Annotated in this window: 42 protein-coding genes (2 of these 42 running past the window's edge); 17 read left to right on the top strand and 25 right to left on the bottom strand. The window is 50.3% G+C overall.

Annotated elements, in window-relative coordinates:
- Nucleotides 1-595: the 5' end (the start) of an FAD-dependent oxidoreductase gene (locus tag DZK30_RS11980; protein WP_118974370.1), read on the bottom strand. Its footprint begins 761 nt before the window's first position; the window shows 595 of its 1,356 coding nt (coding positions 1-595); the start codon lies at nt 593-595; its stop codon lies beyond the left edge, outside the window.
- Between the two features lie 137 nt (nt 596-732).
- Between DZK30_RS11980 and DZK30_RS11975 the strand changes: the two genes are divergently transcribed.
- Together DZK30_RS11975 and DZK30_RS11965 are read left to right on the top strand one after the other, a co-directional pair.
- Nucleotides 733-1,206 carry a hypothetical protein gene (locus DZK30_RS11975; protein WP_118974369.1) on the top strand — a complete coding sequence of 158 codons (474 nt, stop codon included), beginning with the start codon at nt 733-735 and terminating at the stop codon, nt 1,204-1,206.
- A gap of 245 nt (nt 1,207-1,451) precedes the next feature.
- Nucleotides 1,452-1,832 carry a type II toxin-antitoxin system death-on-curing family toxin gene (locus tag DZK30_RS11965; protein ID WP_118974367.1) on the top strand — a complete coding sequence of 127 codons (381 nt, stop codon included), beginning with the start codon at nt 1,452-1,454 and terminating at the stop codon, nt 1,830-1,832.
- A 41-nt stretch (nt 1,833-1,873) separates the two neighbouring features.
- Here the strand turns inward: DZK30_RS11965 and nadA are convergent, their stop codons facing one another.
- Nucleotides 1,874-2,881 (bottom strand): quinolinate synthase NadA, encoded by a 1,008-nt coding sequence (gene nadA / locus DZK30_RS11960; RefSeq protein ID WP_118974366.1) that lies wholly within the window; start codon nt 2,879-2,881, stop codon nt 1,874-1,876.
- A 241-nt stretch (nt 2,882-3,122) separates the two neighbouring features.
- Between nadA and DZK30_RS11955 the strand changes: the two genes are divergently transcribed.
- Nucleotides 3,123-4,922, top strand: coding sequence for an AMP-dependent synthetase/ligase (locus DZK30_RS11955; RefSeq protein ID WP_118974365.1), 1,800 nt, complete (start codon nt 3,123-3,125; stop codon nt 4,920-4,922).
- Nucleotides 4,923-5,126: 204 nt separating this feature from the next.
- On the opposite strand, the gene DZK30_RS11950 is transcribed toward DZK30_RS11955, so the two are convergent.
- From DZK30_RS11950 to DZK30_RS11925, 6 genes are all read right to left on the bottom strand, one after another.
- Nucleotides 5,127-7,169 (bottom strand): tetratricopeptide repeat protein, encoded by a 2,043-nt coding sequence (locus DZK30_RS11950; RefSeq protein ID WP_118974364.1) that lies wholly within the window; start codon nt 7,167-7,169, stop codon nt 5,127-5,129.
- Between the two features lie 2 nt (nt 7,170-7,171).
- Entirely contained in the window at nt 7,172-7,816 is a 645-nt protein-coding gene (locus DZK30_RS11945) for a class I SAM-dependent methyltransferase (RefSeq protein ID WP_162903043.1), read from the bottom strand.
- Between the two features lie 78 nt (nt 7,817-7,894).
- Nucleotides 7,895-8,626, bottom strand: coding sequence for a class I SAM-dependent methyltransferase (locus DZK30_RS11940; protein ID WP_118974362.1), 732 nt, complete (start codon nt 8,624-8,626; stop codon nt 7,895-7,897).
- 76 nt (nt 8,627-8,702) lie between these two features.
- Nucleotides 8,703-10,634: an NAD-dependent epimerase/dehydratase family protein gene (locus DZK30_RS11935; RefSeq protein ID WP_240432909.1), complete on the bottom strand. Its 1,932-nt coding sequence runs from the start codon at nt 10,632-10,634 to the stop codon at nt 8,703-8,705.
- Nucleotides 10,631-11,533, bottom strand: a complete 903-nt coding sequence (locus DZK30_RS11930; protein WP_118974690.1) for a transketolase family protein — start codon at nt 11,531-11,533, stop codon at nt 10,631-10,633. Before DZK30_RS11930 ends, DZK30_RS11935 begins: the two co-directional genes overlap by 4 nt.
- Nucleotides 11,534-11,541: 8 nt before the next feature.
- Nucleotides 11,542-12,372 carry a transketolase gene (locus DZK30_RS11925; protein WP_118974360.1) on the bottom strand — a complete coding sequence of 277 codons (831 nt, stop codon included), beginning with the start codon at nt 12,370-12,372 and terminating at the stop codon, nt 11,542-11,544.
- A 159-nt stretch (nt 12,373-12,531) separates the two neighbouring features.
- On the opposite strand from DZK30_RS11925, the gene DZK30_RS11920 reads away from it, so the two are divergent.
- The 6 genes from DZK30_RS11920 to corA all read left to right on the top strand — a co-directional run bounded on the left by DZK30_RS11920 (nt 12,532) and on the right by corA (nt 24,594).
- Nucleotides 12,532-13,323, top strand: a complete 792-nt coding sequence (locus DZK30_RS11920; RefSeq protein ID WP_118974359.1) for a LytR/AlgR family response regulator transcription factor — start codon at nt 12,532-12,534, stop codon at nt 13,321-13,323.
- Nucleotides 13,316-16,249, top strand: a complete 2,934-nt coding sequence (locus DZK30_RS11915; RefSeq protein WP_118974358.1) for a sensor histidine kinase — start codon at nt 13,316-13,318, stop codon at nt 16,247-16,249. Before DZK30_RS11920 ends, DZK30_RS11915 begins: the two co-directional genes overlap by 8 nt.
- 91 nt (nt 16,250-16,340) lie before the next feature.
- The gene (locus DZK30_RS11910; protein ID WP_162903042.1) at nt 16,341-19,214 is read left to right on the top strand and encodes a sensor histidine kinase; all 2,874 of its coding nucleotides are present in this window, start codon (nt 16,341-16,343) and stop codon (nt 19,212-19,214) included.
- A 442-nt stretch (nt 19,215-19,656) separates the two neighbouring features.
- Nucleotides 19,657-22,611 (top strand): sensor histidine kinase, encoded by a 2,955-nt coding sequence (locus DZK30_RS11905; protein ID WP_118974356.1) that lies wholly within the window; start codon nt 19,657-19,659, stop codon nt 22,609-22,611.
- An 84-nt stretch (nt 22,612-22,695) separates the two neighbouring features.
- On the top strand, nt 22,696-23,421 hold the full coding sequence (locus DZK30_RS11900; protein WP_118974355.1) for a porin family protein: 726 nt from the start codon (nt 22,696-22,698) through the stop codon (nt 23,419-23,421).
- A 72-nt stretch (nt 23,422-23,493) separates the two neighbouring features.
- A complete protein-coding gene (gene corA, locus DZK30_RS11895; protein WP_118974354.1) occupies nt 23,494-24,594 on the top strand; it encodes a magnesium/cobalt transporter CorA in 1,101 nt (366 codons plus the stop codon).
- 66 nt (nt 24,595-24,660) lie between these two features.
- Here corA and DZK30_RS11890 read toward each other — a convergent pair whose 3' ends face one another.
- The 3 genes from DZK30_RS11890 to DZK30_RS11880 all read right to left on the bottom strand — a co-directional run bounded on the left by DZK30_RS11890 (nt 24,661) and on the right by DZK30_RS11880 (nt 30,444).
- Nucleotides 24,661-26,415: an ABC transporter ATP-binding protein gene (locus DZK30_RS11890; protein ID WP_118974353.1), complete on the bottom strand. Its 1,755-nt coding sequence runs from the start codon at nt 26,413-26,415 to the stop codon at nt 24,661-24,663.
- A gap of 48 nt (nt 26,416-26,463) precedes the next feature.
- Nucleotides 26,464-28,197 (bottom strand): ABC transporter ATP-binding protein, encoded by a 1,734-nt coding sequence (locus DZK30_RS11885; protein ID WP_118974352.1) that lies wholly within the window; start codon nt 28,195-28,197, stop codon nt 26,464-26,466.
- An 87-nt stretch (nt 28,198-28,284) separates the two neighbouring features.
- Nucleotides 28,285-30,444: a TonB-dependent receptor gene (locus DZK30_RS11880; RefSeq protein WP_118974351.1), complete on the bottom strand. Its 2,160-nt coding sequence runs from the start codon at nt 30,442-30,444 to the stop codon at nt 28,285-28,287.
- A gap of 209 nt (nt 30,445-30,653) precedes the next feature.
- Here DZK30_RS11880 and DZK30_RS26260 point away from each other — a divergent pair, with 209 nt between their 5' ends.
- The 3 genes from DZK30_RS26260 (at nt 30,654) to DZK30_RS11865 (ending at nt 33,563) form a co-directional block, all read left to right on the top strand.
- Nucleotides 30,654-31,610: a MerR family transcriptional regulator gene (locus tag DZK30_RS26260; RefSeq protein ID WP_205529424.1), complete on the top strand. Its 957-nt coding sequence runs from the start codon at nt 30,654-30,656 to the stop codon at nt 31,608-31,610.
- Nucleotides 31,611-31,653: 43 nt separating this feature from the next.
- Nucleotides 31,654-32,172: a thioredoxin domain-containing protein gene (locus tag DZK30_RS11870; RefSeq protein WP_118974350.1), complete on the top strand. Its 519-nt coding sequence runs from the start codon at nt 31,654-31,656 to the stop codon at nt 32,170-32,172.
- A 146-nt stretch (nt 32,173-32,318) separates the two neighbouring features.
- Nucleotides 32,319-33,563 carry a geranylgeranyl reductase family protein gene (locus DZK30_RS11865; RefSeq protein WP_118974349.1) on the top strand — a complete coding sequence of 415 codons (1,245 nt, stop codon included), beginning with the start codon at nt 32,319-32,321 and terminating at the stop codon, nt 33,561-33,563.
- Nucleotides 33,564-33,629: 66 nt separating this feature from the next.
- Here DZK30_RS11865 and DZK30_RS11860 read toward each other — a convergent pair whose 3' ends face one another.
- Both DZK30_RS11860 and DZK30_RS11855 read right to left on the bottom strand, forming a co-directional pair.
- The gene (locus tag DZK30_RS11860) at nt 33,630-34,415 is read right to left on the bottom strand and encodes an SH3 domain-containing protein (RefSeq protein ID WP_118974348.1); all 786 of its coding nucleotides are present in this window, start codon (nt 34,413-34,415) and stop codon (nt 33,630-33,632) included.
- On the bottom strand, nt 34,405-36,393 hold the full coding sequence (locus tag DZK30_RS11855) for a BatD family protein (protein ID WP_118974347.1): 1,989 nt from the start codon (nt 36,391-36,393) through the stop codon (nt 34,405-34,407). The genes DZK30_RS11860 and DZK30_RS11855 overlap by 11 nt, the downstream gene beginning before the upstream one ends.
- Before the next feature lie 388 nt (nt 36,394-36,781).
- Here DZK30_RS11855 and DZK30_RS11850 point away from each other — a divergent pair, with 388 nt between their 5' ends.
- The 3 genes from DZK30_RS11850 to DZK30_RS11840 all read left to right on the top strand — a co-directional run bounded on the left by DZK30_RS11850 (nt 36,782) and on the right by DZK30_RS11840 (nt 40,647).
- Nucleotides 36,782-39,892 (top strand): M16 family metallopeptidase, encoded by a 3,111-nt coding sequence (locus DZK30_RS11850; RefSeq protein ID WP_118974346.1) that lies wholly within the window; start codon nt 36,782-36,784, stop codon nt 39,890-39,892.
- A 303-nt stretch (nt 39,893-40,195) separates the two neighbouring features.
- On the top strand, nt 40,196-40,366 hold the full coding sequence (locus tag DZK30_RS11845; RefSeq protein ID WP_162903041.1) for a class I lanthipeptide: 171 nt from the start codon (nt 40,196-40,198) through the stop codon (nt 40,364-40,366).
- Entirely contained in the window at nt 40,357-40,647 is a 291-nt protein-coding gene (locus DZK30_RS11840) for a hypothetical protein (protein ID WP_162903040.1), read from the top strand. The genes DZK30_RS11845 and DZK30_RS11840 overlap by 10 nt, the downstream gene beginning before the upstream one ends.
- Nucleotides 40,648-40,940: 293 nt before the next feature.
- Here DZK30_RS11840 and DZK30_RS11835 read toward each other — a convergent pair whose 3' ends face one another.
- From DZK30_RS11835 to gyrB, 3 genes are all read right to left on the bottom strand, one after another.
- The gene (locus DZK30_RS11835) at nt 40,941-41,423 is read right to left on the bottom strand and encodes a hypothetical protein (RefSeq protein WP_162903039.1); all 483 of its coding nucleotides are present in this window, start codon (nt 41,421-41,423) and stop codon (nt 40,941-40,943) included.
- 52 nt (nt 41,424-41,475) lie between these two features.
- A complete protein-coding gene (locus tag DZK30_RS11830; protein WP_118974342.1) occupies nt 41,476-42,048 on the bottom strand; it encodes an STM3941 family protein in 573 nt (190 codons plus the stop codon).
- Between the two features lie 170 nt (nt 42,049-42,218).
- Nucleotides 42,219-44,198 (bottom strand): DNA topoisomerase (ATP-hydrolyzing) subunit B, encoded by a 1,980-nt coding sequence (gyrB, locus tag DZK30_RS11825; protein WP_118974341.1) that lies wholly within the window; start codon nt 44,196-44,198, stop codon nt 42,219-42,221.
- Between the two features lie 258 nt (nt 44,199-44,456).
- Here gyrB and DZK30_RS11820 point away from each other — a divergent pair, with 258 nt between their 5' ends.
- Complete coding sequence (locus DZK30_RS11820; protein WP_118974340.1) at nt 44,457-44,888, top strand: hypothetical protein; 432 nt, start codon at nt 44,457-44,459, stop codon at nt 44,886-44,888.
- A 74-nt stretch (nt 44,889-44,962) separates the two neighbouring features.
- Here DZK30_RS11820 and DZK30_RS11815 read toward each other — a convergent pair whose 3' ends face one another.
- The 9 genes from DZK30_RS11815 to mqo form a co-directional block, all read right to left on the bottom strand.
- Nucleotides 44,963-45,148, bottom strand: a complete 186-nt coding sequence (locus DZK30_RS11815) for a hypothetical protein (protein WP_118974339.1) — start codon at nt 45,146-45,148, stop codon at nt 44,963-44,965.
- Between the two features lie 86 nt (nt 45,149-45,234).
- A complete protein-coding gene (locus DZK30_RS11810; protein WP_118974338.1) occupies nt 45,235-48,735 on the bottom strand; it encodes a gliding motility-associated C-terminal domain-containing protein in 3,501 nt (1,166 codons plus the stop codon).
- A 154-nt stretch (nt 48,736-48,889) separates the two neighbouring features.
- Nucleotides 48,890-49,570, bottom strand: coding sequence for a response regulator (locus DZK30_RS11805; RefSeq protein WP_240432908.1), 681 nt, complete (start codon nt 49,568-49,570; stop codon nt 48,890-48,892).
- Nucleotides 49,571-49,651: 81 nt separating this feature from the next.
- A complete protein-coding gene (locus tag DZK30_RS11800) occupies nt 49,652-49,837 on the bottom strand; it encodes a CsbD family protein (RefSeq protein WP_118974337.1) in 186 nt (61 codons plus the stop codon).
- 79 nt (nt 49,838-49,916) lie between these two features.
- Nucleotides 49,917-50,339, bottom strand: coding sequence for a RidA family protein (locus DZK30_RS11795; protein WP_118974336.1), 423 nt, complete (start codon nt 50,337-50,339; stop codon nt 49,917-49,919).
- 153 nt (nt 50,340-50,492) lie between these two features.
- A complete protein-coding gene (infB, locus tag DZK30_RS11790) occupies nt 50,493-53,558 on the bottom strand; it encodes a translation initiation factor IF-2 (protein WP_118974335.1) in 3,066 nt (1,021 codons plus the stop codon).
- A gap of 188 nt (nt 53,559-53,746) precedes the next feature.
- Entirely contained in the window at nt 53,747-55,003 is a 1,257-nt protein-coding gene (gene nusA / locus DZK30_RS11785) for a transcription termination factor NusA (protein ID WP_118974334.1), read from the bottom strand.
- A 55-nt stretch (nt 55,004-55,058) separates the two neighbouring features.
- Nucleotides 55,059-55,517 (bottom strand): ribosome maturation factor RimP, encoded by a 459-nt coding sequence (locus DZK30_RS11780; protein ID WP_118974333.1) that lies wholly within the window; start codon nt 55,515-55,517, stop codon nt 55,059-55,061.
- A 158-nt stretch (nt 55,518-55,675) separates the two neighbouring features.
- Complete coding sequence (gene mqo, locus DZK30_RS11775; RefSeq protein ID WP_118974332.1) at nt 55,676-57,187, bottom strand: malate dehydrogenase (quinone); 1,512 nt, start codon at nt 57,185-57,187, stop codon at nt 55,676-55,678.
- A 168-nt stretch (nt 57,188-57,355) separates the two neighbouring features.
- Here mqo and DZK30_RS11770 point away from each other — a divergent pair, with 168 nt between their 5' ends.
- Nucleotides 57,356-57,671: the start of a T9SS type A sorting domain-containing protein gene (locus DZK30_RS11770; RefSeq protein WP_162903038.1), read on the top strand. The gene runs 758 nt beyond the window's last position; 316 of the gene's 1,074 nt are visible here — the first part of the coding sequence; its start codon is at nt 57,356-57,358; the stop codon falls past the right edge of the window.

The following is a 57,671-nucleotide window of genomic DNA, read 5'->3' as shown; positions in this document are numbered from 1 at the left end:
CGCCAGGACCCGCCGGGATATTCAGCTCTTTATAGCCGGCTTCGATATAATGCTGGGAAAAATTGGTCCGGTCCATAAAAGACATGGCTGTCCGTAGCGAAGAGAAAGCGCCATCGGCGCCAAACAACAGGTCGCAGGCCAATTCCCGCTCCTGTCCTTGCTCATCGGTCAGGTGGATCGTATTGCGCTGCACATCGACTTTGGTGCAACGCTGGTTGAAATGGATATTCGCCCCATTCTGCTCGGCCAGGTCCATCAGCTTCTTGTTCAGTTCCCCCCTGCTTACCGAATAGATGGCTTCGCCGTTTTTGCCATAGGCCTGGAAGGCAGAGGTTCCGTCTTCCTGGTGCAGGAAGCGACCGGGCATAGGAATCGCGATGGCTTCGATCTCTGTACGCAAGCCTGCCAGCTCCAGCGCTTTCCATCCCCTGTTGCTCATGGCGAGGTTGATAGAGCGCCCCGCGCCTACGGCTTCCTTGCGCATGTCGGGCCGGCGCTCATAGACAGTCACTTCATAGCCGCGTTTCCGCAGCAGCACGGCCAGTACCGAGCCTACCAGACCCGCGCCTAATATCGTAACAGAACGTTTGCTCATCGTGTATTCTTTTTGCGCGGCTAAGGTACAAAAATGCAGGAAGGCAAGGAAGTACAATCCTGAATCTATTGTTATTGCGCGTTGGACTGCAACTATATTGCGACCCGTTTGTTGACCTGGAATAAAACAAAACGAACATGAGCCGACATATCATCAGCTTGTACGACGACCATGATAAAGCCGTAGCAGCTGTAGCCTTACTGAAGCAGGAAGGTTTCAATGAAAAGCATATCAGCTTACTGGGCATGGCCGACGTAGGCGATGAAGTGCAGGTAAAGGACGCCCGGGTAGCTGCGCGTGGCGTGGGTATCGGCGCCTTGGTGGGCGTGCTGGCCGGCATTGGGCTGGCAGCTATTCCCGGTATAGGCATTCTTTATGGCTTGGGCGCTGTGGCCGGGGCCGTGGCCGGCTTTGACTTCGGTGTGATTGGCGGCACTATTATCTCGGCGCTGGCGATCGGGAATATGGGTAAAGAGGTCGCCGACCGTTATGCCGCCGAGTTGAAAGCAGGCAAGACCCTGCTGGCCTTCTCGGGAGATGACACGGAGATTGGCAAGGCCCGCGGCGTGCTGGAGGGCCATGGCATGCATACCGAGCTGCTGGAGCACTGAGAATAGCATTGGCTAACCGCAGACAAAGCTGTAAATTTGAAGCTTAAAAGTTATCACATGGGAATTTCAGAAATGAAGCTGGAGGCTATTACAGAAATCAGTAAGCTGGAAGATGCGGATACGCTTAGGGAAATCCTAAACTATTTGTCACACTTACCGCAACCCGGGGATAAGTCCCTTTATCTCTCAAGGCAGTACAATAAAGCGAAAGAGCAGTACGGAAGTCTACTCACAAAACTGGCCCAATGATCGATCTGCAGGATATTTTGCACATGCAAAATGCTTCCATTGAAGATTTTGGTGGTGAAAAAGGTATTAGAGACCCGGAGCTTCTGGCATCGGCGCTGGCAAGACCTTTCCAGACTTTCGACGGCTCCGAACTTTATCCATCAGTGATTGAAAAAGCCGGTGCATTAGCCGAAAGCCTTATTGTAAATCATCCTTTCGTTGATGGTAATAAACGAATTGGGTTTCTTGCCATGTTTGCATTGCTGCAAGAACACGCCATCGTGTTCTCTGCAAGCGAAGTTGAGTTGTACGATTTCATCATCAGAATCTCAACAGGGGCATTGAATATAACCGAAATCATTACCTGGATCAGGGTACATACAAAAGAGGAGCGCTGACGGGCGCTCCTCTTTTGTTCTTTATGAATGAATCTTAGTTATTACAGCCCCAGCTGTGCACTTAACTCCAGCATACGGTCGATGGGCCTCTTTGCGGCCAGGCGCAGCTGTTCTTCCATTTCTATCTCCGGCGTTTCATATTTCATACACAGGTAGAGCTTTTCCAGGGTATTCAGCTTCATGTGCGGACAGTCGTTACAGGCACAATTATTTTCGGGCGGCGCCGGGATCAGCGTCTTACCCGGCGCATTCTTCTGCATCTGGTGCAGGATACCAGTTTCCGTGGCCACGATGAACGCCTGCGCGGCGTCGGTTTCCACATATTTCAGCAGCTGCGTGGTCGACCCGATAAAATCGGCCACTTTCAGCAGCGGCTCTTCACACTCAGGATGGGCAATGATCTTGGCTTCCGGATGCTGCTCCTTGAGACGGATGATCTTTTCCAGAGAAAATATCTCGTGCACCATACAGGCGCCGTTCCACAGCAGCATATTCCGGCCGGTAACTTTATTGATATAGCCACCCAGGTTCTTGTCCGGGGCAAAGATGATCTTCTGGTCTTTGGGGAGGCTGTCAACGATCAGCTTGGCATTGGATGAGGTACAAATGATATCGCTCAATGCCTTGATACCGGCGCTGCAATTGATATAAGAGATCACCAGGTGATCGGGATGCTGCGCTTTAAAGCGGGCAAATTCGGGCGGCGGACAACTGTCGCTGAGGGAACAGCCGGCATTAAGGTCGGGCAGCAAAACCTTTTTATTGGGGTTCAGGATTTTGGCTGTCTCTGCCATAAAATGTACCCCGGCAAAAACGATTACCGAAGCATCGGTTTTGGCCGCCTCCTGCGCCAATCCCAGGCTATCGCCGATATAGTCGGCTACATCCTGGATGTCGGGCTCCTGGTAGTAGTGTGCCAGCAACACGGCATTCTTTTCCTTCTTCAGCTTCTCTATTTCTTCAAAAAGATCAAGGGTGGGATCGATATCTATATCTAAAAATCCGCGGCGGCCGACATTGCGCCTGGCCACCTCCAAATCTGCAATCATATTCGTGCATTTTAGCTTCCGGGCCTACGGCCCAATGACAAAATTGTGACACAAACTTCGGATTTTATTTTGGAAACACATGAGGCTTTCCCTTAAGAATTAACAATATCGTTATAGCGTTAAACCGATCGTTAAGGCCGCTGCTTTCCGCTTTTCCGCTTTCTTTTTTGACGCTAATCCGTTATCTTTGAATGAACGTTCATTTTTCACTATAGCTTCCCCGCTAAATCTTATTTTGCATATGCAGCAGCCGCAACGACTATTTGATTTTGTGGAATACCAGGCAGCCCAACGGCCTGCGGGCGTGATGCTGGCCTCAAAGATCAACGGCGCCTGGCAAACGATCTCCTGTAAAGAAGTGATGCAGCGCTCCCGCGACCTGGCCTCGGGCCTGCTAAGCCTGGGCATTGCTCATGACCGGCTGGAGCCCGAGCAACAGGAAAAGATCGCCATCGTATCGCAGAACCGTCCCGAGTGGCTGATCACCGACCTTGCCGTACAACAAACGGGCGCAATACTGACCCCGATCTATCCGACGGTAAGCCCGCAGGACTTCGCGTTTATTCTTAAGGAAGCAGAAGTAAAGATCATCTTCTTTTCCAACAGCGAGCTGTACGAACGGTTCCGCCCGGCTTTTGATGAGATCCCCAGCCTGAAGCACATTTATACTTTTGATGAAGTGCCCGGTGTAGACCATTGGAGCCAGCTGAAGCCCACCGCAGAAGGTGAGCAGCAGCGAGAGGCCGTATGCGACCGCATCAACAGTGAGACTATTGCTACGATCATTTATACCTCAGGTACTACCGGGGCGCCGAAGGGCGTGATGCTTTCCCACAGGAATATCGTGAGCAATGTGACCGACAGCGCACCGCTTTTCCATTTTGCCCGTAAAGACGACCGGGCCCTCAGCTTTTTGCCTCTCAACCATATCTTTGAAAAGATGGTCACTTATGTGTACATCCGGGGGGGACTGGGTGTCTACTATGCCGAAAGTATGGATACCATAGGTGACAATCTGAAAGAAGTAAAACCGATGGTGTTTACCTGCGTGCCCAGGCTGCTGGAAAAAGTGTACGAAAGGATCATGGCCAAAGGACATGAGCTGACAGGAATCAAAAAGGCCATGTTTTTCTGGGCTGTGAACCTGGGTAAGCGTTATGATAATATAAAAAGAGGTAGTGCCTGGTACCGGATGCAATTGGCGCTGGCCAATAAACTGGTCTTCAGCAAATGGCGCGAGGCCCTGGGTGGCCGCGTAGATGCGGTAGTCAGCGGATCGGCAGCGCTGTCGGAGAAGCTGATCCGCATTTTTTCGGCTGCAAAGATCACGGTGATGGAAGGCTACGGCCTTACCGAAACTTCACCGGTGATTACGGTCAACCACCTGGAAAGCGAGAACCGGCGGATCGGGACCGTGGGGCCGGTACTGAAAAATGTAGAGGTGAAGCTGGCCGAGGATGGTGAGATCCTGTGCCGCGGCAATAACGTAATGGTCGGCTATTATAAAAATCCGGAGGCAACATCCCGTGAAATTGATGCCGAAGGCTGGTTCCATACCGGCGACATCGGTGTTTGGGTGGAAGACCGTTTTCTTAAGATCACCGACCGTAAGAAAGAGATCTTTAAAACTTCGGGTGGTAAGTATGTAGCCCCGCAGGTTATCGAAAATAAGATGCGGGAAAGCCCTTACATAGAGCAGATGATGGTGGTGGGCCCCGGGCGGAAGTTCGTTTCGGCGCTTATCGTACCCAATTATGCCCAGATCCGGAACAAGCTAAAAAACGAAGGCGGGCAGTTGCCGGCCGATGACGAAGCCCTGGTGAAAGAGGATTCAGTGATCAAGCTGATCCAGCAGCAGATCGACCGGTACAATCCCGAGTTTGGTCATGTGGAACAGGTGAAGAAATTTGTGCTACTGCCCTCGGAATGGACGGTCGATAATGGCATCCTGACGCCTAAGCTCTCTATCAGGAGAAAAGTAGTAGAAGAAAAATACAAAAACGAGATCGAGAGCATGTATGAAACGCCTGTTGTGGATTGAGTCCCCGCATCGTTAAACGAACCACTATTTTCAGGAGAATTCCAAAGAGAAGAGGCCGTCTAAAAAGGTCTCAAGCCTGTTACATTGAGCAGTTCAAAATGTAAACAGGCTTGAAACGTAATTTTTGCCATATTTCGACTGCGTTCAATGTAACAAAAATAATCCCTTTTCAGACGGCCTTTTTCTTATCTCAGTTCATTGCCCTTACCGGCTACCGGTAAGCTGCCGGTAAGCACCCATATAACGCTCGGCGGAAGCTTGGTCTCCCTGTTGGGCATAAATAGAAGCCAGTATGCGGTAAGGTTCCGGGAAATTAGGATTGATCTCGATGACGCGCGTCAGGTTGTAAGTAGCGCTCTGTACATTATTCTGCTGCAACTGCGCAATAGCCAGGCCGTACAAGGCATCCACTTTTTCCGGGGAAATGCTGACCGTCTTTTTGAAAGCGGTTTCTGCATCTTTCATATTACCTGCTTCCAGTAAAGCCCGCCCATAATTGGCCTGGGCAATCTCGTTATTGGGATCGTAGGTTACGGCATTTTTCAGCAGGCGTACCGCTTCCGGAATATCCTTTTTTTCCAGCGCCTCCATACCCAGCAGGTCGCTTTTATCGCCACGCTTCACGACAATTGCGACGGGACTATTGTCCACGCTAACGGTATAGACGGTACCTTTTTGTACGAACATGCCATTTTTCAGCATATTGACATCAACGTATTGCGGCGTTAAGATAGCGTAGTCCCAGTCGCTCTCGTACCGCTCCCGGAAACGGATATAGTTTGCTTTCCAGGGCGAATGGGTGCTCTCCCATATCTGGCTCAGCTCCCAGGGAACATTGGACGCTATCTTAAGCGTACTGTCGTAGGGAACATTCCGGGCAAACCAATCGGCTGCGGGCTTGGCGCTATGGGAATAATAGTCGAGCTGATAATCGCCGTAAGAGCCATCGACACCTCCTTTAAGCTCATTGACATAAGTATATTCCAGAGGGTGGTTCCGGATCATAAAGCTAATGGGGAAGAAACTACCGATCAGGATAACGGCCATGATGGCGATCCCGGCAGCTTTGGACGAAAAGTACCGGATGAGCGTGCCAAACCCGAGGGCTGCAATTACTGCGATACCGCCGAAGACGAAATAGGAGTGCCGCCAACCGTTATACAAAGGAGATTTGGAATATGCAATGTAAAACAGGGGAAAAGCAAAGGTAAAAATGACCAACAATACCCGCCGCCGGTTATAGCCGGCCTTTTTCATCAAAGGGTAAAGCACGATACCCAGTGCCGCACCCACAAGGGTGATAATTGGCGTAGTGATGAGGATATATACTATCGTATAATACCAGGGTACCTCGTTGGACCACATGGTCTGCCCTTCAAAAACGGTCTTGATAATGGTAGGAAATTTGGAGAAGGTGCTCAGCGCCTCCATCGGCTGCGTAAAGGGATGGCGCAGGGCCGCCGGCCAGGTAGCGATACCGATAAGCCAGAATCCGACAAATACGATCACCAACCGCAGCAGCAAAGGCTTGTAAAATTTCTTATCGATGCCGAAGGCTTGCTTGCGCATTTCCTTATCGGAAAGGATATCGTATACCAGGGCTAGGCCAAGATAGAAAAAGAGCAGCAAGGCCCCAACCCTGATACCAAAAGCCAGGCCTATCGACAACATCAGCAACAGCGTGGTCTTCCAGCGTGGCGAGGGCAGCTCATCGGTAAACGCCAGGATATAGTATATCGACATAATATACATCGCTGCAAACGTGGAATCCTTGGGGTTATTAAAGGCCTCCCCCCATAGCCTTGGTGCAATGATGGCAAACAACAGTCCCAGGCACCCGACCTGCCAGCCCCCTATCCGCTTGGCCGTAAGACCGCAAAACAAGTAGAAAAGAAAAGTAAACAAGGCAATCACAAAATGCCTTGTATATGTGGCGTTGGTATGAAGATTCCTGTATACTGCCGTAGCCGTAAGATCGACCAGCGGTCCATAGTTGTATAGCAAAGTGGGATCGTCGCGGTCGTTGGGCCGGAAGCGGAAGATCGAATCATTTTGCCCGAAGGACTTGAGGTACAGATAGGACAACTCTCCTACCGGCTTGTGGTAAAATTCATCGCTGCTTGGGCCATAATCGAAGCTTAGTACAGGCCTTATAAGGAACAATGCGATAACGATGCCGATAAACAACCTTTTATAAAGGGTTTGTCTGGCATCTGCTGCGGGGGCGATCAATTTTTTCCACATCATTGTTAAATGGATTGGGCTTCTATAAAAATGGATTGGGCTATCTTTTTGATCAGGGGTAACCGTTCGGCCACGTTGCCAATAGCAATGGATGGCTTGACGAGGAATGCCGGAATTCCCGGCAACAAGAAATCTTTGTAAGTCACTTTGATATTGGTATAGCCTGCAGCCTGCAGCCTTTTACGGATGAACCCGGGGGAAAATGCCATCTCATCCGGCTCCAGCTTGGCCTTCTTACGGAAATAATCGCTTTTAAAGATCAGCTGGCAATACGGGTTGTAAATATTGGGCTCCATAAAAATGATCTTTCCATTGGGCCTGAGCAGGGATTTCATCTGTACTAATGAAGCGTCCAGCACCGGGTAAAGATGGTGCAGGATGCCGTTGCCGTAGATGACATCGAAGCGGCGATCCATGATTTGGGCCGGATCTGTAAAGTCCAGCACTTCAAATTTAAGGCGCTCCCGTCCGAAGCGCTCATTAGCCGAACGGACAAAAGGCTCACACAGGTCAGTACCCAGTATATCCAAAGGTATCTGCTCGGCTATCCAATTAGACATTTCTCCGGTGCCACAACCTATTTCCAGCCCTTTCTTACCTGGAGCGGTAATATTCATAGCTTCGATAAACCAGTCTGCTCTTCTTTTCATACGAATACGCGTAGACTCAGCCATCTGAAAAATCTGATTGTACCCTCTGTTATCTGTTATATGCGACATCGGTATGCGTTATTTTTCTACAATGATGGTGTAACCTAAAGGATCTTCGCCCGATCCCAGATTAAGCAGTAAAGATAAATGTCCCAACAATACAGCAAAAATGAAACAGGGAAACAGCACCAACAGGAAAGGGATCGTCCAGAAATACCTTGGCGTGGTAAAGTTCCGGAAAAAGAGTACGATAATCTTTGCGCAAATGGCCGTCAGGTCGGTACCTCTTCCATATACCTCCACCTTGCCAAAGGATGTGAATATTTTCTTAAGCGTGCTAGGCGTGTACCGGAAATAATCGTAGGGAATATAGTGATAACGTGCGCTCCAGGGAATCGTAATGATCCCTTTTGCCCCCTTACGGCTCACGCGATACATATCGTCGATCAAGGCCTGAAACTCGAAGCAATGCTCCAATACTTCGGTACATAAGAAAGCGTCGAAGAAACCATCATTGAAAGGAATATGTTTCCCATCGAAAATGGTTATTTTTTCATTACTATATTTAAAATCGTCGGCTATGGCTACATCAATGCCATAGTAGTTTGTTTTGTCCTTATGTAGCAGATGATAATAGGGACTGTCTCCACATCCTACGTCAAGCACTTTGCCCTCAAAGCGAGGCAGCTCTTTTTTCATCGCGCTGTAAATGGTAAGGATCTGGAGGTCGAGCACCATTCGGAAATAGAACTTGACCTTTCCTACAAAGGTCGTAGGCGCCGTATTGGCTATGGGTTGAAATTTTTCCATACTCGGATATAGCCTGTCTGGATATTAGATACGGCATTCTTTTTTGGCCACCTGTAAAGGCGGCTGTAACACAAGTTTATTTTTTAGTATAGATATTCTTCCTGATGAACTTTGGTCGCTTCTTGGCTTCTTCAAGGATCTTACCCTGGTATTCGCCAATAAGCGCGATGCCCAGCATGTTAAGACCACCAAAGAAGAGGATCAGCACAACAATGGTAGTGATGCCATGCGGTATGCCCGGCAATACAAAATAAGCGATAATCTGCGCAATGATCGCGATAAACGACAGTACAGTTAAAAAACCACCCAGGTACGTAAGCAGCTCGAGCGGCACAAAGCTGAAAGAAAATATTGCCTTTCTGGCCCAGCCGATATTCTTGCGCCAGTTGTTGGTGGTTACACCAAACATGCGTTCGGGCCGTACATAGTCCACTCCTACCTGCTTAAAACCGACCCAGGCTCTCAATCCCCTGAGGAATTGATCTGTTTCCGGCAGCTTGATCAGCTCATCTACTACTTTACGATCCATCAGGGAAAAGTCGCCGGCATCGAGGGGTATGGGAACATAAGCAATACCCCTGAAGATACGGTAGAATACTTTATAGAAAAATGCGAGCCGCTGGTTACCATCCCGCTTTACCCGGCGGCCATACACCACGTCGTTTCCTTCCTCCCATACCCGGCAAAAGTCCTCGATGAGCTCGGGGGGGTCCTGCAGATCGCCATCGAGCAGAATAACACCGTCGCCTGTGGCGATCTCCATACCGCTCAGGAAAGCTGCCTGGGAACCGAAGTTGCGGGAATGTTCTATGGCGATCACGTGATCGTCTTGCTGCACGATAGGCATCAGCACCTCCATGGTATTGTCGGGGCTGCAATCGTTTACAAAAATGATCTCATAATCGACATTGATCTTTTTGAAGGTTGCTGTCAACCGCTGATACATGATTGGGATCGCCTGTGCATCCTTATAGCAGGCAATCACTGCGGTAAGCTTATGCCTGATCTTATCCTGGATCAGCTTCTTTTCATAAAGCGGATAAGAATATTTTTCCTGCCATTCCCGGGTCTGCTGCAGGCCGGGGCCCAGCAGGGTCTGGTTTTTCCAGCCCAAAAGTTTTTCGGCCAGGGTGGCTTTACCGTACCAGTCTTTAAGGTCCCATTTGCGGTTGGGCATAGAGCCCCATTCGGGGGCCTGCTCTATGCCAAAGAGTGTTCTGATCTCTTCCACAATAGCCCTCAGTGTTGTTTTGGCCCCGCTGGCAATATTGATCGAGCGGCCGCGTACCTCGTCCATGGGCGCGTTGGCAGCGAGCAGGGTTGCCCATATCGCATCGTCTATATAAACGAAGTCTCTGGAAATATCGGGCTGTACCAATACGGGGTATCCTCCCTGCATTCCCTTCTGGATCAACTGGGGCACCAGGCGATCGGGCTCCTCGTATGGGCCATAGATCGAATAGTAGCGCAGGTTGACCACCGGCATTTCTTTCAGTATGCCATAATAACGGATCAGGTAAGCCGCCGACACTTTGGTAACCGAATAATGGCTATTGGGCATCAAGGTATCCTCTTCATCCGGGGCTTCACAGTTCAGCCCGTATTCAGATGAGCTGCCCGCATGTATAAAGGCTCTGATGTTGTATTTGGAGGCCTCTTCAACCAGGTGCAACAGGCCCATTACATTCGTATCGTAGATTCGCTCTACATTATCCTGCTTGGCATAAGCCCCGTAAGCGGCAAGATCGAATATTGTTCTGAAACGGTATTCATCAAAAAGATGCGCCACCTCAGCCCTTTTGGTGATATCGCATTGCAATATCCTGGATTGATCCAGGTCGTCGAGCCGCCAGGGAACGAAGGGCTTGCTGGTTACGGCATATACATCATTTCTCTTAGCTAATATCGTGCGAAAAAGATTCGCTCCTATAAAGCCGCCGGCCCCGAACACAACTATGGGGCCTTCCAGCCGGTCTACTTCTTTATTGATCTGCGTTAGCAAGTTCACTGCAAAATGGTTGTTATTTGTTGTTGCAAAAGCTGTCCCCGCAAACCATTCAGTTCCTGGTGCCATTGCTGGCTGCCATAACGGTCGTTGGGATATCCCTGGGCGTGGAGGGACTTCCAGCGAAGGGGAACGCCAATGTTCCTGGCCAGCAAGATACCGGCGAGGTATTCACCCAGTCCGCCGGCCGCATAATGCTCTTCGATAGTGATTACCTTACCGGTGCGTACGATAGCCCCGATCAGCGCTTCCGGTATCTCTGTTACCGGCAAGGTACCCAAGGCCCATATGTCCAGCTGTTCTGTTATGTCCTGGGGCAGGTCAAGTACATTGGCCAATACCGGACCGGCGCCTATCACTACCGCACCTTCACCCTTACGGACATGCCGCCAGGGAGCAAAAGACGACAGGCCCTCTATGTCGCGGCCCTGGTTCAGGCGCAGATAATTGGGTGCGGGGTCCTGCAGCATGGTGGCCACCACATTGGCGATATCACTACCCGTCAGGGGCAGGTATACTTTCATATGAGGCAATACCCGCATGGCGGCTATATCTTCAAGGTTGTGATGCGTGGCGCCCATGATTCCATAGCCATACCCGCCGCCATTACCGACCAGCTTGACCGGCAGGTTGTGCAGACATACGTCATTCCTGATCTGCTCATAAGGACGCAGGGTTACAAAGGGAGAGATGCTGTATACCCAGGGGATAAAACCTTCATAGGCCATAGCAGCAGCCATCGACACCATATTCTGCTCTGCTACGCCGGCATTGATGAAGCGTTCCCCGAAGGTATTGCCAACCTGCTCCAGTGCCATATAGCCCAGATCTCCGGTCAAAAAAACCTGCTGCGATTGAAAATTATATTGGTCAATAATAGCCTGGGCAAACTCTACTCTCATGCTGGTAATTAATTATGGTACTTGGCGACTTGTTCCCGATGCTGGTGTTCCAGGCGCTGTAGTGTTTCTTCGTATTGGAGTTCTTTGAAGGGCAGGTAATGGCTATCGAGCTTGTTTTCGTAAGTAGCCCAGTCTCTGCCTTTGATCGTATTGGCGATTACGGCCAAAGGTTTTGTGCAGGTAGAGGCATAGTCCATAGCTTCCCGCCAGGCTTCAAAGTTGTGACCATCTATTTCAAGGCAATCGAACTGGAAGGCTCTTAGCTTATCCGCCAGCGGATCGAGGTTCATTACCTCCTGCGTAGAACCGAAGCCCTGAAGATTATTTTTATCGATAATCCAGACCACCCGGCGCAATTGGTGGTGTGCAATAAACATGGCCGCTTCCCATATGCTCCCTTCATTCAACTCACCGTCGGACGTAACACAAAAAACCCGGTCTTCGCTTTGCTTCAACCGCCTGGCCATCCCAATGCCCGCCGCCAGGGAAAGTCCATGCCCCAAACTGCCGGTAGCAAAAGGGATGTGAGGAAGTTTATTGGCCGGGGGATGGGCAGCCAGAAAAGTATCGTTCTGGTAAAAGCTATCTATATCTTCCTCACTCAACCATTCTTTTTCGGCCAGGGTACTATAGAGCACAGCCGCCGCATGGCCCTTGGAAAGAATAAATTCATCTTTATCCTGCATCCATTCGAAAAATAGGAAGGTCAGGATTTCGGCCGCAGACAAAGAGCTCCCGATATGGCCGGCATTGGCTCTCGAATACATAAGCAGGAAGCGCTTCTTGATAGAAAGCGCCCTGGTACAAAGATTGATATAACGTATATTGTCGTCTGCCATTAAGTATCCGCGAAAATAAACTTTCGGGCAAGATAGAATTTTTATCTGAGAACAGGAAAAATGAGGAAACTGATGGGATTTTTCGATATCAATTATTTCTCATAAAAAATTTACCTTTATTTGCAACAAAAGTGTCAATTTAAATTCCCGCCACAGCTTATGTATACCTTAAATGTTCTTTTGGTTGATGACGAACGCGAAGCTTGCGAAAATCTACAGAACATACTTTCCCAGTTCATCGATCATCCGGTAAATACTATGGGGTTTGCGCATTCCACCAGGGAGGCTGAGGAAAAGATCCAGGAGCTCGGTCCGGATGCTATTTTCCTTGATATTGAAATGCCGAATGAGAATGCATTCCAGTTCCTCGAACGATTGGCATCTGTAAACTTTGAGATCATTTTTGTTACGGCTTACGACGAATATGCTATACGTGCATTTAAGCTGAATGCCGTAGATTACATACTGAAGCCAATCAATATAGATGATCTGAGAAAAGCTATTGAAAAGCTTAAGGAAAGGGTAACCTACAGAAAAGTGATCCACGCCAATGCGCACGGCTATAATGAGCTGGCCCAGCAGATCAACCTCCGCAAAAAACAATCGCAGATCATCCTCAGGGACAATAACACCTGGGAGGCTTTGCCTTTCAGCAATATCGTCTACATCAAGGCCATGGGCAGCTATTCCAAGATCTTTTATCAGCTCAACGGAGAGGAAAAGAACATCCTGATGTCACGGTCAATTTCCGAATATGAAGATCTGTTGCCTAAAGACATATTCTTCAGGATACACAGGTCGTACCTGGTTAACTGCGGCTATGTGCAGAAACTGACGAAAGAAGAGATCCCTTCCATTGTACTGATGGATAAATCCATTCTTCCTATCGGCCGGCGCCGGTTCTCTGAACTGGTTTTGTTTTTAAAGAATTATAGCAAACGGAATGGCTAGGTGGCTGGGCAGTTTCATTTTCTGCATTTTTCTACTTACCGGCTTTTGCGACCTTGCTGCTCAAACGATACCGTTGCGCCATTTTACAGCGAGCGACGGCCTGTCTTCCAACCTCATTTATAGCATTACCAGGGAGCGCAACGGTTATTTGTGGCTGTCCACCGACAAAGGAGTAAGCCGCTACAACGGCCAGTCTTATAAAAACTTTACTACCGCCGACGGCCTTCCCGACAACGAAATTTTCAATATCAGGGAAGATTATGAAGGCCGTCTTTGGCTCGCCACTTTCAACGGTACGCTTTGCTACTACAAAGATGGGCAGTTCCACACGCCGGTCAATACCCCATGGTTAAAATTGCCGCTCAAATCGAGCCAGCTAATATCCCATTTGCTGGCGGACAGCAGCATTTTCATACAACTAACTGACGTTCAAAGGCTCATTCATATCCGGCACAATCAGGTCAGAATGCTTTATACAGGCCTCAACCAAGTAGTACAAGATATCGCCTTATTACCTGGTAAGCGGGGGTATAAACTGAGGACCAGCGACCGCGACATCGACATCGACACTTCGGGAAAAAGAATAAGCGAAAAGCTCCGCGGCACCAGGGTGTTTTTCGCAATAGCATCTTTTAGCTTACCCACGGATCATTATCTCTTTTCCGACAATCGTGTTTATACAGATAGTGGAAAGATACTTCGCCGGACTGTGAAACATTTGCCACTGCCTCCTAATACCGGCGGAGGTGTCCAGATGTTCATGTCGGGGAAAGACCTTATGATCTGTGGCCCCGATGGCCTATGGATTAACGACAGCCTGCAGATACCGACAGAACAGGAAGTATTGTTTGTAGAAAAGGATAGTGACGGCAATTTCTGGTTTGGGACCAAAGGCAAAGGCCTATACCAGTTTAGCCGCTTCTTCAGAGAGCAGGTCCAATACCAGCAAGCTTACAAAGGCCAGGCGATTTATGCAAAAATAGTAGGGAAAACTTTATTCTTCACCAATAATGCGGGCGATTTGTATCGGCTGGCGGATAAAAAGATGATCTGCCTCATTAAAGCGAAAAACCGAAATGTCAATCATAAACGCGCCTACTTCCTGATCGACGACCGGGGAACCTTTTTTACGATATCGACCCACTCTTCCCTCCTTATGCGCCTTCAACAGACGGTGACTAAGGCCCGGCCAATTCTCTTAGCGAATATCAATGAATTCAAAACGCTCATACCCAAAGACAGCTTTATTTATGCATTTGGATCACAGAATTTCTACCGCATACCTTATTCCTGGTTTCAGCCCTATCCTTCTCCTCCCTTGAAGGTATTGGACAGCGTACATACCTTCAGTACGGACCGGATTCATGCAGCTGTTATGGACCACAGCGACCAAAGCTTATGGTATACCCGCACCAATGTGGTGTACCGGATAACGGATACAGCATCCGTCCCGCAACCACAACTGGGTAAACAAACGTTCCGGCAGATGGCATTTGCCGGAACGTTTTTTGCCGGCATTACGGAAAGCAATGCTATGGTATTGGCCAATCGATACAAGGAGCCATTGGTGCTTCTCGATACCGTTCCGGAAAGCGATTGTGTATGGGAAGACTTCTACCCTATCGATCAGCAGCATATACTCATCACCACTAACAATTATCATCGCCTGCTGACCTTTTTACCTACTTCTCCCGGAGAGAAACCACGCTACCGCCTGGAGACCATCGAGGATCCCTTTATTCCCCAGCAGGTCGATGCTATAGCTGTCGATAGCAACAATTGCTTCTTCTTAAAAGACGGCAACATTTTACAGGTGGCCACACATACCTTGTTTGAACGTACACCGCTTCCCAGGCCTGTCATCACCTCGTTTCAAACCATAGAAAGGAGCTATCCATTGTCTCAGGATATTATCGTTCCTTATTCGGAATCCGGCAATATAAATATCGCTTTCGACAACATCAATTTCAGCAGCACAGAGGTTAGCTGCGAATACTCGGTTTCCAGGAGCAAACAAGCCCAATGGATCCCGCTCACCGGCAACGCCATCAATTTAAGCGCACCGGGCTCCGGGCAATATACGCTTAGAATAAGGTCCAAAACCATATCCAGCGGCTACTGCCTTCCCATAGTGCTCTCTTTTACTATAGAAAAACCTTTCTGGGCCACCTGGTGGTTCTTGACCATATGCGGCGCCGTCTTCATCGCCCTGGTGTGGTTGGCCATACTCCTGGTGGCCTGGATAAAGATCCGCAGGAAGCAGCGGCAGCACGAAGCCGATATGAAATACCAGCAGTCGGAATACAAAGCGCTCAATGCCTTGATGAACCCCCATTTTATCTTCAATAGCCTTAACAACATACAAGGGCTGATCAATAAAGACGAAAAAAGGATCGCCAACGAATACCTCGTTATCTTCTCCGATCTTGTAAGACAGAACATGCATAATGTTTCCAGGGGATTCATTTCGCTGCAGCAGGAGCTCAACCTGGTAGAAAACTACCTTACCCTGGAAAAGCTGCGCTTCAAGGATTTGATCCACTACGAAATGCGGATCGATGAGGAGGTAGATGCAGATGATATTATGATCCCGCCACTGATGATACAGCCACTGGTCGAAAACGCGGTAAAGCACGGGCTGTTGCCCAGGCAATCGACCAACAGTAAGGTAACGGTAACCGTATATGAGAAGGCAAACAAGCTTTATATAGAGATTACCGACAACGGGATCGGGATTACCCAATCGCTCGAAAGCCAGAGCCACCTGCATGAATCCTTCGGGCTCTCCAACCTGAAAAAAAGGACGGAACACCTGAAGAAGATACAGCAGCGGGATATTGATATTGAAGTGAGCGAGCTAAAGGATGTCGCCGGCCAGGTTGCCGGTACCCGAGCGTTGATCACCATCACGCTCGAGAACCTGTAACCGCATTATCTTTGACTTTAGAACAATGCGATACATGGTACGCGACACTTTTACTTTTCTCTGTCTGCTGATGCTCCTCTGTTATGGGCGCATGACGAAGATTTACGCGCAAACCACGCCCTATATCCATTATGGCGTTGAGCAGGGACTACCTTCCGATGTCGTTTATTCTGCGCTATCCGATAGCAAGGGTTATCTATGGGTTGCTACCGATAAAGGCCTGTGTCGCTACAATGGCTACGACTTTACCCTGTATACCACCCAGGACGGTTTGCCGGACAACGAGGTTTTTTCTTGCTGGGAAGACCCGGAGCACCGGCTTTGGATCTCTACCTTTAAGGGATTGCTTTGTTACCTGAAAGATGGTGTGTTCCACACCGCAGCCAACACGCATTGGCTACGACAGGGAAACGGTATTTACAATTCTTTCCCCTGCCTGCAACATGACGGCAGCTTAATCCTGAAGTCCGGTTCCGGAAGAAACTTTATCGAGATCAAGGACAGTACGTTAAGACAATTCAGCATTCCCCTGCTGCCCGGGTGCACCGACATATCCCTGATCGGCCTCAAAAAAGAAAGCGAAAATCTTTATTGCCTGTTTTATCCGGGTTACCGGCTCTCCGTAGACAGTAGCATGCGCATACTGGAGCAGAACCCGTTTCTTCTCAACTGTTGCTATAACAGGAATAGTTTGCTTTTTTCGGATACCGACGGCATATACAGCGATCAGGGAGTTTTGCTTCTGCGATCAAGGCTGTCGCGATCGCCCATGATGTTTCCCAACAATCCTTTGTTCAGAATAAGCCCCGAGGCGTACTGGATTGCAGAAGACAAGGCCCTACGTCTCAACGATAAGATATTGTTGCGGACCAAGGCCGCGATCAACTTTATCGAACGTGATACTGCGGGACACTACTGGGTCGCTACCGGAGGCGATGGCTTATACAAGCTCAACAACACACCTGTCAGCATGCAAACAGCCACCGGGCAATACAATGGCAAAGTCGTTTGTGCCAGGGTATTGTCGGGCAAGCTTTTTTTCATAACCGATACCCGTGATATCCTGACCTTAACCGGTGCACACGTGCAGCCGCTATCCCACATTCCCACAAGGGTGCTGGAAAGCAACCGGACCTATTGGAATGGCTTGCGGATCACCGATGAGGGCGCCCTTCTTTTACATAGTATACTTTACTTTCACCTTAGTACCGGAATGAAGCCCCCTTACCGGCATTTTAAGGCGCCGGAGGACGTGGTATTGGCCGGTGTAAAAACGATATTTGAAGCAGGAAACGATCTCTACTTTTTCTCCAGCAGGACTCTTACAAAATTCCACAAAAAGGACCTTCCGAATCAACCACTCCGCTATCTGAAAATTTTCACGGCGGGGCTCGACGATCGCATTTTTGCCAAGGCCATGGATAGGGATCGTAAGCAAATCTGGTTTTCCAGCACCACGGGCGTATTCAAGGTGCGTAACGATACGGCTTTGCGTCAACGACGGTTCCCGGCTCTGCCCTTCCGCCAGTTCGAATGCTTCGGTCCCTACCTGGCCGGTATTACCGACGACAGCAAGCTTATACTCTGCAATACTGACACTGAACATTATCCCTGGGATAGCAGCCGCAATCAGCGTTGTCTATGGGAGCATATCTATCCCATAGACCGGGAACATGCCATCCTGAGCACCAATAAAGATTATCGTATCCTGTATCTTTATCCACCCGATGCATCCGGAAGGCCACGATTTTCATTGCGGGTACTCGAAAATCCTTTTGTCCCGCTCAAAGCCGACCTTATCGTAGCCGATACCAATTACTGTTATTTCTTCAAGTCGGGAACAGTCACTACTATCAAGACAACCGTCCTGTTTGCGCCGGCACCACAACCCCTTGTCCATTTTACTTCGTTTAGATCGGCAAGGCGTACTTATAATGCCGGACCGGGCATTATCCTTCCCTATACGGAGGCCCACCATATCAATATCAGTATTGATCCTATTGTTTACACCGGGGCGGAGATCCATTTCCAATATAGCCTTACCAGCGACGGCAAGGACGAGTGGTTACCACTGGCCGGCCGGGAGATCAACCTGAATGATCCGGGCTTCGGCAGCTATACCCTTAAGGTAAGGGCCCAAACCCTCTCCAGCAGTTATTCAAAAGCCACCGTACTGCATTTTATTATATTGAAACCCTATTGGGCCGCCTGGTGGTTCATCACGCTGTGCAGCATCACCTTCATTGCCCTGGTATGGCTTACAATTCACTTCGTGAGCTGGATAAAGATCCGCAGGAAGCAGCGACAACATGAGGCTGACATGAAATACCAGCAGTCGGAATATAAAGCGCTCAATGCGTTGATGAACCCTCATTTTATCTTCAACAGCCTTAACAACATACAAGGCCTCATCAACAAAGACGAGAAAAGGATCGCCAATGAATACCTGGTTATTTTTTCAGATCTCATCCGGCAGAATATGCACAATGTTTCTAAAGGGTTTATTTCACTGCAACAGGAGCTCAACCTGATTGAAAATTACCTCACCCTGGAAAAGCTGCGCTTCAAGGATTTGATCCACTACGAAATGCTGATCGATGAGGAAGTTGATGCAGAGGATATTATGATCCCACCGCTGATGATACAGCCGCTGGTCGAAAATGCGGTAAAGCACGGACTGCTACCAAGGCAATCGACCGACAGCAAGGTAACGGTAACCGTATATGAGAAGGTAAACAAGCTCTATGTAGAGATTACCGACAACGGGATCGGGATCACCCAATCGCTCGAAAGCCAGAGCCACCTGCATGAATCTTTTGGGCTCTCTAATCTGAAAAAAAGAACAGAACACCTGAAGAAGATACAGCAGCGGGATATTGATATTGAAGTAAGCGAGCAAAAGGATGGCTCTGGCCGGGTTACCGGTACCCGGGCATTGATCACGATCGTGCTCGATGGCCTATAAAATTTTGATCTGAACACAAAGACGATAAAAGAATTGCTAATGAATACCTCGCTATTTTTTCCGATCTTGTTCGCCGGAACATGTATAATGCTTCCAAAGGATTTATGTCTTTCAGCAGGAGCTGAACCAGGAAAGCTCCGCCTTAAGAAACGGATCAGCTATTCAATAGAGATTGAAGCGAAAATACATACCGATGGAGATCATGATCCCTCTGCTGATGATACAGTTTCTGGTGGAAAATGCCGTAAAGCATGGCCTGCACGAATCTGTTAGCCTGAAAAACCGACCGAGCACCAGAAGAGAATACAGCAGTGCCGGATCTTGATGAAAACAGAAGCGCTTCAATATGAAAATGGATCAGCCAGGGGCAGTATTGCTATCATTGTAATTGATTTCACCGAGAAAAATCAAATAAACCTATAGCGTTCCCAACACCGCCTTTATGTATCGATATTATCTTTGCTGTCTCTTGCTATACTGTTTTAATGGCGCCCTGGCGGCCAGCCCCCGGTCTGTTGCCTCGTTGCATTTCGGATCGGAAGACGGGCTTCCTTCCGATCTCATATACAGTTCATTTGCCGATAGCAAAGGATATATCTGGTTCGCTACCAACAAAGGCATATCACGCTTCAACGGTACCCGTTTTACAAATTTCACCACTTCCGATGGTCTCACCGACAATGAGGTGTTTGGATTTATGGAAGATATGCACAATCGTATATGGATTTTCAGCTTCAAAGGAGATCTCTGCTATTATAAAGATGGCCTTTTCCATTCGGAAGCCAATACGCCATGGCTTAAAATGCCGCCGGGCAGTCCTCCTTTCTATTCCCGTTTTCTCATTGAGTACGACAGCAGCCTTACGGCCTTCAGCAGCGATTGCCGGGTAATATTCAATCTCAAAGACAAGCAAATAAGCCGTTATAATGTAGAGCGGATCAACCAGCAGCTGCCGGCCAATACCAAGATCCTTGGCGTGAGGAAACTATCGCCGGCTACTTACCGGCTATGGTATGGCTCCTCGGTGCTGGATGTCGACACCAGTATGCACGTGCTGAACAGACGCTCCTATCGCGGTCCTGGATATACCCAGGCTTTGCTAAGCGGCAACGCAATGGTGCTGACGAACTCCGAAGGGATATACACCCCCGACGGGAAGCCGGTACAGGTATTTACCGATGGCAAAAGACATGCGGTCACCTGTATCGAGCCTATCGGAGAGGGTCACCGGCTGCTGGGCGTCGATTCCTTTCTGCTGCTGGACAAGCAGACAATATTGAAGAACGTATATGTGACGGGCATTACGCCCGACCTTTCGGGCAATTACTGGATCGCAACCAAAAACAGCGGTGTCTTTTATATTAACGGCAACCTGTTGGACCGCGTAGGCTTTGGCAAAACCTATGAAGGAAGAGTACAGCATGCTGCCCGCTTTGGCAACACTATATCATTCGTAACCGAACTGGACAATTTCTATCAGCTCAGGAAGGATTCCGTTGCTATACTCTACAAGGGAAAGAATTACATTGACACCAGGAAAAACCTGTTCTTCAATATACACTACCTTATCTGGGACAGTCTCAGCTACCTCAAGTTCCATGACGCCTATCAATTCCGTGTTCACGTAACACCCAGTGGCACGACGGAACAAAGAGCGATCCCGGGTATCCTGAACGGAGAAAAGCTTAGCGGCGTGATCAAAGACGCGTTCAGGGTCGGCGATTACCTGTATCTGTCTACCATCAGCAGGTTGCTCCGCATGCCCTCTGCTCTTCTTTTCGGAGGGAAGGCCAGCATAGAGATACTCGTAGATTCCAGAAATGACTGGAATAGGCGCATTACAGCCAGGGCATCGAATCCCTATGATCAGTCCGTATGGCTATCGCGCGTCGATGGAATGCTCAGGCTCCAGGATACCGCTGTCCATCATCCATCCGGCTTTCAGAATGTCGTTTTCCGGCAGATGGGTTTCTGGGGTGGCTATCTCATCGGAAAAACGGACAACAACCGGTTATTGGTATGCAGCGACTTCAATCAAAAGCCACTGATCTCTGTGGTTGAAAATCAAAAATGCATCTGGGAGCGCATCTATCCTATAGATAAACGCCACCTCATCGTATCCACGAATAATTACTACCGGCTGCTGACGCTTTACCAGGGTAAGCAAGGCGAGATGCCGCGCTACTCGGTAAAGATCATCGAAGATCCTTTCCTGCCTCAGCAGGCAGAATACATTATTGCCGATACTGCCTATTGTTATTTCTTCAAGGATGGGGCTATCAGCAAACTCAGAACTGCGCTGCTTTACTGGGAAACGCCGCCGCCGGCCCCGGTATTTTCTGTTTTCCGTACCCGTGGCCGCAGTTATCCGGTACGGCCGCAGATCACTATTCCCTATTCCGAGTCCAAAAGTATCAATATCGTCTTTGACAATATCTCCTTCCTGAGCAAAGAGATCAATTGCGAATATTCCATTGCCCAGGGCGGCCAGGAAGAATGGACGACGATCACGGGCAACGAGATCAATCTCAACACACCCGGTTTTGGCGACTATACCATCAAAGTGCGCTCCAAAACGCTTTCCAGCCGTTACAGCGAGCCCATATTGCTGCGCCTGACCATATTGAGACCTTATTGGGCTACCTGGTGGTTCATTGCCTTATGCGTGCTGGCGCTCGTAGCCCTGGTCTGGTGTTTTGTGCTGGCGCTTACCTGGCTTAACCTGCGTAAGAAGCAAAAAGAGCACGAAGCAGACATGAAGTACCAACAGTCGGAATACAAGGCACTGAATGCATTGATGAACCCGCATTTTATTTTTAATAGCCTCAACAATATACAAGGGCTCATCAATAAAGACGAGAAGCGGACCGCTAACGAATACCTGGTCATTTTCTCCGACCTGGTACGGCAGAATATGAACAATATCTCCCGTGGCTTTATCTCCCTGCAGCAGGAGCTTAACCTGGTCGAGAACTACCTTACCCTGGAAAAACTGCGCTTCAAAGAGCTGGTCAGCTATTCGATCGTTGTGGAAGATGATGTGGAAACGGAAGATATTATGATTCCGCCACTGATGATACAGCCGCTGGTCGAAAATGCGGTCAAGCATGGTTTGCTACCCCGGCAGTCGGCCAACAGCATCGTACACATCCACGTTTTTGAGAAGGACAACCTGCTGCATGTTGATATTGAAGACAACGGTATCGGTATCACACGATCGCTGCAGAGCAAGAACAGGCTTTACGAATCATTTGGGCTGGTCAACCTGAGGAAGCGTACCGAGCACCTGAAGAAGATACAGCAGCATGAGATCGAGATCGACGTTGTCGAGCTGAACGACGGGAACCAGATCACAGGCACCCGCGCTTCCATCAAAATGAGCCTGGACTCTTATTAGCCGAATGAGCGCAGTCATTATTTTTAGGCAAAAGTTTTAAAGTTTCCCGAGGAAAATTATCTTTGTTTGATCAAAAAAGACAACATGAGAAAAATTCTAAGCATCGTTACCTTACTTGGCCTGGGTACGGCAACATTTGCACAGGATATTAAAATAGGACCTGAGGCCGGCGTCACCATGACGACCATGTGGCAAAAACTGAACGATGCCAGCCGGGAAACCGATTATCAGGTAGGATTCCGTATCGGTGGCACTGCCGACTTCCAGTTCAACGAATATTTCTCTATACAGCCCGGCGCGTTTCTTTCCGTGAACAATGGTACCGAAAGCTATTACGAACGCAACTTCAAAAGCGGCTCCGGCGTACCTACCAGCCAGCGCGACCGCAGGAACTATGAGATTACCTACGTACAGGTACCTGTATATGCCCTGTATAAGACGGGCAAAGAATACGACGATCCGCATTTCTTTGTTGGTATCGGCCCTTCTTTCAATTTTGCAGTGGGTGGCCGCTTCAAGCAGGAGTACAGCAATGTGCTCAACGGTGTAGGCACGCCCGCCCGCTACGACTACAGCATTCCTATAGGCAACGACCGGGTAAAAGATAAGATCCGCCTGTTCGACCTCAGCGCCAATGCTACGGTTGGCTACGAGCTTCCCTTTGGCCTCTACTTCCGTGCCTATTACGGCATTGGCCTGTTGAATGTGGCGCCCGGCGGCAATAGCGAGAACCGTTTCCGCAATTCCGGCGGTGGTATTTCCATAGGTTATTTCTTTAAGGCAAAAGGCGGCGGCCCCCGCTGGCAATAGATAAATTAACTACTTTTGAAAGAGGACACCCCAAGTGTCCTCTTTTTTTCATTTCAAAAACAATATACGGCTGTGGCCTTTCGGACTGCTTACAAAAAGACCCTGGGACAAATACTGCCTTCTTTCAGGAAACGGAAAAAACTAAACACGTTCAATCCCAAGCGAACGGTTGTCACCCCGGCGGATACGCCTACGGTATATACCAATTACAATTATAACGAGGAGCGCATGACGCATATGACCACCTCGTCCCTGCAGGAGTGCGCGATGCATACGCGTTCTGCTGCTGTAACCTGGATCAATGTGGATGGCCTGCGTAAGAATGAAGTGGAGGCCCTGTGCGCCCAGTTCGACATCCATCCCTTGCTGGTCGAGGATATCCTGAGCATTGGACAACGGGCAAAGGCCGATGACATGGAGACCCATATGTTTTGCCTGATGCCCATGCTGTCCTACAACAATGATACCGGCATGGTGCATACCGAGCAGCTAAGCATGGTCCTGAGCAATAACCTGCTCATCTCGTTCCAGCCCGACCCGCAGCAGGATCCGTTTAATCCCATCAGGGAGCGACTGAAGAACGAAGCTGCGCCGGTAAGGAAGAGAGCATCGCCCGACTACCTGGCTTATAGCCTCATGGATGCCGTGGTCGATGATTACTTTACCGTGCTGGAAAAGCTTTCCGACCGGCTGGAACGATTGGAAGATGAGGTGGTCACCCGTCCCAATAGTGCCATCCTGCTAAAGATTACCCTGCTGCGGCATGAGATCATGGTGGTTAAAAGGGCCATTACACCGGTACGTGAGCTTATTACCTCTTTTTGGCATTCCGAAAATCCCCTCATCAATGCCGGCAACCGGAAGTACTTCAAAGATGTCTACGACCATATTGTGCTGGCTATCGAGTACACCGAAAACTACAGGGAAATGGCCATTAACGTGCAGGACTTGTATATGAACCAGGTCAATACCCGCATGAATGAAGTAATGAAGATATTGACCGTAGTGACCACGCTGCTGGCGCCGGCAACAGTGATCGGCGGCATCTTTGGTATGAATTTTGACAAGATCCCTTATGCACATCACCAGCACGGCTTTGCCATCGCAGTGGCCGTTATGCTATCCGTCTCACTGCTGATGCTGCTGTTTTTCCGCAAAAAAGGTTGGTTCTGACCCGCGGAAAAACCAAGCGCTGCCACTTACCGGGGCAGCGCTTGATTCCTTCCTTCACTAAAAAGATCAGCTTTCCCGCTTACCTTCCAGCAACAGGTGAAGCGCATTGTCCAGCGAGCCGGCCATCTGCAGCGAGCCTGCGTTAACGAAGAAGATCTCGTCGGCATTCTCGATCGTATTCAGGCGATGCGCGATAATGACACGGGTGGTCTCTTCGGGTAAGCGCTCCAGTATTTCCTGTAGCTGCTGTTCTGTTACGGTATCGATATTGGCAGTAGCCTCATCCAGGATTAGCAGCGCAGGTTGCCGCAAGACAGCACGTATAAAGGCGAGCAATTGCTTTTGTCCCAGGCTTATCCCTTCGCCGCCGGCATTTACCGGTGTATCGAGGCCCTGATCAAAGCGGGCGAGCAATTGCTCCAGCCCTGCTTCCTGAAGCATTGTCAACAACTGTTCCTTGCTGCTGTCCTTAAGCTTCGCGTTGCCATAAATAATATTATCCTTGACCGTGCCGCTAAAGAGGAAAGGCTCCTGGAGGATAAAGCCGATCGCTTCGGTCCGTTCCTGTTCGGGATAGTTCCTGATATCATGCCCGTTAAGCAATACAGTACCTTCTACAGGATCATACAACCGGGCAATAAGCGATGCCGTCGTGGTCTTACCACCACCTGTGGGACCTACCAGCGCATAGGTTTTACCGGCTTCCATGCTGAAATTGATGTTATGCAGCACTTTTTTACCATCGGGATACTGGAACGATACGTTGTCGAATATCAGTAGCGGCCGGTCGCCGCTGGCAGAAAGCGGCACTTTATCGGTAATTGCCGGAGGTACCTCCAGTTGCAGAATTACCGCGATACGGTCCCATGCCGCCATCGCTGCCTGGAAGCCCGCCCATAAAGCCGCCAGCTGGCGCAAAGGCAGGTAAAAGTTCTGTACATAGGCGATAAAGCTGATGAGCAGACCGATAGTAAACTCCCCCTGTGTGATCAAGTAAATACCATATACCAGCACGATAAGCTGCGCTACATTGGAAAACAAAGTGAATACAGGTGTAAAAACGTTGTTGGCCAACCCGGCCTTTATCGCCGATTGATAATTTTTCTCATTGGCCTCATCGAAGCGCCGGCGGAAATAGTCGCGCCGGTTGAAGGTAATAATGGTTTTAAAATTCTGCAGGCTTTCCTGTATCTCAGCGCTCAGGTCGCCGGTGCTCTTCATGCTGGCCGCGTTCTTCTTTTTCACCCAGGCGGAGACCAGCTGAACAAACAGCAGGATAGCTACCGCCGGCGCCAATGATGCCCCGCCCAGCTTTACGTTAATGCTGATGAGGAAGATAGCAGCGCCCAGCATGGTAAAGATGCTGTCGACAAATTGCATGAGCGATTGTGAAAAGAACTGGTTCACTTTATCGGTATCGCTGTTGATGCGGGAGATGAGATCACCGCTTTTATTCTGGTTAAAAAAGGCAACCGGCAATTGCTGCAGCTTGCTGAATACAGCGTTGCGCAGGCTGTACAGCATACGTTGCCCCACCCCGCCCATCAGTTTGGTTTGCAGGTATTCTGTACCGGCCCATATAATATACAGTACCAGCAACAGCCCCGCAAAGTGCAGTACCCCCTGGTACTGTCCTGCCTGGATATAATGGTCGATCGTATAGCCGATAAGATATGGCGTAAGCATGGTAATGCCCGCATTCAGCATCATAACGAAGAAGGCCAGGTAGAGCTCCTTCTTCTCCGAAGCCATGAACTGCAGCATCTTTTTTACCGCTGCGCGGGTGCTGCTCTTTTGATCAGTATTGAGATTATAGTTCATGTGGTAATTAAAAGATTAAGGGACGCGACAATCGTTTAGGCAATCTTACTAATGACTATGCGGAAGCGACTGCTGCGAATCGTAGATCTGCACATATTCGGGACAGGTATTCATCAGCTCCTCATGAGTACCTCTGGCCACCAGCTCGCCCTCCATGAGCAGGATAATCTGGTCGTAGTCCCTGGCCGACTCGATCTTTTGCGTGATCGACACCAGGGTAAGGTCGGGATAGTTGCGTTGCACATTGGTCAGTATCTTTTGTTCCGTAGGCGCGTCAACCCTGGCCGTGAAGTCGTCCAGCAACAATATCTTCGGCTCAATAGCCAAAGCCCGCGCCAGCATAACGCGCTGTTTCTGACCGCCCGAAAGACTGCTTCCCCTTTCGGAGACGATCGTTTCCAGCTGCTGTGGCAATCCGGCTACAAAATCCTGCAGCTCGGCTGTAGCAATGGCTTTTTCCATGGCCGCTTCGGTTACCTGTGCATTGAACGCGATATTCTCCCGCAGACTCATATTAAAAATAATGCTGTCCTGGAAAGCAAGGCCGATCTGGCTCAGCAGGGTTTCCTGCCGGTATGCTGTAATGGGGATACCATCGAAAAGTATCTCTCCTTCATCGGGCTTGATCAATGTGGTCAGCAGGTAAAGCAGCTGCGACTTGCCGGCTGCAGTAGGACCGATAATTGCAGTACGGCTGCCGGCTTTTATATCGAAAGAAACATCTTTGAGCGCCGCCTTCTCCCCATATTTCACCGTAATGTTCCGCAGCTCGATGTTGCCTTCCAGCTCGCGGCTCACCGTGCCGTTATCGACGGTATCGGGCGCATGCAGCGTAGCATAGATACGACCATAGGAAGCCGAAGCCCGGGCGATTACATTGCTCATGAAGCCGATGATAAGGATTGGGAAGATAAGGATCGAGATATAGCTGCTGAAGGCCGCGAACTCACCCAGGGTCATGCTGCCGTTGATCACATAATGGCCACCTACGGTAAGCACGCCCAGCCGCGCCAGGTTGGAGGTAAGCACGATCACCGGTATCAGCATGGCAAATAGCTTGAGAATGGACATGCCCAGGTTTTTGCCTTCCCGGCTCGCATCCATGAATTTGCTGTACTCCATCGATTGTGCATTGAGCACCCGTATCAGGGCCGCCCCCAGTATGCTTTCGTTGATCACTTTATTGAGCCAGTCGACCACCTCCTGGCCTTTCTTGAACAGGATCCTTACCCGCTTGAGCACCAGGAAAAAAGTAACGGCAATAATAGGAATAATGCCCAGCACCAGGAGCCCGAGCTTCCAGTTGATATTAAGCAGCAGGATGCTGGCGCCAATGATCAATACAATGGAAGAAACGATGGACACGATCGCCTGGGATACAAACATCTTGATCGCGTCCACATCGGAGGTAAGGTTGGTGAGCAGCTTGCCCGGCGTGGCCTCCTGGATATAGAGATAGCTTTGCTGGCTGATTTTGGCCGATAATTGCTTACGCAGGTCCCGTGCCACCTTTTCAGAGGCATAGGTTTGGATAATGCTTTGCAGGTACAGCAGTACGAAGATGAGCACGGCAGCTATGGAAAATTCCCAGGCTACGCGCCCGATGCTGAAGCCGCCCTTGCCGAAATCATCAATGCCGCTCTGGATGATCTTGGGCACCACCAGGTTGAGCGCATTGCTGAGCAAAGCGAAGAGCAGCAGCCCGGCGATAAGGCCGGAATAGGGCTTTAGCAGCTGCATCATATTGGGTTTGGCCGCAGCCGGTTGCTTGGATCTAGACATCGCTGATGGTTAAGATTGTTGCCGCAAAGCGGCAGGTTGATCAAAAAATATAAGGCCCTTGTACCGGTCCCAACAGGTTAACCGGGACTACAATTCATCTTTGTCAAACTTGCTCAAAGAGATATTAATACCCGCAAAGATAGTGCGGTACAACGCTGGTTGCATCGGGTAACGGCTCTGACCATCGGCCGAATAGCGGTAGCCGAAGATATTTTTCCGGTTTAACACATTATCTACGCTCACATAAAATACGGCAAACCATTTGCCAAACGACCGCAGGTGGCTTACCTGCAGCGCCAGGTTCTGGTAAGACGACGTTTTATCGCCCAAGAACGTGGGATTGGCGGGGTTATAATAAGGCTTGCCGCTGGCATAGCTGAAGGTACCGCTGACCATGCAATTGAGCTTCTCCAGCCAGTATTTGGTCACCAGGCTCAGGTTATGATCCGAAATAAAGTCAGGGGTCGCCTCCTCCTGGTAATTGCGGTACAGCCGCTTGGTATTGATAAAGCTGTAAGACAACCAGTAGTCCAGGTTCTTCACACTTTTCTTGTCGCGCCAGAACAATTCCAGGCCGGTGGCATAGCCATGACCGCTATTGTCTACGGCGCCGCTGATGAACCGGTAGGAGTTGGGATCGTAAGGTGCGCCCAGCAATTCGCGCACCAACTGGTCATAGCTTTTGTAATAGCCTTCCAGCCGCAGGGTACGATCGTCTTTGGTATACATAAAGTTGGCAATGTAGTGTACAGCTAGCTGCTGGCCGGGACGATAGCCCTGCAACAGGTATTGCTTATCGGGATTCTGGTAGACGAGACCGCCGGCAACCGATGCCGAGCTGTACTTGCTGGTCTTTACCGAAGCCGAAAGGCGGGGCGCCAGGGTATTGGAGCCTAAAAGCGCGCTATGCTCAAACCGCAATCCGGGTTTTACAGCCAACCAGTAAACCGGCGTCCATTCGCCTTCCAGGTAGGCGGCGATCTGGCGCTCGGTAAAACCTCCCGGTATCGTATCAAAGGTACGGTTCACATCAAAATACTGGAACTCCCCACCGCCAACGATATTGAAACGGGTGGAAGCATACCAGGTCAGCTCGCTGCGCACCTGGGCCCGCTTTTCCTTGCTTACCGTAGGAAAGGTTCCCCATTTCGTATTATCGTCATTGTAAGAATAAGAGGCTGCGGTAAACCATTTGAGCTGCTCGCTAAAGCTTTGCCTGAAGGTCGCCTGGCCATAAGCATTATCATTCTTAATACCGAAATCCATTGTTTCTCCTGCCTCGAAAGGATTGGGGATACGGATACCCGAGTTCGTATGCGAATAATTACCCATTACTTTTAGCAAGCCGCCGCTTTTGGTTTTCCATATATAGTTCAGGGAACCACCGCCGCCTTTAGGCACATCGTAGAAGTCGAAATTCGTTTTGGCGATACCATAGAAAGGGGAAAGATTGGTATAGTTGGCCGAAGCTGTAATGCTCATATTGTTGTCGTCAAACACCTTGGTACCCGAAGCATACAAGCCTGCCATAAAGATGCCCAGGTTGATCGTGCTGTTGTCTGGTATATCCAGGGTGTTCATCTCCAACACGGAAGACATGGCCTGTCCGTAGCGGGCACTATAGCCCCCGCTGCTGAAGGCGATGCCTTTGAACTGGAAAGCGCCGAAACGGCTGCGCTGCTGCACACCAGGCACATCGCTGAAAAAAGGATTTTGCAGGGTAAGCCCATCGACCACGATCGCCGCCTCGCTGGCATCGCCACCACGTACCATCATGCCGGTCTGGGTACCATTCTTCTGCACCCCGGGCAGCATCTGCATGGCAGCAATAGGATCGGCGCCCGAGCCGGCAGTGGTAACAATATCCAGGGGTTCCAGTACCGTTTTCTGAGTGCCGTCGGCCGAGCCGAAGCTTCCCGCGGTAATGCTTACCTGGTCCAGTGTGTTGGATACCGACTTCATTTTAAAAGTAAATGGCACCGTCGCCTCTTCTACGTTTACAGGCTTGTTGACGGTCTCGAAGCCCACCGCAGAGATCACCAACGTCTGAGCTCCTTTTTCGGTTGTGCTCAGGATAAAATTGCCCGAAGTATCACTACTGGTGCCATCCAGTGTGTTCTCCAGGGATACGCTTGCTCCGGGCACGGGCTGACCCTGATCGTCAGTAACCTTGCCTTTGAGCACCTGTTGTGCATAACCTGCCATGCTGATAAGGGTAAACAGGACACATAGTGTAAATTTGTACATGGGTTATTGTTTTGTAGGGCAAAAGTAGGTTTGGGCCGCAACCATCGGAAATGACTTTCGGTTATTGCGCCGCTGGCTTCGGTAAACGGGTTGGTCGCATTTTTATCTTTTCGGTAAGCGGAAATGGATAACTTTGTTATGGCATATTGGCCTGGACAAAAGAATCTGTAAAATTAATTAAGTTTGCTTAGCTGCAAATCTTTTCTGATATGGAAGCCCGCGTATTGACGTTATTTGATGATGAAGATTTTCTTCCGAAGCCTGAACCGCCGAAGAAACCAATAAAAAAAGCAGCGACTGCAGCCGCCGAAGCGCCCGAAGTACCGCTCCCCGAAACGGCGGTAACACCCGATGCTACAGCCGCCGAAGCGGAGACAACTCCGGAGGTCCCCGTCGACGCGGCAGAACAGCCTGCGACCGCAATGCCGTCCTTCGTGGAGCAATCGTCGCCGGCAGCGCCGTTAGCTCCTCCTGTTGAAATAGCTGCCTCGCTCATCTCTATTGAGCTGCCTGGCCCGGCCGCCGTATCCCCGCCGCCGCAAACAGCTGAAGAAACCAATGAGGACAATGCACCGGAACCTGAAAAAACACCGGAGGTCCCGGCCGCCCCGTCTGACGAGGACAGGGCTGCCGACGAAGAGCTCAACCGGCAGCTGCTAAGCGAGCTGATACAAACGGATTATACGGCTTTGATCCATCGCGATTACCCTTTTGACCTACAGCAGGCCAGCGTAGTAAAGAAAGAGCGCTCTGTAATGCCCCCTCCCCAACCGGAACCGGCCGTGGAACCCGTTGAAGCGCCTGATGCGGAGGAAGAAGTATTTGAAGAGGTGGTGCCCCTGCCCGAATGGAATCTCGATAAAAAATATTACGCCATCGGCGAAGTGGCTCAGCTCTTTGCAGTCAATACTTCTCTTATCCGTTTCTGGAGCAACGAGTTCAAGCTCAAACCCCGCACGACACGGAAAGGAGACCGGCTGTATAGTCCCGGGGATATTGCAGAGCTGCGGCTCATCCATCACCTGGTGAAAGAAAAAAAGCATACTATAAAAGGGGCCAGGGAAAAGCTGAGGGCCGGGAAGACCGGTGTACACCAGAAACTGGACCTTAAGGAATCCCTCACCAGCCTCAGGGATATGCTGGTCCGGATACACGAGCAGCTTTAATCCCGCCGGACAATACAACCCATAAGAAAACAGACCGACCGCAATGAAGAAGATAATGCTGACCGCAGCACTGGCTGCCGGCATCGCTGCCGGAGCAGCAGCACAGAATAAGTCCGACTTTGAAATGATAAAAAGTGACAACAAGCACGAAGTGATCTATATGGGTCCGGTAACCTTCGAGGATATCGGCCAGGTAAAAGCTTTTCAGTTGGAAAAGAAATCGGAGCAGTATAAACCCGATCCACAGGTACTGGAAATACTGAGCGATAAGCTGAAGAATTACCGGATGATTGTGTTCCTGGGCACCTGGTGCGAAGACTCCCATAAGCTGATCCCCGAGCTGTACCGGGTACTGACAGCAACAAGCTATCCCGAAGAGCAACTGCAATTGTATGCCCTGGACCGCGACAAGCACGGTAAGGAGCACGAGGAGCAAGCTTACCACATTACCAATGTGCCTACCATTATCCTCCTGCAGAACGATAAAGAAAAGGGCCGCATTACAGAAGTTGTCGAAAAGAGTATTGAAAGCGACCTGCTCCACATTATAGAGAAGGAATAACCGTAAGTGACTATCCGGATACGGGATACAATTTGCTTCTAAATAACGGTTGCTAAGCTTGTCCACCATCCTTGTCCTTTCGACAAGCTCAAGGACCGGCTTTGTTTCCTATATCCGGATACCCAGATAACCTTAATCTAAGTCCCATGAATACTTTCACACCGGTAATCATTATCGGCTGCGGCCCCGCCGGCGCCGGCGCATCGCTGTTTCTCAGCCGTGCAGGTATCCCGCACATCATACTGGAAAAGGATGCCTTTCCCCGCGACAAAGTATGCGGCGATGGCTGTAGCGGGAAGACAGCCTTTGTATTACGCAAGGCCGACCCTGCGCTGCTCGACGAGATCTTCTCCGATGAAAGCCGCTTCCTGCCCAGCTTTGGCGTTACCTTCGCAGCGCCTAACGGCAAGTCCATCGATGTCCCTTTCTCGGCCAAACATAAGCAGGACCGCCCGCCAGGCTTTACTTCCAGGCGGCTGGACTTCGATCATTTTCTCTTTAGCAAGATACAGGGGCCGCATGCCAGGATTATTCAGAATGCCACCGTAACCGGCCTCAGCCGTACCGAACAAGGTTATGCCGTTAGCTACCGGAACGGCGCAACAGAAGAAGTCCTGCACTGTAGCCTGCTCATTGGCGCCGATGGTGACAAAGGGATCAGTCGTCGCCAGCTGCTCGACGGCAATGCTCCATCCAAAACAAGCTCTGTGGGCCTAAGGGCCTATTATGAGGGTGTTACCGGTATGCATCCGCAACATTTTATCGAGCTGCATTTTCTCAACGGGATCCTGCCCGGCTACTTCTGGATCTTTCCCCTGCCCGGCGGGGCAGCCAATGTGGGCATCGGTATGGATACAGCGCTGGTACGCAAAAAAAAGATCAACCTCAGGGAAGTCATGCTGGAGGCTATCAGCAGTAATCCCAATATACGCGACCGGTTTACCCATGCCAGGCTTAGCGATAAGATCTATGGTTGGGGGCTTCCTATGGGCGTAGAGCCCACCAAGGTATCGGGCGATCATTTTATGATCACCGGCGATGCGGCTTCGCTTATCGATCCTTTTACCGGCGAGGGGATCGGCAATGCGCTGTATAGCGGTATGCTTGCTGCGGAAGCTGCGGAAAAGGCGCTGCAGGCGCAACGCTTCGACGAGGGCTTCCTGCGTGAGCAATATGGCGATGTGCTCTTCCGTCGTATCGGCGACGAGCTAAAGCTCAGCTACACCATGCAAAAGCTGGTACGCTACCCCTGGCTGTTCAACCTGGTAGTGAACAAAGCGCACAAGAGCCCTGCGCTCCGCAATACCCTGTCGAGCATGTTTGCCGACCTGGATGTACGGGCCCTGCTGCGGCAGCCCTCCTTTTACTGGAAAGTACTTACCAATAAATAACGCCGGCAACGACATAAAAAGGGCCGCTACCTGCGGCCCCATCCAATATTTCTTGTGGCAAAGGCCTCAGACCTTTCCGGCTACGGTTGCAGCTACCCAGCCCTCGCGCCCATTGGGCAGCTTTACATTCATAAACTGTCCCTCTTCCTGGCTGACCTCTAACAGTGTGCCTTCGGGCAGACTCCCCAATGTTTTGCCGTTGGTACGTGGCGCATCCAGGAGGTTTGCTCCGGCCTGCAGCACCACAGCCCTGTGGCTGTTCGTTGCCGCATCATAGGTGAACCAGGTCATACAGCCACAGATGAGCAAGCTTACAATAGCCAGGGAAAGCCAGCGTCCCGAATGGGTGAACCGCTCCTTCCTTACGCGCGTTAGATATACCAGCACCAGTATAGCTGCGAAAGCCAGCAATGAAAGCACCGCCCATACATTGCTGCCAAAGGCCTTCAATAAGCCCTTCCACCAGGCAACAAAGAAGATAGGCGAGGCCTCTGGCAGGGGATTCTGCACACGGCCTTTCGCCAGCAGCAGGTTGTCCTTTACCTGCTGGTTACCGGGATCAAGGAAGGTCGCCTTCTCATAATGCAGAATAGCTACGCCAACCTTATTGAGACGATAGTAAGCATTGGCCGCATTATAGTGTAAACGGGCATCGCGGGGATAACGTTGCAGCAAGGCCTCGTAACAGGCTGCCGCACTGTCGTATTGTTTTTGCGTATATAAAGCGTTGCCCTTTTGCCACAGAGCATTGTCCGTCTTGATATCGGCTCTTGCGGGGCCGGCCAAAGAAAGGAGCCATACAAAAAGGAGCAGCATATTACCTGCCGTCCGCTTACACCAATTAACCTGCATGTTGTAATACACTATTTTTATGCTTCAAAACATTTTCCAGCTCGCCGATAAGGCCGGCGGCTTCATCCAGCGTATGCTGGCGCTGCTGCTGCCCGCCACTGGGACTGTACAGCGCCATTTCGCATTCCAGCACCAGGCGCTTTACGCGGTCAATCTGCGCGAGTGGTACCTGCTTATGCTCCAGCTCCATCGCCACGTTGTCTTTCGACAGGTGAGACAGGGGGATGCTGAGTTTGTCGCTCAGGTACAGCCATATGGCTTTGGATACCTCTTCATAAAAGGCCTTATGCTGTTGCTGTGGCAGCAGCTTACGCGCCGCAGCCAAGCGCTTCCAGGCCACTTTGTTGGCCTTTTTATTGCGGAACAGGGCCTCGTTACCGGCGTACTCATCCTGTCGTTTGCGGCGTACAAGCAGGCCCATCAGCAGGGCAAAGCCCAATGGGTACAAGGTCCAGTACCAGCCCTTCAGGATCAGCGGTGAGCCGTTGCTCTGCGACAAGGCATTTTTGTCAATATCGTGAATATCACCGGGAAGCTTTTTGTCTGCTACCGCCGCTGTGTAATGCAAGCCCTTTGTCACATGGATGCGCTGGGCCTGCGTGCTCACTGTCTTATACGTTCCGCTTGCAGGATCGTAATAGGAAAAGGGTATAGCGGGGATCACGTAGTCGCCCGGCGTTTGCGGGTTCATGCCGTAAACAAATATCTTGCTCCCCGTAATGGCGGGGTTGCGGCCGGTAATGGTATCGGTGACCTGGGGATCGTAAACACCCAGCTCAGCCGGGAAATTGATCTTCGGGTTGCCAATCAGCTTCAGGTTACCACTGCCCGAAACGGAAAAGGTTAACGTGGCCGCATCGTCGGTGCTAAGGGTATTCTTATCCAGTTCGGCCTTTACGCTGAAGTTCCCCACGGCGCCGGTAAAGGATGGCGGCTGGTTGGCCAGCGGCAGGGAGCGCACATTAACCTTCACAGGCTGGCTCGACAATTTCACAGGTACATCTTTGTAGTTGTATCCCGAAAACATATCGTCATTGAAAAACGGATCGTCCATGAAGAAAGAGCCAAAGGCCGGATCATCGGCTAGAGCGTTGCGTCCTTTCACCTGCTGGATCACACGCACCATGCCCTCGGCCTTGGCGGCATCGAGCTCAAGCGTACCGTCCTGCTGGGGAAACAAGGCCGTCTTTTTGAGCAGGAACACCTGGTAACGCTGTCCGTTAACGATCTCTTCCCGGGGTTTGGGCGGATTGGGGATCTGGAAATCCTGGCTCCAGAAACCATTAAGTGAAGGTAGTTGGGTCAGGTTCACCGACATGGCCAGGCGGGTATACAGCTTATAGCTGGCGGTGATCTGCTCGCCCACATAAGGATTGGTCTTGTCTACCTCTACCTTGATGAAGATATTCTTGCCAATGTTCTTTTCCCCCATCTCCTCCAGGTTGCTGTTCTGCTGCTGTACCTGCTGCTGCCGGCGTGCACGCTGCTGCTGCATCTGCTGTTGCAACATTTGCTGAAACTGGCGCATGGCAAAGGGATCGTCATCATCGTATTGGTTCATACGCTGGCGCTGCTGCGCCACGGTACCGGCCACTACCTGTAGCGTCACAGAGTTGGACGCCACCTCCTTGCCATTATAAGTCACCTTGGCCGGAGGAATAGTAATCACGCCGGTCTTATTGGCCACCAGCACATAAGCAATATTGACAGAAGTGCTTTGCTTCATCTGTCCGTTAATGATGGTCGTGCTGCTGCTGTTGCTCTGGTAGGGCCCTCCGGCAATGGAGCACCCGGGAAAAGTAGGAGGCTTGAAATCCGATGCGCCCTGCGCATTGGTCAGCACATAAGTTACCTGGAACTGATCTTTGGTACCTACCCGCTGCGCATTGGCCTGCGCAGAAAAAACCATTTCCTGGGCCATGGCAGGCAGGCTACAGACCAGCATCACCATCGCCCAGACAAAACCCTTCTTAATCATATTTCTAAGATAGACAAATTATACTTTAAGAACGTACAAAGTTAAAAATAACATATCCGAGGAGGGGTTAAAGCAGCGTTAAATGGAAGACGACAAGGGTACACCGGGCTACCGCAGGCACGCGACAGAACGGAGTCCGCAGGAACAAAAAAGAAGCATAGACGGCATTACCGGCTTGAAGATATCGCGAACCGGATGGCGTCCGGTTACACACACGAGCCTAAAAATCACCCTAAAAGGGGGCAATGGGTATCAGAGGCACCATATATTTTTGGATGGTTAGCACGATGCTATAAATCTCAATTTGCCTGCAATATTTTTCTTTTTGGTATCAGCACAGGAAAACGGACCTATTAATCGAATATTTGATCACTCAATCTAAAAAAAAATGAAGAATAAAGCTGCATTACTGCTACTCATCGTATTGCTGGCACAGAACGCCACAAACCTTTTTGCACAACAGGGTAAATACAAATGGGAACAGGGAAGTTCGGGAGGATATGACTACAAGTATGTATCCGGCGATCCTATGAAAACCCGATTCTATACCTTAAAGAACGGCCTGACCGTTATCCTGACCGAAAACAAAAAAGAGCCGCGCATCGCCATGAAAATTGCAGTGCGGACCGGCAGTAACAACGACCCCAGGGATCATACAGGATTGGCGCATTACCTGGAGCATTTGCTGTTTAAAGGCACGGAAGATTTCGGCACAACGGATTATGCAAAAGAGAAACCGTATCTGGACAGAGTCGAAGCGCTGTATGAAACATATGGCCAGACCAAGGACAATGAGCAAAGAAAAGCCATTTACAGGGAGATCGACAGCGTGTCGGGGCTGGCCGCAAAAATTTCGATCGCCGGCGAATACAATAAAATGATGAGCGACCTGGGATCGCAAGGCACCAATGCCGGCACCTGGCTCGAGTCTACCGTTTATGACGAAAACGTCCCTTCCAGCGCTTTGAACAAGCTTTTGCGCATCCAGGCCGATCGTTTCCGCAATCCCGTATTGCGCCTCTTTCATACGGAGCTGGAAGCGGTGTATGAAGAAAAGAACCGCGCATTGGACAATGATGACCGGAAGCTGCTGTATGCCCTGCACGAAAATCTATTCCCCACAACCAATTACGGCCAGCAAACAACTATAGGGACTATAGAACATCTTAAAAACCCTTCCATAAAAGCGATCAAGGCGTACTACGAGAAGTATTATGTACCCAATAACATGGCCGTTATCCTTGCCGGCGATTTCAATACCGATGCCGCGATAAAGCTCATTGACCAATACTTTGCGTATATGAAGCCCAAAGCGGTTTCTTCTTATGAGCATGCACCGGAGCCAGAGGTAAAAGGACCCATAGTAACCGAGATCTTCGGACCCAGCGCCGAAAGAGTACAGATCGGCTTTCGTACGGGACCTGAGGGTAGCAGAGAGCGCTTACTGGTCGACATCACCGGCGCTATCTTGTTTAACGGAGAAGCCGGCTTGATCGATCTGAACTTAAACAAGCAGCAAAAAGTATTATCGGCCAGCGCCGAAAGAGTACAGATCGGCTTTCGTACGGGACCTGAGGGTAGCAGAGAGCGCTTACTGGTCGACATCACCGGCGCTATCTTGTTTAACGGAGAAGCCGGCTTGATCGATCTGAACTTAAACAAGCAGCAAAAAGTATTATCGGCCAGCGCCGGTCTCGATTTCCCATATAAAGACTATGGTATCTTTAAATTATCGGCCAGCGCCAGGCAGAACCAATCCCTCGAGGAAGTAAAAGACCTGCTGCTCAGCCAGGTCGCGCTGATTAAGAAAGGCGACTTCGATGAGTCCTTGCTCAAGGCGATCGTGGCCAACCAGAAGCTAAGCCAGATAAGAGGTTTATCAAGTAATGACAACAGGGTAGAACAGCTTTCCACCGCTTTTATCAACAACAGGGGCGAGGGATGGTATAAAGATGTTGCCTATATCGACGACCTGTCGAAAGTGACCAAACAAGAGATCGTTGCTTTTGCAAACCAGTTTTTCAAGGAAGACAATTATACGGTACTGTACAAGAGAAAAGGTGAGGATAAAAATATCGTCAAGGTGGAAAAGCCTGCCATTACCCCTGTGGAGACCAATGCTGGCTTACAGTCTGCCTATATAAAGAAGATAAATGAGATGCCATCGACACCGGTAGCGCCATTGTGGATCGATTACGACAAAGCGATCGGGAAAGCCCAATTGGGGCCGGCAGATATGCTGTACGTACCCAATAAGAACAATGATCTCTTTTCTTTGTATTACCGCTTTGACATGGGACAATGGAACAACAAAAAGCTTTCCGTTGCCAGCAACTACCTGAGTTTTCTCAGTACCGACAAGTACACTTCGGAGCAGATCAGCAAAGCCTTTTATGATATTGCCTGCAGCTACAACATCAGCGTGGACCAGGAGTTTACGACAGTGACCATATCCGGATTGCAGGAAAACTTTGAAAAAGCAGTGCAACTGTTTGAGCACATCATCACCCATTGCCAACCCAATGAAGATGCGCTCGCTGCGCTCAAAGGCAGGATGCAGAAGAGCAGAGCCGACTATAAACTCAATAAAAATGCGATCATAGGAGGCTTATACTATTACGCTACTTATGGCGCTAAAAATCCGTTTAATTACACACTGACTAATGAGGAACTGAACAACCTTAACAGCGAAGAGCTGATAAAATCGTTGCACGACCTGCTGCTATACAAACATACCGTTATGTATTACGGACCTGCTGCCCTGGATAAGACAACGGCCCTGTTGCAACGCCATCATCCGCTACCGGAACACTTTTTACCTTACCCCGGCGGCATCGCCTTTACCCGTAGCCAGCAAACGGCCAACCAGGTCTTGTTTGCCAATTACGATATGGTACAATCGGAGATCCGGTGGGTACGGAATACCGGTCCTTACAGCCCTGAAGAGGAGCTTACAGTCGATCTGTTCAATAATTATTTTGGCGCAGGCGCATCCGGAATGGATAACCTTGTTTTCAAAACCATCAGAGGCTCCAAGGCCCTGGCTTATGCCACAGGAGCCTATTACATGACACCCAATAAAAAAGAGGATCCCTATAGCTTCTTTGGATATGTAGGCACCCAGGCCGATAAGACGAATGATGCCATAGCCGGCATGAATGACCTGATCAACAGCATGCCGGAATCTAAAAATGATTTTGAATCGGCCAAGGCAAGCCTTAAAAGCGCGCTGGAAACCGATCGTATTGTTGATGAGGGCATCCTTGGAAGCTATCTCAATGCCCGCCGAAAAGGCATCAGCTACGACATCAGGAAAGTGAAATACGAAAACCTCGGCAAGATCAGCTTTGCCGACATCAGCAACTTTGAACAAAAGCGGTTATCGGGGAAACCTTATACCTATTGTATCGTCGCTTCGGACAAAAAGATCGCCGTGGCCGATCTGAAGCAGCATGGTGAGGTCAAGACCCTTAGCCTGGAAGAGATATTCGGCTATTGACAGGCGCCGGTGTACACCAGACAAAGGACTCATTTGCAAGCGGGACCGGGCAATCATATTGTCCGGTCTCTTTATTGATCCCTTTGCACATAGCGGGAGCTTACATACCTAATTTACTTATGCTTATACGGTAAAAGAGCTGGTGCATTCTGTAGCCGGACCAGATCACCATTAGCCTCTGCCGGCGCAATTTTGACTGCTTGCACATCCCTGGTAATACACCTCCATGAAACCATTGATTTTCCGGAAACTGCAGATTTTGTGCGGTAGCGCCGGCTAGCTTTGACGATAAATACTTTTTTTATGAAAAGAAAAAATCAGCTTAACCGGAAATTGGCGCTTCAGAAAAAGACCATCATTCGCCTGAGCCAGGAGCAACAAGATGCTATTGCAGGTGGCGCAACCAGATTTTGTAGCCTTTCCTGCCCCATAACTATTCCTCCGGGCGGAATTGTCTGCTATGTATGCCCTTAATGATTATCGCTATTGCAGCGCAGATACACATCGATCAGAAACCGACAAGACCGGCTTTGGATGCCGGTCTTGTCGGTTTTTTTAAAAATAAATTGACTACCTGGATAAAGGAAACAAAGTTTTGCAGGTCTATAAATACTAGCTGGCACGCTTTGCTTTACCAATCTTTTTATTTGGTGTTGTTATCTTTTTCCTTTTTTGCTCCGCCAAAAAAGAAAGAAAAAAGGCGGCAAAAAAACAATGCTCCGCTGTTTTTTTGTGGCCAGCGCACCCGGGCTTAAAAACAGCTATCAACTTCAATGCAGCATTGCCAGGCATATAATCATAGATCGACATTTTATTAATTAGCCCAAGGATCACTTTTTCACTGTTCCTATTTTGAGCTGATTTCCTATATGCGGATAGGCAGAAAAAATAAAACTCATGCCCTACTGGCAATTTCTTTGGGGAGATCAGCGGTTACTACATTGTCACAATTTTCGGCCAACCTGTTTTGAAGACTGTCCGTGAAAACGTCAGCGGCAATTCCTTTTTTGACCAACACGAGGTCCTGTACCAAGCTACTGATCAATGCTCAATTCCTTTCTCTTCCAACAGCAGGCAGCATCATCTCTTTTAATTTATTCAGAATTCTATCCTCAAATCTTCGCTTCTGTTCTTTATTTTCCCTGTGGCTAAAATCTTTATTAATGTAGCTCCAGTTACCTAGCCTGAGTCCTTTGTTGATCGCCACAAAGGCAAACGTTGTTTTTTTCCGACCATCAGCTTGTATCCATGTTTTAACGATCTCGTCTTCTTCCGGGTAATAGAAATAGACATGGAACCACAGATCTGAGCTATCCCTCCTCCCATCAGCTATTCCGACTTCAGGCGGAACGTTATACTTAGGATTATCCTTCTTAAAATCCCGAATTAATTCCGACAATTTTTTTCCGTCTGTATTGACTTCGTATTTTTCAGCATTAACATAGCTACCGGGAGAAAGCAATGCGCCAATCCACAATATGCCCGCCATTATTGCCAGGATACCGGTTATGATTAAAATTTTTCTTTTCATCAGCTGGCGTTTACGCATACTGCCGGTCTTCTCACTGAGGCAGGTATACTATTTACTCACTTTTCCTTCTTTCGATGCAGCTTCCATCACTCAAGCTTTTCCTTCTCTCAAACACTGAGGTTATCAATTGTTCCAGATCATCAAAATCCATTTTCAACGCATTGGCGGTAATGGATACAGGAGAACCATAAGTTTTGAGGCTCATAATGGCAGCCCTTTTTAAGATGGCATCTTTAATCTCTTTTATATACCTGTCGGGATTGCTTATGTATACGATTAAAAAACGCGTACCGGCTACTTCCCTTCTCTCTATTTTGACAATATCATCCCACACGATCAAACCCGTATGTACTGCATTTGTATTATTGGTGATACCATATTGATCAATAATTAATCCAGGCTTTTTATCAAATAATTTACGAATTGCATATACCCAACAGAGACCAAAAAACAAGAGCGCAGCAAGTGAAAACAGGCGAATCATCTCCGCATTTCTTCTAAAAAGAGAAACCAAGTCACCCGGCCTTATTGTCCCCCAAAAACCGATGACCACAAAAATGGAAGCGCCTATCACCAGTAGTAACATCTTCTTCCTGCTTAACAAAATCACCGTTTCATTTTCCATTGGCTTGTCTGTTTAATATGTAGGAGAATAGTTTCCCGCTATCTTTTCTGGCAACGGTCAAGAATAATTAAACGGGCAATCATATAGGGCGATGCCACCGTTGCCCTACCCAATAACAACGGCCGGCCAACAGGCCAGCCGCTATTATTGGAGATTTTATGTGTGCAGGATCAGATATCGATCTTGGCATATTTTGCATTCTTCTCGATGAAATCGCGGCGGGGGCCCACTTCTTCGCCCATCAGCATTGCAAATACCATATCGGCTTCCGCAGCGCTTTCGATGGTAACCTGCTTCATGGCGCGGGTATCGGGATTCATGGTCGTTTCCCACAGCTGCTCTGCGTTCATTTCACCCAAGCCCTTATACCGCTGGATGTTTACGCTGTCTTCTTTGCCATTGGCCAACTTCACTACAGCTGCTTTACGATCGTCTTCCGTCCAGCAATAAATACCCTCCTTGCCTTTTTTAACCAGGTACAGCGGTGGCTGCGCTAGGTACACGTGGCCTTGCTCTACCAGAGCGGTCATATAGCGGAAGAAGAAGGTGAGAATGAGCGTGGCGATGTGCGAACCGTCCACGTCGGCATCCGTCATGATGATGATCTTATTGTACCGCAGGCGGCTCAGGTTGAGCGCCTTGGGATCTTCGGGCGTACCCACGGTTACACCCAGCGCGGTATACATGTTCTTGATCTCCTCGTTCTCGTAGATCTTATGTTCCTGAGCCTTTTCCACGTTGAGGATCTTACCCCTCAGCGGCAGGATGGCCTGGTAAGATCGGTCGCGGCCCTGCTTGGCAGTACCGCCGGCCGAGTCGCCTTCGACCAGGTATAGCTCACAGCGCTCGGGGTCCTTTTCGGAGCAGTCGGCCAGCTTGCCGGGTAATCCGCCGCCGGTAAGTACGCTTTTGCGTTGCACCATCTGGCGGGCCTTGGCTGCTGCGGCACGGGCCTGCGCCGCCAGGATCACTTTATCGATAATGATCTTTGCCGCCTTGGGATGCTCTTCGAGGTAAGCTTCCAGGATGCGGCTAACGCACACATCCACAACGCCGCTCACCTCGTTGTTACCCAGCTTGGTCTTGGTCTGGCCTTCAAACTGCGGTTCGGGTACTTTTACCGAAATGATCGCGGTAAGGCCCTCCCTGAAGTCGTCGCCGGTAATCTCTACTTTTGCTTTTTCAAACAGCTTATTCCTATCTCCATACGATTTAAATACGCGGGTAATGGCCCTGCGGAAGCCCGCAACGTGGGTACCGCCCTCGATCGTATTGATATTGTTGACGTAGGAGAAAATGTGCTCGCTGAAAGAAGTATTGTAGGCCAGGGCCACGTCGACGGCTACATTGGTCGCTTCGTCGTGCCCCTCGGCATATACCGGCTCGGGCAGCAGGGCGTCCCGCTTGCCGTTGCTGTCCAGCATTTGCACAAATTCGGTAATGCCGCCTTCGCTATAGAATTCTTCCCGGGGAATATCACCGTTCTCCTCGTCTGCCCGCTCGTCGATCAGGACGATGCGAATACCTTTGTTGAGGAAGGATAGCTCCCGCAGACGGGCCGCCAATATATCGCGATGGTACACGGTATCTTTGAAGATCGTGCCGTCGGGCTTGAAGTGAACGATAGTACCGGTACGGTCGGTCTCACCGATCTCGCGCACCGCATATTTAGGCACGCCCTCGGCATATTCCTGTTCAAATATCTTTCCTTCACGGTATACAGTCACATGCAGGGGGTTGCTGAGCGCATTCACACAGCTTACACCCACACCATGCAGACCCCCCGAAACTTTATAGGTATCCTTATCAAACTTACCACCGGCATGCAGCATGGTCATTACCATTTCCAGCGCCGATTTGCCTTCCTTCGTATTGATGCCGGTGGGGATACCACGACCGTCGTCATCAACCAGGATCGAATTGTCGGTATTAATAGTAACGATGATATTTTTGCAATATCCGGCCAACGCCTCATCAATAGAGTTGTCGACAACTTCGTAGACCAGGTGATGCAGGCCTTTCACACCGATATCACCGATATACATGGAGGGACGCTTACGCACCGCTTCCAGACCTTCCAGCACCTGTATACTATCGGCGCCGTATGTAGTTGTTGCGGGCGTTAATACTTCTTGATTTTCTGTACTCATTGCAGCGTTTTAGGAATCGATTTGTTGTTGTAGGGTGTTGCTTCACAGGGTTAAAAAACGGGATCATTTCCCCTGAAAAACAATAGGCAAAGTTACGAAAAAGGGGGGGCTTTATCAAAAGAAATTATGCTTTATGCACGGTTTATTCACTAACATGGGCTTAACAAATTCCTTAATTTTTTGCCAAAAAACCCAATATTTTAAAATCTATTCTTATTTGGCATCAATCGCTTTTACATTTGCAAAAAACTTACAATTATGAAAAAATTGATTCTTGCCGGCGCCGCTTTGGCCCTGTTCAGCACCGCGATCATTTCCTGCGGTGAAAACAAAGACGCCAAAACGGAAGAGGCGACTACTACCACTACCACCACGACGACAGAACCTACGCAGACTACTGAAACAGCGCCTACTACTACCGCTGCTACAGATGCGCCTACTTTTTCCAGCGAAGAAGTAAACAAAGGTCTGGCCGAGTACAAAACCCTGATGGATGAGTACATGAAAGCCATCGAGAGCAAAGACCAGGCTAAGATTGCTGAGCTGGGTCAGAAATATGCTACCTGGAGCCAGGGTGCCGGCAGCTGGGCAACTAAGCTGAAACCCGAAGAAGCACAAAAATTCAGCGAATATATGCAGACCCTGAGCAAACAGTGGACTGATGCTGCTGCAAAAGCTGCTGCTCACTAATCTGAATACAATTGAATGATACAAAAAGAACCGGCCCCAATGGAGCCGGTTCTTTTCATAAAAAAACTTCAATACTAAGCGCAGTAATAAGTCCGGCAGGCCTGTGTGCGGCAAGCCAGGTCGCAGGAACCACAGGGGCCCGATGCTCTGGGCGAGCGGGTTTGCTGGATCATACCGCCCAGCGCCTGCTCAGGCGCTTGCATGGGGACAATGGCTTTCTTCTTTAGCTGGAGTGTGGTTACTGGCACGTGCTTTTTCATAAAACATGAATTTTCAAGTAAAGCTAAGCCTGTCGGGTTTTACGACATATACCCTGAAATGGGTAATTCCCGGCCAGACTTGTCTTTTACCGCAGCAAGGTCACATTGCCTTGCTTCCTCATTGTAGTGCCGTCGTAGAAGGTGACCTGCAGGATAAAGGCATAAGCATCCATGTTCTGCGGCTTTCCTTTATAGGTGCCGTCCCAGCCTACAGATTGGTTGCGGGTCTCGAATACCTGCTCTCCCCAGCGGTTAAAGATGCGGAAGTCGAGCGTTTCGATACTATATCCCCTCACATACAAGATATCGTTGGAACCATCGCCATTGGGGCTGAAGCCGGTGGGTACATCGGCCAGCGGCTGCACTTCGGCACGTATGGTACGGCATACCTTGTGGGAACAACCCACACTGTTGAACGCAGTAAGGCATACCTGGTAGTCGCCGGTCCGGTTATAGGAATGGATGGGATTTTCCTCCTCGCTGCCCGCGTTATCGCCAAAGCTCCATTGATAACGCGTCGCATTGACAGACTGGTTGAAAAAGGAGGTGGGGACATTACTTTCAGGTATCAGCGGCGTATAGCTGAATGCTGCTGTAGGATTCGGCTTCACGGTCACAGTCTGCTGTGCAGTGTCCGTTTTATTACAGGTTGCGGCATTAAAGGCCCTCAAGGTAACGGTATAGGTACCCGGCGCTGTGTACATATGGGCGCCGTTGGCTTCTGTTGAGGTCGCGCCGTCGCCGAAGGTCCACTGGTAGGTATCGCCATTGACCGAGGTATTGGTAAACAAGGCGGTATCGCCCATACAGAAGGAGCCGCCGTTGAAGCCGGCATTCAGGAACCGCTGATCGATGACCACGGTTTTGATCACGGTGTCCGGTGAATTGCAGGCGGCGGTATCGGTCATCACCATGGTTACCGGGAAGGTGCCGGCGCCGGCATAATTGTGCGTGCCCGGGTTTTGCAGCGTGCTGGACGTACCATCGCCAAAGAACCATTGAAAACGGGCCTGGCTAAGGCTGTGTCCCGGCATGGCTACGGAGGTATTGGTGATCACAATACGGGGATTGGTACAGGTATCGAGCAACGCCAGGTTGAAATTGGCCCTGATCGTATCGCTACTCACCACGATCTGCAGTGTCACCGTATCATGGGTCTTGCAGGCATTGGGGTTGATGGCCACCATTTTTACATGGTAAGTGCCGGGATCGGTGAAGATATGGGTCGGAGCCGTCGCTGTCGAAGTCGAAGAGCCGTCGTTGAAATCCCACAGGTAGGACGTCGCATTGGTAGAGCCATTGCTGAAATTGACCGTGAGCGGAGCGCAGCCCGTCACATTAGGATTGGCCGCGGCCACGGCCTTTACGCTCCCCAGGTTAAAGGCGATCTTAAGGGCCCCAAGGTTGCAATTGCTACTCCCCTTGGTCGTGGCATAGGCGCCGGGCGTAGCCGGGAAAGCGGATCCCGGGCCGCAGCTGGCACAAATGGCCTGGTATACCACGCCATTGGGGTCGAAGCGGCTGGTGCCACCGTCCACGTGCTCACCTTTATTGGGCGATCCGAAAAAGGATGCAAACAACAAGCTGAGGCCGTTCTTGCTCAGCACAATAAAATAAAAATCATTGCCGTCGGTAGTCGGCTGGAAAGCATCGACAGTAACCGGCAGGCCCGTAGTGGTACTACCCGTAATACTGCCACCCCAGCCCGATATATACACGTTCTGGCAAGTATCGACCAGGAAGGCTACAGGCGAGATATTGGGATGATTGGAGGCTCCGCTGCCAAACACCGTCGAATAGGTTGCCGTACCCAACAGGCTGTCGAGCTTCAGCAGGAACTGCCGGGAACCAGGGTTGGAATAGACACCCGTCGATACGGGGAACGAGCCCAGGGTCTGTCCCATGGTATAAATGCCATTCTCAAGATCGCATTGAACGCCGAAGCATTGATCGTAGGCACTGGTGCCCACAAAGGTTGCCTTCTGCAGGGGATAAGCACCACTATTGAGGAAGCGGCAGATGTAACCGTCTGCAAGACCTCCCTGGTAGCTGCTGCGCCAGCCTGTCGCCGCGGCTGTGGTATGAAAGTCGGCGCTTTGCGTGCCGCCCGCCACATAGACGTGGGTCTGTCCGGTATCCAGCGCGAGCGCATAAGCGGCATCGGTGCTGCTACCACCGATATAGGTGCTGTACAGCATGGTACTGAGCGTCGCATTCAGCTTAAAGAATACACCGTCCTGCGGACCGCCCAGACTATTCTTGGCAGCATTGGCCGTAAGTGGAAAATTATTGGAGCGGGAGCTGGCCGCCACATAAACATTGTTCTGCCGGTCGACGATTACTTCGCTCCGGGAATTATCGCCGTAGTTGAATTTGATCGTATTGATATCTGCCGAAAAATCGCTGTTAATATTAATGCCATCGTTGCCGCTGCCGCCTACATAGGTCGAGCCGATAAGCGCCGTACCCGTAGCATTAAACTTAGTAACTACGATATCGAAGCTGTCGTTGTGTGTCGGGTCGAAAGCCCCGGAAGTAATAGGATAATCGGTAGAGCGGGACTTTCCGGCCAGCACCAGCTCGTTGGCGCCATCGACGACCAGGCTGTGTGGCATGTCGTCCATGCCGCCGCCCAGGTAAGTGGAATAGATAAGGCCGGTGCCGCTTGCGTTGAATTTAGAGATGGCGATATCCCAGGTGCCGCCACCGTAAGTCGCCTGGATGGGTCCCAGCATGGGATAACCCAAGCCATTGGCAATACCACCCGAGTACAGGTTGCCGGCGGCATCGTAAGTCGCTGTAAAGCCCCAGTTGTCGGCTGTAGAGCCCGTAAGTGTCGCAAAGACGATGGTAGGATCGATGATCAGGTTTTGGCTATGATCAAAGTCCCTGGGAAAGCTGAACCGGAGCTCATTACCCTCGAGCTTGTAGCGACAGGGCACTTCCTTCATTTCTCCCCCGATATACTGATAGGCATAAGGGGCCATTTCCCTGATCTCGCCTACCGAGGTCCTGAGCACCAGGTTTCCTTCTTTGCCGATGCTGATACCATCGAGCCCTTCGAAACGCAGTCTGATCTGTGCCGCATCGCTGCCCGCATAAACAATAAAATCATACTTGGCATGTCCCTTATCCGAGCTCATATGAAGATCGATCCCCGGATATAATCCTTTATAGTCGACATTACCAAATACGCCTACCTTGCTTTTCCAGCGGGAAGGGTCATTGCCCAGGAAATAATTGTGATAATAGCTTTGTTTTTTGCTCCCTTCTGTAAGTGCCTGCTCATTGGCCCCCAGCCATTTCATCCGGTAGGCGTGGTACCTCAGCACAGGTGCCTGCCTGCTGTGCCCCTCTTTATACTCATGGATCTTTGCAGGATTGGTCTCATCGCCTACGAGATAAGTAATGCCTCCTTTTTCGAGGTAAATATCGGCGCTGGCCGAAACGCCTTTATACAGGAAAGGCTCCTGCCATTGTCCTTCATTGGGAATAAAGAGCAGGGGTGGCGGCATATCTTTCTGCTGGGCAGCCGCCTGTAAGGCCATCAAAAAGAAAAAGGCAATAAGCGTAAAGCTGCGAGACATCAATTAATGGAGCTTTTGGTACCAATGAACTGAATAAAGTTAGCAAAAATTTAAATCCGGGGGTACTGTTACAGACAGGGAAATAACATAAAGATGTTGGGCCCAGGCGCAGAACTACCGGACAGCAGGTATGGGCAACAACACGGCCCGCGGATCAGATATACTTATTTTGCTTGGCAGCTTTAATGGCATCTGCCCTGGAATGCACGTCCAGCTTGGCGTAGATGTTTTTCAGATGGGATTTGACCGTCTCCAGGTCGATGAACATCTCGGAAGCGATGCGACTACGGGTTTTACCGTCAGCGATCTGTTCCAGTATTTCCGTTTCGCGGCGGGTAAGCGGCGATTCCTGGCTACGCTGGAAAGAATGGACCACCATACGCGCGATGTTGGCGCTCATGGGACCGCCCCCGTCCATCACCTCGCCCAGTGCTTCTATGATCTTTCCCGGAGCTGTGCTTTTGGTCAGGTAGCCTGAAGCGCCCTTGCCCAGGGCATCAAATACCGTTTGCTGGTGGTCGTATACCGTAAGCATAATGATATAGACATCTTCGACCAGGGCCTTGATGCGGGGAATGGCCTCCAGCCCGTTCATTCCCGGCAACTCTACGTCCAGCAGCACGATATGCGGGTCGTCGGCCTTAAGACCTTTAAGCGCCAACTCCGCCGACGAATAGCTGCTGATGACAGTGTAGCCGGGCGCCTCGCTGATGAGATAGCTGTAGGATTCCCTGATGGTGGTATCATCTTCAATAATGACAACGCGGATATCTGAATTTTGGGTAGTCATGCTCATAGGGCCGGAGTCCTTGCCTGAATGGTAAGACCCGATCAAATTTACTGACTTTTTACCACAGATGAAAGGGGCCGGCACTGTTTTTCCCAGCGCCGGCCCATATCTCTCACTGACCGTTTATCAGAGTGAGCCTATCTCTTTTTCAACCTCTTCGCGGGTTTTGCCGAGCCTTTGCTGCAGCTTGCCATAAAGCTCATCTTCTTTGCCTTCTACATATAGCAAATCATCGTCGGTAAGGTCGGCATATTTCTGTTTCAATTTGCCTTTCAGCTCATTCCAATGGCCTTTCAGTGTTTGCGCGTTCATAAGCTTGTTTCTATTTTGGGGTGAATGATAAAAACAGTGCGCAGGCGCCGAAGTTCGCCGCAGGCCTTGTAAGCTTATGTTAACCCTCGCCGCCGATGGTCGCGATACACTTCAGCTCGATGGCAATAGGCGTGGGCAGCGAGTTGATTTCCACTGTGGTGCGACAGGGCTGATTGTCTTTGAAATACTCGGCATATACCTTGTTATACACGGCAAAGTCGCGCTTCATATTCACCAGGAATACGGTAACGTCGACCAGCTGATCCCAGCTGCTGCCGCTTTCTTCGAGCACGATGCGTACGTTATCGAATACGTTACGGCATTGCGCTTCGAAATCGAACTCCAGGAAATTACCGTTCTTATCCAGCTTCAGGCCGGGGATCTCGTCGCTGACCGCACGGGGACCTATCCCGGAAAGAAAGAGCAGATTGCCCACTTTGCGGGCATGCGGGTATAAGCCAACCGGCTTAGGCGCTTTATCGGTAGAGATTTTCTGTGACATGCGGCAAAGATAGAAAAACAAGACTATCCCGGCCGTTATGCATCCTGCAAAAAATTGCCGGCTGAGGTATACCAATACCAGCCCGATCGAAGGGGGGCTACAGCAAAAAAAATACCCCGGCGAGCCGGGGTATTGCTTTATCGTTTCGTTTGCTTAAGCAAGCTTGCGTTTTACTTCCACTTCTTCGTAACCTTCGAGGATATCGCCGACCTGAACATCGTTGTAGTTGCGCACACTCAGACCACACTCGTAGCCGGCGTTCACTTCCTTCACATCGTCCTTGAAGCGCTTGAGCGAAGCCAGCTCGCCGGTATGCACTACGATACCAGCGCGGATAATGTTGATGCGGGTATTGCGGGTAAACTTGCCGTCGAGCACATAGCAACCGGCAATCGTACCAACGCCGCTGATCTTGTACACTTCGCGCACCTCGATATTGCCCACCACTTTCTTTTCCAGAGTAGGTTCGAGCATACCTTCCATCGCCGCCTTGATCTCTGCGATCGCATCGTAGATAATGGAATAGTAGCGGATCTCGATGTTCTCCTGATCGGCAACCTTTGCCGCCTGGGGCGAAGGCCGTACCTGGAAACCAAGCATGATGGCGTCGGAAGCGCTGGCCAACATCACATCGCTTTCGGTGATCTGACCTACGCCTTTCAGCACGACATTGACCACCACCTCTTCGGTAGACAGCTTCTGCAGCGAATCGCTCAGGGCTTCGGCCGAACCGTCGAAATCGGCCTTGATGATGACGTTCAGCTCCTTGAAGTTGCCCAGCGCCAGACGGCGTCCGATCTCTTCCAGGGTAAGGTGTTTGCGGCTTCTCAGGCCCTGCTCACGCATGATTTGGGCGCGGTGTCCGGCAAGGTTCTTCGCTTCGGATTCGTCGGCAAATACTTTAAACTTCTCACCTGCCTGCGGTGCGCCGTTCAGGCCCAATACCTGTACCGGCGTCGAAGGTCCGGCGGTGATAATCTTCTGGCCACGTTCGTTGAACATGGCTTTGATCTTACCGAAATATTGTCCGGAGACGATCATATCCCCTGCATTGAGGGTACCGGCCTGTACCAGTACGGTAGATACGTAGCCGCGGCCTTTATCGAGAGAAGCTTCGATGGTGGAACCAATCGCGCCTTTATCAGGGTTCGATGTCAGTTCCAGCAATTCTGCTTCCAGGAGTATTTTTTCAAGCAGCAGGTCGATATTCGTTCCTTTCTTGGCCGATATCTCCTGGCTTTGGTACTTACCACCCCAGTCTTCGACCAATATATTCATAGCAGAAAGCTGCTCCTTGATCTTTTCGGGGTTGGCGCCATCCCTATCCATCTTGTTGATCGCAAAGATCATAGGCAGGTTGGCAGCCTGCGCGTGCGAGATCGCTTCACGTGTCTGCGGCATGATGGCGTCGTCGGCAGCGATCACGATCACCGCAATATCGGCAACCTTGGCGCCACGGGCACGCATCGCGGTAAACGCTTCGTGACCGGGGGTATCCAGGAAGGTGATCTCTTTACCGGAATCGGTGGTTACCTTGTAAGCGCCTATGTGCTGGGTAATGCCTCCGGCTTCACCTGCCACTACGCTGGCGTTGCGGATATAATCGAGCAACGAGGTCTTACCATGGTCCACGTGACCCATGATCGTAACGATGGGTGCACGGGGCTTAAGGTCGGCCGGATCGTCGGTATCTTCCTCTTCCTCATCCGAACCTTCTTCCAGGTTGATAAATTGCACTTCGCGGTCAAATTCGCTGGCAACCAGCTCGATCACCTCGGCGTCAAGGCGTTGGTTGATCGATACCATGATGCCGAGACTCATACACTTGCTGATGATATCGGCAAAGCTTACGTCCAGCAAATTAGCCAGCTCGCTCACCGAGATAAACTCGGTTACCTGTATTACGCTGCCGTCATTGGCCTGCTCGGCTGCAGCGCGTTTTTCGGCCATCTCTTCCCGCTTGTTGCGGCGGTATTTGGCCTTAAGATTTTTATTGCGTGCACCGCCTCCGGAGAGCTTGGCCTGGGTTTCCCGGATCTTATCCTGGATAGCTTTAGCATCGATCTCCTGCTCGGGAACGGGACGTCCCACGGGTTGATGCGGCCTGCGGTTATCCCGTCCGGGGCCCGACTGGAAGCCACCACCGGGACGGTTGTTATTGCGTTGCATACCGCCGCCATGGCCGCCCTGGGCGTTGCCGTGGCCACCACCTGGCCGGTTATTACCTTGCGGGCGATTGCCCTGATAGCCACCGCCTGTATTACCACCTTGCGGCCGCTGCTGCCCATGTTGTCCGGGGCCGGTTTCCGGCTTTTTGCCTTCGAGCGGTATGCGTTTGCGTTTGCGTTTGTCCTTACGTTCCTGCTTACCGCCAACGGTATTGACGGGTAGCTCGATCTTACCAATGATCTTGGGGCCTTCCAGTTTGGGGGCCTTCATTTCTATATGCTCCGGCGCATCATCCTCGGGCGCTTCTTTCTTCACTTCGGCTACCGGGGCCGGCTTGGGTTCAGGAGCGGGAGGCGGGGGCGCCGGCTCTACTACGGGTGTCTCTGCACGGGGCGGTGTTTCCGGCACTTCGGCCTTTTCCACCGGGCTTTCTTTCCGGTCCTCTTCCTTCTTTTTGGGAGGTGTTCCTTTTTTGGGCCTGGTGCTCAGATTAAGGTCGTCGAGATTGATCTTGCCCTGTACCTTGGGGCCTTCCAACTTGGGCGACTGCAGCTCGATATGCCCCGTTTCTTCTGCGGCGGCTTCGGGCTGAGGCGCTGGTGGCGGCGTTGCAGGCGGCGCCGGCTCGGGAGCGGGAGCCGGTGCAGGCTGAGGCTTTTCTGCCTCAGGTTGCGGCTCAGGCGCCGGCTCGGGTTGCGGTGCAACCGGTTTCGGCTCCTCCTTCGGAGCAGGCTTTTCCGCCTTTTTGGGCTCTACCTTTTCTTCTTTCTTATCTTTTGCTGTGATATCCAGCTGCTCCTGCGACTTGTTGAGGCTGTCGATCAGCGAGCCCTTGGGCAAGGCGATGGAATCGCTCTTACGCTTGGTCGCTTTATCTGTGGCAAATTCTGCCTGCAGTGATCCGTACATTTCCTCGCTCAGCTTGGCAGTAGGTTTGCTTGCGTCTATTTCAAAGCCTTTCCCTTTCAGAAATTCGACAAGCGTTTCCTTTCCGATGTTAAATTCTTTGGCCGCGGCCAGTAATCGTGGTGTATTTGTTCCTATGGACATTCTTGAATTAGCTTTCAACCTTTTCGGGCTATCGGGCATTTCCCTCCAGCAATTTTTATGATTATCAGAGCCCGCCTTAAGTCCGGTTGAAAACTAAAAGAGAGCTTTAACTTAATCGATAGAGACTTGCAAATGTAGTTAATTTCCTAACTGATGTCTGTCTCAAATATTTAAATAATGCCGAATTATTACGCTTCGTTCCCATCTTCTTCGAATTCGGCTTCCAAAATGCGGCGAACGTCGCGCACGGTTTCCTCTTCCAGGTCGGTACGACGGATCAGCTCTTCAACAGAAAGGTCAAGCACGCTCAAGGCTGTGTCGCAACCTACTTTTTTGAATTCGCGGATCACCCATTCCTCGATCTCATCGCTGAATTCTTCCAGATCGATATCGAAATCGGCAGATTCCTTAATGTCGCGGAAAACATCAATGCTAAAGCCCGTAAGCTGTTGGGCCAGCTTGATGTTCACCCCTTTTTTACCAATAGCCAGGGATACCTGGTCGGTATCCATGTACACATCTACGTGGTGTTTTTCGGCATTCACGTCGATGCGGTTCACCTTAGCCGGCGTAAGCGCACGCTGGATCAGCAATTGGGTATTGGCGGTATAATTAATGATGTCAATGTTCTCGTTATGCAACTCGCGCACGATACCGTGTATACGGCTACCTTTCATACCCACACAGGCGCCCACCGGATCGATGCGGTCGTCGTAGCTTTCTACGGCCACTTTGGCGCGCTCGCCGGGTTCGCGTACGATCTTTTTCACAGTAATGAGACCATCCAGGATCTCGGGTACTTCGATCTCCAGCAGCTTTTCCAGGAAGGACGGATGCGTACGGCTGAGGATGATGACGGGTGTATTGTTACGCATTTCCACCTTCTTCACTACCGCGCGGATCGGTTCGCCCTTTTTGAAGAAGTCGCCGGGTATTTGCTCCGATTTGGGCAGTAGCAACTCATTATTGTCATCGTCGAGCAGCATCAGCTCTTTTCTCCAGATCTGGTATACCTCACCGGTAATGATCTCACCCACGCGGTCGGCATATTTCTGAAGCAGGCTGTTCTTTTTAAGATCACTGATACGTGCAGCGAGGGTTTGCTTGGCAGCCAGGATGGCGCGGCGACCGAAATCGAACACGTTCACTTCTTCATAAAGCTCTTCTCCCACGGCATAATCCGGGTCCAGCCGTAAGGCTTCCGACAGCTCTACTTCGGCCAGGTCGTCTTCCGAGAAACCGTCTTCCACGATAATGCGGCGGCGGAAGATCTCAAGGTCACCCGTCTGGTCGTTTACAATAACGTCGAAGTTATCGTCGGAGCCGTATTTCTTGCGGAGCAAGGTCTTGAATACGTCTTCCAACACTTTCATAAGCGTGGGGCGGTCGATATTTTCCGCCTCTTTAAAATCCTGGAAGGATTCAATAAGATTGATACTTGCCATTGGATAAAGTATTAAAACGAAGGATGCCTGAGCGATCCTCCTGTTGCGCTTCCCGTCAGAAGCTGATTTGTACTACTGTTTTCTTGATATGATCAAAAGGAATGACGGTTTCCTTTATTTCTTTTTTCTTTCCCGCAGGTTCATCTATGGTCACCTCCGTTTCTGTCGCCAATTTCAGCACACCTTCTTTGAGCGTACCATCATTAAGGGTGATCTCGACCTTCCGGCCCAGGTTCTTGGTATACTGGCGCAGGAATTTCAACGGCTCGTCTACGCCTGCGCTGCTCACTTCCAGCGAAAAATCGCCATCGGGGAACAGGCTGCTTTCTTCCAGCTGCTTGTATAAAGACCGGTTGATCTTAGATACGGCATCGATGGTAACACCCGTGTCGCCGTCCAGGTAGATCTTAATGTTATTGGTTGGCTTTATTTTGAGGTCTACCAGGAAGAGCGAAGAGCCTTCGATAAGGGCTTCGAGCCTTTCCGTGATCTGACCGATAATACTGTTTTCCATTGTTTTTCAAACAAGCCGCAGCCTCAGCTGCCAGATACTTAAAAACGAAGAATGGGGCCTTCCGGGCCCCTTTTTCTTCAAATTACGGTGCAAAGATAAGGATTTTTATCATCCCAATCCAAATTTATCTGTTCCGTTTTCGGTATTATAATTAAAATCTATACCGGCTCGGCGATAGACGGCTTTAATTGCAGCACCGAGCTGGTCCAGGCCCGCGTTTTGTCAAGCAGCCCGCCATCAGTAGCAAGGTGTTGCCCATAAGCCGGGATCATTTGCTGCAGCTTGCTTTGCCAGGCCGGCGTTTGCATCTCTTCTGCAAAACAGGCTTTCAGCAAGTCGAGCATAACGGAAACGGAGGTGGATGCACCAGGCGATGCTCCCAGCAAAGCTGCGATGGAGCCGTCGGCGGCATGTACCAGCTCCGTACCGAATTCCAGGATGCCGTCGCCATTCTTATCTTTTTTGATCACCTGTACCCGCTGTCCTGCGATAGCCAGCTCCCAGTCGTCGAGCTTAGCGTCGGGGTAGAACTCCTGCAGTGCTTCCAGCTTCTCTTCGGGAGAAAGCCGCACTTGCTGGATCAGGTATTTGGTGAGCTGCATATTGTGCAGTCCTACCTGGATCATGGGTACGATATTGTTGAGCTTGATCGAGGTGGGCAAGTCCATATAGGAGCCATTCTTCAGGAACTTGGTGGAAAAGCCGGCAAAGGGGCCGAACAGCAGCTCTTTTTTGCCGTTGATCATACGGCTATCGAGGTGTGGCACCGACATAGGCGGGGCCCCCACAGCGGCTTTGCCATATACTTTGGCATGATGCCTTTCGATGATATCGGGGTTGATACAGCGTAACCATTGCCCGCTTACCGGGAAGCCGCCGTAGCCTTTGGCTTCGGGTATACCGGATTTTTCGAGTAGGTGTAAAGCACCGCCGCCGGCGCCGATGAAGACAAAACGGGAACGGATGGTACGGCTCTGATCAGTAGTCATATTGCGCACCTTGATCTCCCAGTATTGGCCATCCTCGCTGCGCTCTACGTCCTTGACCTCATGTGCTACGTGAATGCCCACGCCCGGCTGGCGGAACAGGTATCGGATCATGGACCAGGTGAGCGCGCCGAAATTGACATCGGTGCCGATATCCATTTTTGTAGCAGCTACTTTTTCCTCAGGGCCCCTGTGCTCCATCATGAGCGGGAACCAGGATCTCAGTGTATCATGGTCGTCGCTGTATTGCATGCCTTCAAACAGGGGGCTTTGCGTAAGGGTAGCCACCCTTTTCTTCAGGAAGGCAGCGTCTTTCTCACCGCGCACGAAGCTCATATGCGGCACCGATTGGATGAAATCGCTTTTGATCAGGCCATTTTCAACCAGGTAGGCCCAGAATTGCTTGGAGGTTTCAAATTGCTCATTGATCTTGTACGCTTTGGTACAATCGACGGTACCGTCTTCCTTTTCGGGCGTATAGTTAAGCTCGCACAATGCCGAGTGGCCGGTGCCGGCATTATTCCAGGCAGCCGAGCTTTCGGCGGCCACCTCGTCGAGGCGTTCCAGCACCTCGATGGTCCAATCGGGCTGTAACTGCTTTAAAAACACGCCCAGCGTGGCGCTCATGATGCCGGCGCCTATCAGCACCGCATCTACGGTTTGCTCTTCCTGTTTTCTTGACATGATTCAAAGAATAGAATGAAATGCAAAATTAGAATTAAGCAAGCGTATGAACATCTAATGGGGATCGATTCTGCTTATAGGTAATAAAAAAATGACACCGGGCAGACAATAACATCGTTCATATTTGCTAATTGTGTATTTTTGAATATGTTCAAAAATCATATCATCATGAAAAAAATTTTCCACCTTATTATCGTATTGTTGCTGCTGGCCGGCGGCCGGAGCTATAGCCAAAATCAATTTGCGCCGGTGGGCGCCGAATGGTGGTACTACAGCGTCCATATCGAGTACCAGGGGGAGCCAAGGTCACAAACCAACAGTACTTTTCATACGCAATCCATAAAGGATACCCTGATCGATGGCATCGCCTGCCGCAAAGTGATCACCGATATACGCAGCGATGTTTTAGGAGGCTTCCATCCTAATAACAGGGACTACTATTTCTACGACAATACAGACACGGTATTTGTTTACAATGAAAACT

Source organism: Taibaiella koreensis (assembly GCF_003545715.1).
GTDB classification, from domain to species: domain Bacteria; phylum Bacteroidota; class Bacteroidia; order Chitinophagales; family Chitinophagaceae; genus Taibaiella; species Taibaiella koreensis.
Note: the sequence above shows the minus strand (reverse complement) of the source record. Positions and strands in the feature narration are given on the sequence as shown.

Excerpts from the sequence above, each read along its gene's own strand:
- DZK30_RS11975 (WP_118974369.1), top strand. The coding sequence starts at position 733 with ATGAGCCGACATATCATCAGCTTGTACGACGACCATGATAAAGCCGTA.
- DZK30_RS11965 (WP_118974367.1), top strand. The coding sequence starts at position 1,452 with ATGATCGATCTGCAGGATATTTTGCACATGCAAAATGCTTCCATTGAA.
- nadA (WP_118974366.1), bottom strand. The coding sequence starts at position 2,881 with ATGATTGCAGATTTGGAGGTGGCCAGGCGCAATGTCGGCCGCCGCGGA.
- DZK30_RS11955 (WP_118974365.1), top strand. The coding sequence starts at position 3,123 with ATGCAGCAGCCGCAACGACTATTTGATTTTGTGGAATACCAGGCAGCC.
- DZK30_RS11950 (WP_118974364.1), bottom strand. The coding sequence starts at position 7,169 with ATGATGTGGAAAAAATTGATCGCCCCCGCAGCAGATGCCAGACAAACC.
- DZK30_RS11945 (WP_162903043.1), bottom strand. The coding sequence starts at position 7,816 with ATGAAAAGAAGAGCAGACTGGTTTATCGAAGCTATGAATATTACCGCT.
- DZK30_RS11940 (WP_118974362.1), bottom strand. The coding sequence starts at position 8,626 with ATGGAAAAATTTCAACCCATAGCCAATACGGCGCCTACGACCTTTGTA.
- DZK30_RS11930 (WP_118974690.1), bottom strand. The coding sequence starts at position 11,533 with ATGAGAGTAGAGTTTGCCCAGGCTATTATTGACCAATATAATTTTCAA.
- DZK30_RS11925 (WP_118974360.1), bottom strand. The coding sequence starts at position 12,372 with ATGGCAGACGACAATATACGTTATATCAATCTTTGTACCAGGGCGCTT.
- DZK30_RS11920 (WP_118974359.1), top strand. The coding sequence starts at position 12,532 with ATGTATACCTTAAATGTTCTTTTGGTTGATGACGAACGCGAAGCTTGC.
- DZK30_RS11915 (WP_118974358.1), top strand. The coding sequence starts at position 13,316 with ATGGCTAGGTGGCTGGGCAGTTTCATTTTCTGCATTTTTCTACTTACC.
- DZK30_RS11910 (WP_162903042.1), top strand. The coding sequence starts at position 16,341 with ATGACGAAGATTTACGCGCAAACCACGCCCTATATCCATTATGGCGTT.
- DZK30_RS11905 (WP_118974356.1), top strand. The coding sequence starts at position 19,657 with ATGTATCGATATTATCTTTGCTGTCTCTTGCTATACTGTTTTAATGGC.
- DZK30_RS11900 (WP_118974355.1), top strand. The coding sequence starts at position 22,696 with ATGAGAAAAATTCTAAGCATCGTTACCTTACTTGGCCTGGGTACGGCA.
- DZK30_RS11890 (WP_118974353.1), bottom strand. The coding sequence starts at position 26,415 with ATGAACTATAATCTCAATACTGATCAAAAGAGCAGCACCCGCGCAGCG.
- DZK30_RS11885 (WP_118974352.1), bottom strand. The coding sequence starts at position 28,197 with ATGTCTAGATCCAAGCAACCGGCTGCGGCCAAACCCAATATGATGCAG.
- DZK30_RS11880 (WP_118974351.1), bottom strand. The coding sequence starts at position 30,444 with ATGTACAAATTTACACTATGTGTCCTGTTTACCCTTATCAGCATGGCA.
- DZK30_RS26260 (WP_205529424.1), top strand. The coding sequence starts at position 30,654 with ATGGAAGCCCGCGTATTGACGTTATTTGATGATGAAGATTTTCTTCCG.
- DZK30_RS11870 (WP_118974350.1), top strand. The coding sequence starts at position 31,654 with ATGAAGAAGATAATGCTGACCGCAGCACTGGCTGCCGGCATCGCTGCC.
- DZK30_RS11865 (WP_118974349.1), top strand. The coding sequence starts at position 32,319 with ATGAATACTTTCACACCGGTAATCATTATCGGCTGCGGCCCCGCCGGC.
- DZK30_RS11860 (WP_118974348.1), bottom strand. The coding sequence starts at position 34,415 with ATGCAGGTTAATTGGTGTAAGCGGACGGCAGGTAATATGCTGCTCCTT.
- DZK30_RS11855 (WP_118974347.1), bottom strand. The coding sequence starts at position 36,393 with ATGATTAAGAAGGGTTTTGTCTGGGCGATGGTGATGCTGGTCTGTAGC.
- DZK30_RS11850 (WP_118974346.1), top strand. The coding sequence starts at position 36,782 with ATGAAGAATAAAGCTGCATTACTGCTACTCATCGTATTGCTGGCACAG.
- DZK30_RS11845 (WP_162903041.1), top strand. The coding sequence starts at position 40,196 with ATGAAAAGAAAAAATCAGCTTAACCGGAAATTGGCGCTTCAGAAAAAG.
- DZK30_RS11840 (WP_162903040.1), top strand. The coding sequence starts at position 40,357 with ATGCCCTTAATGATTATCGCTATTGCAGCGCAGATACACATCGATCAG.
- DZK30_RS11835 (WP_162903039.1), bottom strand. The coding sequence starts at position 41,423 with ATGAAAAGAAAAATTTTAATCATAACCGGTATCCTGGCAATAATGGCG.
- DZK30_RS11830 (WP_118974342.1), bottom strand. The coding sequence starts at position 42,048 with ATGGAAAATGAAACGGTGATTTTGTTAAGCAGGAAGAAGATGTTACTA.
- gyrB (WP_118974341.1), bottom strand. The coding sequence starts at position 44,198 with ATGAGTACAGAAAATCAAGAAGTATTAACGCCCGCAACAACTACATAC.
- DZK30_RS11820 (WP_118974340.1), top strand. The coding sequence starts at position 44,457 with ATGAAAAAATTGATTCTTGCCGGCGCCGCTTTGGCCCTGTTCAGCACC.
- DZK30_RS11815 (WP_118974339.1), bottom strand. The coding sequence starts at position 45,148 with ATGAAAAAGCACGTGCCAGTAACCACACTCCAGCTAAAGAAGAAAGCC.
- DZK30_RS11810 (WP_118974338.1), bottom strand. The coding sequence starts at position 48,735 with ATGTCTCGCAGCTTTACGCTTATTGCCTTTTTCTTTTTGATGGCCTTA.
- DZK30_RS11800 (WP_118974337.1), bottom strand. The coding sequence starts at position 49,837 with ATGAACGCGCAAACACTGAAAGGCCATTGGAATGAGCTGAAAGGCAAA.
- DZK30_RS11795 (WP_118974336.1), bottom strand. The coding sequence starts at position 50,339 with ATGTCACAGAAAATCTCTACCGATAAAGCGCCTAAGCCGGTTGGCTTA.
- infB (WP_118974335.1), bottom strand. The coding sequence starts at position 53,558 with ATGTCCATAGGAACAAATACACCACGATTACTGGCCGCGGCCAAAGAA.
- nusA (WP_118974334.1), bottom strand. The coding sequence starts at position 55,003 with ATGGCAAGTATCAATCTTATTGAATCCTTCCAGGATTTTAAAGAGGCG.
- DZK30_RS11780 (WP_118974333.1), bottom strand. The coding sequence starts at position 55,517 with ATGGAAAACAGTATTATCGGTCAGATCACGGAAAGGCTCGAAGCCCTT.
- mqo (WP_118974332.1), bottom strand. The coding sequence starts at position 57,187 with ATGTCAAGAAAACAGGAAGAGCAAACCGTAGATGCGGTGCTGATAGGC.